Origin of the sequence: Sphingomonas echinoides ATCC 14820 (assembly GCF_000241465.1) — a bacterium.
Taxonomy (GTDB): Bacteria; Pseudomonadota; Alphaproteobacteria; order Sphingomonadales; family Sphingomonadaceae; genus Sphingomonas; species Sphingomonas echinoides.
In genome coordinates this window covers 137,339-194,043 of the sequence record NZ_JH584235.1, presented here as the reverse complement: position 1 = coordinate 194,043, position 56,705 = coordinate 137,339, and the positions used below count along the sequence as shown (strand labels likewise).

The following is a 56,705-nucleotide window of genomic DNA, read 5'->3' as shown; positions in this document are numbered from 1 at the left end:
TCGATCCACGCCACGACCCCGTCGAGCACGGGATTGCGCCGTTCGGAGATCGCGTGCGGCGTGCCGCTGAACTTGTCGGGGTCCTTGGAGGCGAGCTTGCGGCAAACCGGCTCCTGATCCGCCGACAGAATGTTGACGCAGAAATGCTCGCAGTCGCGAAGCTTGGCCCAGCTGCTCGAATTCTTGTCGGGAAAGAAGGCGATCAACGGCGGGTCGAGCGAGACCGAGGTGAACGACCCGACGACCATCGCGACCGGTTCGCCATCGGACCGCGTCGCCGTGATGACGCACACTCCGGTCGGATACTGGCCGAGCACCTGGCGATAGAAACGCGGATCGATCTCGGGCTGGGTCGCGGCATTGGTCACGATGGTCATCCTGCTGGCAGGGCGAAGCGAACGACGCCCCGCGCTGCGCTTACCGGCCGGTCCAGACCGGCTTGCGACGCTCGCCGCCGGCTACTTCGCCTTCTCGCTTGTCGGCGCTTTCGGCATATTGCTCGATCTCCTCGAAGCGCGTCATCAGCGCGACCTCAAGCGGATAGCCCAGACGCCCGAGCGCGGCCGCCTTGGCCGCCTGGTTGGCAAGCGGCGACGCGGCGGTGATCTTGTCCGCCCATTTCTGGGCGGTCGCCGCGAGATCGGCGAAGGCGACGACCTCGTTGACCAGCCCGTAGCGCTCGGCCGCGTCGGCCTTGATCCGCTCGCCGGTGAGGATCATCGCCATGGCGATATGGTGCGGCAGCTGGCGGACGGCGCGATGCACGACGCCGCATTCCCCGATAATGCCAACCTTGGTTTCGGGGAGGCCGAACTGCGCGGTGTCCGCGGCGACGATGATGTCGGCGCACATGGCGAGCTCGAAACCGCCGCCGACGCAGAATCCCTGGACGGCTGCGATCAGCGGCTTCTTGAGCTGCACCCACGGCCCGCCGATGCCGGTCAGTCCGCCGCCCAGCGCCATGCGCGTCTTGCGCTCCGCGCCGCTCGACACGTCGGCGCCGATGCAGAACCCCTTCTCGCCTTCCGCAGAGAGGATCGCGCACCAGATGTCGGGATCGCCGTTGATCGTCGTCCAGGCATCGAGCAGCAGGTCGTCCATCTCCTGCGTGATGGCGTTGAGGCCCTGCGGGCGGTTGAGGTGAACCCGGGCGACATGCCCGTCCTTCGTGAAGTCGACGTCTGCCATGCTTACTCCTCTGGCGCCGTGAGCGGACTCGTCGGCGCGACCTTGTATTCCTGGATGACTGCCTTGAGCCCCTTTTCCTTCATTCGCGCGCGGATCTCGAGGACCGCCGGCGAGAGATGAAGGAGGGCGTCGATCTCGGCGATGCCCGACAGCGCCTGCCGGAACCCCGCGGCCTCCGCCGCCCGATTGATCGACAGTTTCTTGAGCCGCAAAACCTCGGGCGGCGTGAGCGCGATCCGTTCGGCGAGCGAGCGCACGGCGGGAATCAACGTGTCGGCCGGCACGCAATGGTTGGCCCAGCCCCATTCAACCGCGGTCGGACCGTCGATCGAGTTGCCGGGGACGAAGGCGAATTCCTTGGCCCGCTTGTGGCCGACCAGCGACACCCAGGTCGGGGCGATGAAACCACCGCCGATCGGGATCGTCGGCTCACCGATCCGGACATTGTCGGCGACGATCGTGATGTCGGCGAACACGCACATCTGCGCGGCAGCCGCCATGCAATAGCCGTGGACCGCCGCGATGACCGGCTTCGGGTGGTCCCACATCAGGAGCCAGCGTGCGACATTGGCTTCGAGACGGGCGCGATCGGCCATCGGATCGGCCGGGCCGGCATCGCCACCGCCATAGCCGCCGAGATCGATCCCCGAACAGAAACCGCGACCTTCGCCGCGAATGGCGATGACCGGACCACCTTCGGTGCGCAACGTCTCGAGCGCCTCGGCAAATTCGTCGAGCAGCTTTGGCGACAAGGCGTTCGCCGCTTCCGGACGATCAAGCACGATCCAGCTCAGCGCGGGCTCGTGCTCGATCCGGATGGCCTCGTATTGCGTCACCGTTATTCCGCGCGTCCGATCGGGTTCGACGTCTTGACGTGATAGTTGATGGTGAGCGCGGTGCGCAGCTCGCGGCGCTTGAACTTCCAGCGGTCACCGACCTTCACCATGGTGTCGAAATACTGGCCATGCAGAATGCCGTCGGGCCGCTCCTTGGCGTAGCGATGGATCGCGAGCACGACCGAACGGACGTTCGCTTCGGTCGCACTGACGAAATCGACGACGATGTTGGAATTGTGGTGGCTGGTGCCGGTAAAGAACGTGCCGATGCCCTCGAGCGTCTTCTTATAGTCCTCCATGCCGGTGGCACCGAAATTGGGCGCGTAGCTGACCTCGCAATCCTCCACGAACAGGTCGGCGAGCGTATCTGGCTGGTTCATGTCCAGCGCATAGCTGTAGTCGTACATCGTGCGGGCGATCGCCTGTTGTTCAACAAGCTTTTCAAGTTCGGTCAGCGCCATCTCGTCAATACTCCCCGTTCGGTAAATGGCCGAGGCAGGGTCGGCGTAACGACACGACCCCCTCGACAAACTGCATCGCTAGCAAGTTGACTTGCCAGTGCTGCGCGTCGGACCTCTCCTGGTTGATCCTGCGGCCACCGCCCCGCCGGAGATTTACCCCGTGCGGGACGGCGTCCGGATGTCAGATCAGAACTTGAACGACACTTCGCCTGCGATCGTGCGCGGCTCGCCGGGATACGCGGTATTGTATCCGCCAGCTGCGCCCAGCGCGTAGCCAGACACGTAATAGAGCCGGTCGAAGACATTCTTCATGTAGACGCCGGCGGAGAATTTGCTCCCGCCGATGTCGTTCCAGCTCAGCCGCAGATTGACATTCGAATAGCCTTCAAGCCGCGTACCCGGTGTCACAGACCCTTCGTTGCTCGAGAAGAATGTGTGGGTCTGGCCGTAGACCTCGCCATGCAGCACGACCTTACCGACGCTTTCCGGGAATGGCAGGGTCAGGTCGACCCCGAGCGAGCCCGACCATTTCGGCGTGTCGGGGTAGGAGTCGAACAAGATCGTCGAGCCGGCGACCCCGGTAAGCCGCGCGACATTGACCACACCCTTGGTGTATTTGGCGTCGGTATAGGCGCCCGTCGCCGTGATATCGAGCCACGGCAGCAGGCTGATCGACGTATCGACTTCGACGCCCTTGGTGACGGCTTCGGGCACGTTCAGCGTGAACCCTGCCGGGTTACCCCCGACCACGGCGTACACGGCGTGCTGCGCCTTTTTCACGATCTCGTCATAGGCTGCGATGTTGAAGCGGAAGGGCACCGAGCCAATGCGACCGCTGAACTTGTAGCCGACCTCGAAATCGTGGGCGAACTCATTGCCGAAGAAATTGGCGTCGTTGAGCGGCAACACGGTACCGTTGAAGTTGCCCGACCGGAAGCTGCCCCGCTGCGCGAAATAGATCATGTTCTCGGGGTCGATTTGATACTGCAGGTTGAACGTCCAGGACGGCGCCGAAAGATCACGGTGCTGGAGCTTGCCCACCGGCTGTACCCCGGTGACCGAGAAGATGCTGCCGGGCGCCTGGGTCAGGCTCACGCTTTCCCAGGTATAGCGACCACCGAGGGTCACCTTGAGCTTGTCGGTAAGTTTGTAGTCGATCTGAGCGTAGACCGCCTTGGAGATGTCCTTCGCATTGTAGGTGTAGTCGATATCGGCCGGTAGGCCGAAGGCCGGGGCGGCCCCTGCCGTGGGGTTGATTTCCGCGCCGACATGCACCGGGATGATGTCGAAATGCTTGAAGGACGTGTAAAATCCGCCAAGCGTGTAGCTCAGTTTGTCATCGAACAGCTTGCCCTGGAGCTGAAGCTCCTCGGAATAGGTCTTGGCCTTGAAGGTCTGTCCCCCGGGGCCACCATTGCCCGAAACGCCCGTCGCGTTGTTGGGATCATTATAGAGCCACAAGGCGCCGAACGGGCCACCTGCGAGGTTGCCGGGAAGCCGCGTGTAACTGTCCATGAAACTGAAGATATTCTTGATCGTCAGACCGTCCGACACGTCGAATTCGGTGGTGTTGGCGATGAAGGTGCTATGCGCGCGGTGGGGCAGGTCGAACTGCAGATAGATATCGTACGGATTGGCCCGCGAGAATGCCGCATATCCGGCGACGCCACCCGGAAAGCGGCCCGGCCCGTACGCGGGTCCCGGCGTCAGGTTGCTGTCGCCGAGGTTGTTCCCCGACCGGTTGAAGAGCACACCCGAATAGACGTTATAGACCGTGTCCAGCGTCGACGTCAGCGGAGTCCCGTTGGTGTTGCGTACCGACGTGACGCCGTTGTTGATGAACTGCTGACCCGCTGCATTGGGCGTGGTGTAGTATGTCCAGAGGTTGCCCGACCCTTCGGTGCCGCGGAAGTCGCTGTATTGAACCAGCAGCGTGTTACGAAACTTTTCGGTCGGCTTGAGCAGGATGGTGATGCGCCCGGCCTTGCTGTCCTTGTCGCCCAGCGTGTTGCCGGTGTACCGATTGCGGATGTAGCCGTCCTGCTTGGTCAGGTCGCCAGCGATGCGAACCAGCAGCACATCCTTGACGAGCGGCAGATCGACGGCGCCCTGCACCTGAATGTTGTTACGCTGGCCGCCGCGGACGAGAATATTCCCTGAGAAGTCGTTGCCTGGCGTTGGCGACGTATAAAGCACGGCGCCGCCCGTCGCGTTGCGACCAAACAGCGTGCCCTGCGGGCCTTTCAGGACCTGGACCGACCCCAGATCGAAGAACACGGTCGATGTGTTGTAGGGCGAATACGGCGCTTCGTTGAAGTAGGTCAGCACCGCAGCGCTCGTGCCCGAGAACGGATCGAGCGTCTGCCCACGCATGCTGAAGCTGAGCTGGTTCGACGTTTGACCATTCTTGACCAGCAGGCCGGGTACGAGTTGCCCGACGTCCTGCTCGCTCACGATCACCTTCGTGGTCAGCTGCTCGCCGCTGAACGCCTGCACCGACAGCGGAACGCGCGACAGTTTTTCCTCGCGCCGCTGGGCGGTAACGACGATGTCGTTGGAGAAACCGCTCTGATCGTCCGCCGCCGGAGCGGCGCCGGTGGCGCCGGTCGCGGGAACCGTCGGATCCTGCGTCGAGGGTGGCGGCGTTGTCGATCCCGGAGCGGTCTGGGCCGCGGCGGGCAGTGCCGACAGCGAGACTAGCGCCACGCCGCCAAGCAGTAAAATCCGGCGCGAGTTGATGCGATTCCTGGTCATTCGTTCAACCTCCCTCTCCCGGCCATTGGCCTTGATGATCCGGCCCTGTCGGCCGGTTGCCAGCGTCGCGTTTTTGGATCACGATCACTCTGTCAACACTAAGGTTGACGAAAGAATCGGAAGTCGTCAACGCCAAAGTTGACGGCGCGTTTTTACGGAGGCGATTTTGTCGGAGAGCGATACAGAAATGCCACGGTCGGCCGCCGTTTCTCTCGACGACATGCGCGATATTGCCCGTGACATGGTCGGCGGCGCCCCGGGCGCGGCGTCGCTCGCCGCGCTCGACATCGCGCTCATTCGGTTCGGTCTGGCGGTCAGCATGACGAGCCTCGATCGCGACGCCATCGCCGAGGCGATCGCGCAGGCACTGGGCGACGGGGCGACGATCGACCAGTTGCAGGAAGTGCTGTCGCTGGTCTCGGGGCTCGGCGTCCACTCGCTGATGGCAGCGTCCGTCCCGCTGGCGCAGGCGCGCGGCGACGCTGAGCGCTCGCTCACGCCATCCGAGGCCGAGCTATGGCAACGCTATGTTGGCGATGATCCATTCTGGTCCGGGTTCGAACAGGAAGTACCGGGCTTTCTCGGCGCGATGCTGCGGCTGTCGTCCGATCAGTTCGTCGCCTTCTTCGATTATTGCGCCGTTCCGTGGAAGAGCGGGCATGTCCGGGCGCGCCAGAAGGAGTTGATCGCGATGGCGTGCGATGCGACGCCGGCGCACCGCTTCCTCCCCGGATTCCGGCTTCATTTGCGTAACGCGCTCTCGCTCGGTGTCAGCCCGAACCAGATTTTCGAGATGCTCGATCTGGCCGCGAGCGCGCCCGAGCATGTCGGTACGCGCTAGGCGTTGACGCCTCGCCAGGCGAGCGTGCCGCCATCGATCACATACGCTGCGCCGGTGGTGAACGAACTGTCGTCAGAGGCGAGGAAGCATGCGAGCTTGGCCACCTCCTCGGGGCGGCCGAGCCGCGGGATAAGATGCGCGCCCGTCAGCACCGACATGATCGCCGCCTTGTCCGGCGCGGCCTCGTAATATTTCTGCACCATCGGCGTGTCGATCGCGCCCGGGCAGTAGCAGTTGCAGCGGATGCCGTACTTCGCGAGGTCGACCGCTGCTGCCTTGGTCAGCATCAGGACGCCGCCCTTGGTCGCGCAATAGGCGCCGGCCTGCGGATAGGAGACGAACGAGCCTGTCGATGCGACATTGACGATGGCCGGCCCGCGCTTCGATTCCTTGAGATGCGGCGTCGCATATTTGATCGCCAGCCAGATCGCCCTGAGGTTGATCTCGTACACCGCGTCCCAGATGTCGTCGGGCAGTTCCTCGATCGACGTCTGATTGGTGAGATCGGTCTCGTGCACCGCGGCATTGTTGTGCAGGACATCGATGCCGCCGAAACGGCCGGCCGCGAACGCAATCAGCGCACCGATCTCGTCGGGCTTGCGCAGATTACACACGAACGGTGCGCCCTCGCCCCCCTCGGCCGCGATGCCCGCCAACGTCTCCTCGATGGCTGCTTCATTGATATCGGTGACGACGACGCGACCGCCCTGCCGTGCCATCTCGGCAGCACAGGCCCGACCCATTCCGCTGCCGGCGCCCGTGACGATGCACACCTTGCCGTCGAGCCTGTTACCCATACGCGCCTCCGAACTCTTCGCAGTCAGGGATGATCAAGCTGCGGCATGCTCGGGGTCGATGACCGCCTTGATGACCTCGCCCTTGTGCACTGCGTCGAGCGCGCGGCCGGCATCCTCGATCGAGAAGCGATGCGTGACCAAGGACGCCAGCGGAACCTCGTCCTGCAGCCGGGCCGCGAGGTGCATCGCTTCGTAATAATGCTTGGGCCGCGGGAAAGTCGCGCCGGCGATGGTGAGGTTCTTGGTCGTCATGTCGCGCGGCGAAATCGGCTGGGTGCCGATAGCGCCCCATAGGCCCAGGATGACGTAGCGACCGTGCGGCCCGGTCAGATCGACTCCTTCCGGGAACGCCGGCAGCACCCCGGCCGCCTCGACGACCAGCGAGGGTCCGCCCGGACCCGTAATATCGTAAATCTTGCGCTTACGCTCCTCGGGCGAGTCCTTGAGCGAGATAGTCGCGGTTGCCCCGAGCGAGCGAGCAACCTCGAGCCGTTGGTCGACGCCGTCGATGACGATCACGTCCCGCGCGCCGGCTTGCGCAGCGACGAGGATGGCGGACAGTCCGACCGGCCCTGCCCCCTGCACGACGACTGCCTCGCCCATCTTGACTGGACCGCAGCGGTCGAACCCTCGCAGCACGGTCGGCAGCGCGCAGCCGAGCGCCGCAACCGCGAGCGGGTCGGCGCCATCGGGCAGCTTGAAGAAAGCAAGGCCGTTCGGCAGCCAGGCATAGTCTGCATAGCTGCCCCAATTTGGCTTCTCCGCATGCTCGAAAAACCGCGAATTGTCACACGGCGTCTCGTTGAGCACGTTGCAGGTGTAGCAGCGATGGCAGGCTGCAATTGGCGACCAGTAGACGAGATCGCCGGGCTTGACCGGGACGCCGGCATAATCGGTCTCGATCCCGCCGAGCTTCTCGACCCGGCCGATCCCCTCATGGCCGAGGATGATCGGAAACGGCATGATCCCGGCCTCGCCGGTCGTGATATGAACGTCGCTGCCGCAGACCCCGCCGACGACGATCCTGACCAGCGCGCCGCCGGGCTCGGGATCGACCACCGGCACGTCCCAGGTCTCGAGCTTGTTCGGTTCAACGAGCACCGTCGCGCGGCCGGTCGCCATATCAGTCTCTCCTCAGGGCGCCGCCCGGCATCTCGGCCGGTGCGGCGATGATCGTGGTCAGGCGGTCTCGAGATCCGGCATGCGGACCTTCGGGCACACTTCGGTCGCGAGCCGGCGGAGCGATTCCTCCCACGGCTTGGGATCGTCGAGGCTGTCATGCTGGTTGGCGACGATCTGCCCCCACCCGCCAACCTGGTCAGCCAGTTTCTCGAGCTTTTCGATGACGGTCTCGGGCGAGCCGCACAGCACGACATGCTCCGCCAGGAAGTCCTCGTCGATATTCTCCGGCGTGATGTCGACACCGGAGTCGGCGATAATCCCGTCGAACAGGCGGAACTTGACGTAGATCTCCTTGAGATAGTGCTTCCACGTCCGCATCATGCCGCTCTTGAGGAACAGCCGCTTCGCTTCCGCATCGGTGTCGGCGATGAAGATGTCGCGGCACACCCGGTAGCGCTTGCGCTCGGGCTTGAACCCAGCCGCTTCCATCGAGCTCGCCCACGTGTCCCAGTGCGCGCGCATCTGCGGCGTGCCGCCGAAGAACGAGATCGGGCTGTAGTTGCGCGATCCGGCAAACTCCATCGACTTGGAATTCATCGACAGCGCGGTCACGGCGACTTCGAGATTCTCACGACCCCCGTACGGATTGTTGTTCGACAGCTCCACCCAATATTCGGGCATCGTGTCAGGGCCCGGGAAGCCGGCCTGATACCACTCGCCCTTCTCCTGGAAGGGCTTGCGCTCCCAGACGCGCTCCATGAGGCGCAGGACCTCGAGCTGGCGCGGCGGCAGCGGGCCGATATTGTCGTAGCCGTGCAGGATGGCATCGGTGTGGTGCCCGCCCGGCGCGACGCCGAGAAAGTAGCGGCCTTCCATCACCTGGCTCAGCCAGCCGATGCGGATCGCGAGTGTCGCGGGATCGTGATACGGCAGCAGGTGCGCCATCGGCGCGAAGCGCAGCTTCTTGGTGGTCTGGGCGCACGCGGCGATCACCGCCTCGGGCAGCGGAATGTTTTCCCAGCCGAGGGTGTAATGTTCGCCGATCATGTAATCGGCGTAGCCGGATTCGTCGCAGATGCGCGCGATATCGACCGCCCAGTCGAACACCTGGCGCGGCGTGCGCTCGGGTGGATTGTAAGGGGTCATGAATACCCCGCACTGCATAGCCATGGCCTCTCTCCTAATTCGATGTTTTTGCGCGTTTTAGATGATCAAACGAATGTGCCGGCGGCGTCCTTGGTCGCGAACCGCGGCGCCACCTTGCTGATGAACTTGTCCAGCTCTTCCTGATTGGCCTCGGGCTCGAGGTGACCCTGACCGAACATCAGGAACAGTTCGTCGAACCCGAGACGATCGTGCGCCTCGCCGATGCGGTCGGCGATCTCGTCGGCGCTGCCGATCAGGACGTTGGGTGGACGCTGGCCCATCGGGATGAACCATTCGTCCCAGAACCACATGTGCTCCTTCATCAGGTAATCGGCGCGGTCCTTGTCGTTGGTCAGCATCAGGAAGCCGCCCCAGGCCGATGCTTCCGAATTGGTGACCTGACGACCGTTCTTGGCGGCGGTGGCGATGTAGCGCTCGTTCAGCTTCTCGCAGAAGTCGAGGTTGTCCGAGAGCACGATCAGCTTGCCGCCCTCTTCCGCCCAGAAGTCGATCGTACGGCCCGACGCGGCGAAGCCCCCGTAAATCGGCGGGTGCGGGCGCTGATAGGGAAGCGGCGCGATCCCGATCTGCTGGACCCGCCCGTTTTCGTCCTGCCCCTTGCCGTATTTGGCGTAGGCAGGGTGGCCGCCGGAGCCGCCCTCGGGCGGGAATTGCCAATTCTCGCCTTTGTGGCTGAACACGTCGTTGGCCCACGCCTTTTTGACGACGCGCACGCCCTCCTCGAACAACGAACGATTGCGCGCGTCCTGCTCGTCGCGCGCCTTGACGTTGTCGGGCGTCGTCGCGCCGACGCCCTCCTTGATCCCGTAAGCATCGACCCAGCGGGCGTGATAGCCACGCGTGAAGCCGCAATAAAGCCGTCCCTGCAGCATATGGTCGAGCGTCGCGATCTCCTCGGCGACGCGCACCGGATTGTGCGTGGTCATGGTGTAGCCCATGATCCCGGCGTGCATCCGCTTGCAGTGCTGGCCGACGAACAGGCTGAACATCCCCGGATGGTTGTTCGCTTCGAAGCCCTCGATCTGAAGGTGATGTTCGGGCTGGCAATAGCCGTAGAAGCCAAGCTCGTCGGCGAGTTGGACGTACCCTTTCACTTCCTCGAGGAAGCGCTGATACAGTTCGGGCCGTTGACCGGCCATGCCTGCCTCGATCTCGTGCCGGCGACCTACGACGCCGGTCTGCATCAAGTGAAACTTCATTGCCTCTCCGCCCAGAATTCCGGTTCCGCTTGCGCGCCCCGCCCGTGGCCGACGTCGCGTCGACCACTCAATCCAACAGCGTTCAGGGCGAGTTGTCAACTCTTGTGTTGACGACAGGCGAGTCTTTTTTCATGTTTCCCCGAACACAGGCGATGGCCACGTCAACGGGCACGCGATGGAGAGGATGTAGATGAGCGAGATCATCGCCACTGAGGTTTCGACACTCGGCGATCTGGTCGTGCGTAGTGCGCACGAACACCCCGAGCGCGACGCGCTGGTCCTGCCGGGGCAACGCGCGACCTACGCCCAATTGCAAGCCGGCGCGGTTCGAGTCGCACGGTCGCTCGCCGCGCTCGGCGTTGTCCGCGGCGAGCATGTCGGCATCCTGATTCCCAACTGTGTCGAATATGCCGAGACCTTGATTGGGATCGCGCTGCTGGGGTGCGTCGCGGTCCCGATGAACGCCCGGCATAAATCCGCCGAACTCGGGTTCATCATTCGTAACGCCGACCTGGTCGCAATCGTCACGAGCGACCATCCCGACGATCCGGTATCCTTTCCCGACGTGTTGGCGGATGCGATCGGTGTGAATCGTCCCGCACGTCTCATGCATGTCGCGCTGGCGCGTGGCGCGGCGCGCGAGGGATTGATCGGTGCGCCGCAGTTTGCCGCGCTCGCCGACGCCGTGCCGCCCGAGGCCATCGAGCGCGAACGCCGTGCGGTCCGGGTCCGCGACCCGGCGCTGATCATCTATACCTCGGGCACCACCGCCAATCCCAAGGGATGCGTCCTGAGCCACGAGGCCGTGACTCGTGGTCCGGTCGAACGGGCGCGGTATCGCCTCAAGGTCGACGGCAAGGACGTGACATGGGGTGCGGGCCCGCTGTTCCACATCGGCACGCTGGCCCCGTTCATCGGATCGCTCGGCGTCGCAGGCACCTTTCTGACCGACACCTATTTCGATGCCGGGCGTGCGCTCAACTTGATGTACAAGGAAGGCGTCACCCTCGCCTGGCCTTGGTTCTCCGCCATCATGCAGGGCCTGATCGCCCATGCGGAGTTCGATGCCGCGCGACTGGATCGCCTGCGCTATCTGTTCATCATCGCGCCGCCGACGCTGGTCGACGAGGTGCAGCATCTGCTGCCGCAGACCGAAGTCATCCAGGCATGCGGCATGACGGAAACCGCGGGGATCTTCGCGCTGTGCGATGCCGACGAAACCGCTGAATCGCGTTCGAACACACACGGCCGCCCCTCGCCCGGGATCGACATTCGGATCGTCGACCCCGAAACCGGCGCGGATCTACCCGATGGATCGCTCGGCGAGATTCTGGTGCGCGGCTACAACGTCATGGACCAGTATTGGGCGGCGCCCGAGAAGACCGCCGAAGCGCTTACGCGCGACGGCTATCTGCACACCGGCGACCTCTACACTCGGCTACCGGGTGGCAGCCTCGTCTTCGGCGGTCGCTACAAGGACATGCTCAAGGTCGGCGGGGAGAATGTCGCCGCGATCGAGGTGGAAGCGTTTCTGGCGACCCATCCCGCGGTCAAGACCGCCGAGGTGGTCGGCCGCCCCGACGTTCGCCTTGACGAGGTTCCCGTCGCATTCGTCGAGCTGCATCCGGGCCACGCGGCCGATGCCGAACTGCTGATCGGTCACTGCCGCGGCAGGATCGCGAGCTACAAGGTGCCGCGCGCGGTCCATTTCGTCGCCGCCGACGATTGGCCCATGTCGGCGACCAAGATCGACAAGCGCGCGCTGCGCGAGCGTCTCAAGGAGCTCGAATCGTGACCGATCCGAAAGCCATCGTCGCGGACTTCTTCGCGGCGTTCTCGCGCGGCGACATTGCGGGCGTGCTCGACCGCATGACTGACGACGCGACTTGGTGGGTCGCCGGACGGATCGACGGCATGTCGGGCACGAACACAAAGGACGAACTCGGTACGCTCCTGCATCAGGTCCGTCCGCTCTATCGTGCCGGGGCCCTGGTCATCACGCCCAAGTCGATGATCGCCGAAGGCGACTGCGTGGCGGTCGAGGCCGCATCCCACGCTGAACTGGTCGCCGGCGGCGTCTATGCCAACGAATATCATTTCCTGATCGAACTCGCGGGCGGGCGCGTGCACCGGGTGCGCGAATATTCGGACACGCACCACATGCTCGAGACGTTCTCCGCCTAGTCCGCGATCGGCGCCTCGAGGCAGCGCACGATCTGATCGAGCGTGTCCGCGACGGCGGCGGCGAAGGGTTCGTTCCCCGCTTCCGCCCATTCGCGATCGCCGTGATGGACCAGAATGTGGACGAACATGAAACTCGCGCTGATAAGGCGCCGCTGCGCCGCGGCTTCCGACAGGTGCCCGAGGCGCTCGCGCAGCAAACCGAGCGTCATCGCCAGTCCGGGCGGCGTGGCAGAGGAGAATTCACCGAACCGTCGCGACCGTGCCCGCAGCAGATATTGCGACAGAAACCCGGCATAGCTGTGACGCCCGTCATCGTCGGGCAGTTCGAGCTGCGGCAAATAGATGATCTCGACCAGCGTGCGCAGGTCGTCGAGCCCGCCGCCCGCACGGGCGGCGGCGAGCATGCGGCCGCGGATCGGCTCCATCTGTACCATGCGGTGATCGAAGATCGCCTGGATCAGGCCGTCGCGCGACCCGAAGTGATACTGGACAGCGAAATGGTTGCGCTGCCCCGCTGCCGACGCGATTTCGCGAAGCGACACGCCGCTGAAGCCGCCTTGCGCGAACAGCCGCTCGGCGACGATTAGCATTCGAGTCTTGGCGTCGCCGGCCTCCGCGATCTTGTCCGCTGCGACTGCCTTCTTCGCCAAGTCCTCGTTCCTCGCTTTGGTCTGCCTTCCGGTAGCGCAAGCTGCGCGACGCGGCGATACCTCGTATGCAATCTAAGACAGTTGACTTAGAATAATTTCGGTGTCAGCTTCCTGTCAACATCCGCGCTGACGGATCTGGCAGGAGAGCGATCATGGCAATGCAGACCGGACTGATCTTTCATCCCTATATGCGCCCCGACCGGACGGCGCGTCAGACCTTCGAATGGGGAGTTCAGAGCTCGATCGCGGCCGACAAGGCCGGCTTCGACTCGATGATGATCTCCGAGCACGCATCCCAGATCTGGGAGAATATTCCGGCGCCCGAACTAATCATGGCGGCCGCTGCGCTGCAGACCGAGCGCATCAAGTTCGCGCCGATGGCGCACATCCTGCCGCACCATAACCCGACCAAACTGGCGATGACGGTCGGCTGGCTTTCGCAGATTCTCGAGGGCCGCTACTTCATGGGGATCGGCGCCGGAGCGTATCCGCTCGCCTCCTACATGCACGGCATCAAAGAAGAGGATCAGAATACCGAACATCTCAACGAAATGGTGCGCGAGTCGCTCGACATCATGGAGAAGATCTGGAAGCGCGAGCCGTTCTTCTACGAGGGCAAATATTGGGATGCCGGCTTTCCGAAGGAGGAAGTTGCGCTCACCGAGGAAGACGAACAGCACAAGCTCGCCAACTATTCACCCTGGGGCGGATCGTTCCCCGAATTTGCGGTCACTGGGTTCAGCCCCAATTCGCCGTCGATGAAGCTTGCCGGCGAACGCAATTTCAAGCCCGTCTCGATCTTCTCGGGCAAGGATGCGCTGAAGCGTCACTGGGACATCTACAGCGAAGCCAACATCAAGGCAGGTTTCACCCCCGACCGGTCGCGGCACGCCGTGTCGCAGACGGTGTTCGTCGGCGAAACCGACGCGGAGGCCAAGCGCGAAGTGATGGAGGGGCCGATCGGCTATTGCTTCACCCGCTATCTGATCCCGATCTGGCGCCGGTTCGGCATGATGGACGGCTTTGCCCGCGATTTCGGGATCGACCCGCTGAAGGCCGACCTCGAATTCCTCGTCGACAAGGTGTTCGTGGTGGGATCGCCCGATACAGTGGTCGACAAGATCAACACTCTATTCGACGAGGTCGGCGGCTGGGGCACGCTGCAGATCGAAAGCCATGACTATTACGATGCGCCCGAGCCCTGGTTCCGGTCGCTGGAGCTCGCTGCGTCGGAAGTCGCGCCGCGCATCAGCCTGCCGACGACGACGGCGAAGGCTGCATAGATCGCGTCGCCGCGCGCTGCGTCAGTGGCGCGCGGCCGACCGGTTGGACCGCGCCGGGGCGGCTTCCTCGGCCATGCCATTCGTGAAGATCGACCAGAACGCTTCGGCGACCTGTCGTCCGGTCATCGCCCGGCCCGGAATGAACCAGCGATGGGTCCAGTTGAGCATCCCGAACAACGCATTTTCGACCAGACGCACCGGGACGTCGTTGCGCAAATCGCCCTCGTCCATCGCCCCGCGGATAAACCCGAGCAGCATCTGATCGAACGACCGCGTCTTCTTCATGATCTCCTGCGCCCAGGCGGTTTCTTCCGATCCGACCTGATGCATCTGTTCCTGGATATAGACGAAGGTCGCGGGATAATTTTCCTCGTAGCTGATCATCAGCGACACGAAGATCGAATGAAGTCGTTCGATCGACCGCAACGATGCATCGGCGTGCAATTCTGTCGCCGCGTCGATACAGGCGTCGAGTACGCCTTCGACCGTCTCGTGGAACAGCTCTTCCTTGCTGCCCGTGTAGTAATAGATGGTCGCTCGATCGAGCCCGGCCTCACGGGCAATATCGGCAAGCTTGGTTGCCTGAAATCCCTGTTCCTTGAACAGCTTTGCCGCGATGCGGAGGACCTCGGCCCGTTTCGCCGCATAGTCCACGCTGCCGTCGGACTGCTTGGTCTTCCGCCGCTTGGAGATCTTGCTCGAAACCGTCATCGCCTCACTCTGCCCCGCCCGATGAAAAACGGCAACATGCAAGATCGTCAACACACGTGTTGATCGATCGGCCATTCGCGCGTATTCTCGCGCCATGAGCCTGGGTCACTTCCCTCTCAATCCCGAATACGGGTCCGGATGCTATCGGCGACTTGTCACGATCAGCCGTGACGAGCACTGCGTTCTCGCGACGGTGGACGACACGCATCATGCCATGTGGGTCCTGGTCGAGCATGACGGCTCGCACGTGACCTCGGTGGCAAGCGGGATCGAGCGCGGACCCGCCACGACGTGCCGGGGATCGAGCGCAGGGCTAGAGGCACTTGTCGGCCACCCGCTGGACGAGCGACCGACCGCGCGGCTTCTGCCGACGACGGCAAATTGCACCCATCTCGCCGATCTGGCCGCGTGGGCGCTCGCGGGAGCATCGCACCCCTCGATGGCGCGGGAATTCGAGATCATCGTGCCCGACGAGCTCGACGAGCCGGTCTGGGTGACGATCAGCCGCGACGGCCAGCTGGTACACAAATGGCTGATCAAGGACCACAAGATACTCGCACCCGACATGCTGGAAGGGCGACAGCTGATGCGCGGGTTCACGGCCTGGGCGCGCGACAAATTCGAGGATGATGCGCTCGAGGCGGCGCTGATGCTGCAGCGGGGCGTGTTCGTCGCGCGTGGCCGAACGCGCGTCGTCGACCTGCCACCGGCGATCCCGTTGCGCGCGGCGGCCGGCATGGCAAATGCCTGCTACAGTTACTCGGGCGACCGGCTCGAGACCGCTACCTCAATCGTGGGGTATGTCCGCGATTTCACATCGGGCGTGGTTCGCACGCCGCCGCCGCGCGACATCGTCGCGCGATTTGAAGGAAAAGGTTCATGACGCAGCATGCCGGCATCTCCCCGATAGAGGACATCATCGAGGATGCCCGCAACGGGCAACCTTACGTGCTGGTCGACGCGCCCGATCGCGAAAACGAAGGCGATGTCATCATCCCGGCGCAGTTCGCCACGCCCCGCCAGATCAATTTCATGGCCATGCATGCGCGGGGGCTCATCTGTCTGTCGATCACCGGCGAGCGGGCGGAACAACTCGAGCTCTCGCCGATGGCGAGGCACAATCAAAGCGGTCACGGTACCGCATTCACCGTCTCGATCGAGGCGCGCGAAGGCGTCACGACGGGAATTTCCGCGCACGACCGGGCGCACACGATCGCCGTCGCCATCGATCCGTCGAAGGGGCCGCGGGACATCGTGTCACCCGGCCATGTCTTTCCCCTGACGGCGCGCGATGGCGGCGTGCTGGTCCGCGCAGGCCATACTGAAGCGGCGGTCGATATATCGCGGCTCGCCGGACTCACGCCGGCCGGGGTGATTTGCGAAGTCATGAACGACGACGGGTCGATGGCGCGGCTGCCCGAGCTGCTGGAATTCGCGCGCGAGCACGGTTTGAAGGTCGGCACGATTGCCGACCTCATCGCCTATCGCCGTCGCTCTGAATCGCTGGTCGAGCGTGTTGCCGAAGCGCCGTTCGACAGCTGGTACGGCGACTTTCGCATCTACGTCTACCGGAACACGGTCGATGGCGGCGAGCATGTCGCGTTGGTCCGTCAGTCACCGCGCAAGAATGTCCCGACGCTGGTTCGCGTCCACCAGCTCGATCTCACCGCCGATATTCTGGGCTGGCGCGCGGCGCATCGTGACTATGTCCCGGCGGCGTTGCGCGAGCTCGCCGAGTTCGACGGTCCCGCCGTTGCCGTTTTCGTCGCCGATCCTAACCCGGCCTCGATTTCGGAGCGCGTGAAGGGCAATCGCAAAGAATATGCGGTGACGCACGGTCTGCGCGATTACGGGATCGGGGCACAGATCCTGCTCGACCTGGGAGTCGGCGAAATGATCCTGCTGACCTCGAGCCAGGGCAAGCTCGCCGCGCTGGAGGGTTTCGGTCTCACGGTCGTGGGCCGTCGGCCGTTGGCCGAACGCGGCGTCAAACTGGTCGCGGAGCGCTAGGCCGCCAACATTTCCTTGAGCGGCGTGGCATGGTCGGCCAGCTGCTCCGGCGCGATCGTCGCGCGCGCGACGACCAGCGCTTTGCCCTGGACATAGTCGCGGGTCGCGTTGAGGCAGTCGAGCGCGACGACCCTGCCCTGTTTGAGATAGACGATCGAGAAGGACCGCGTGGCCGGGTCGCCGCGCACGACCTCGGCATCATGCCCGGCGGAGATGCCAATAGTCTGCAGCCGGATATCGTACTGGTTCGACCAGAACCACGGCACTGCATCGTAGGGTTCGGCGGCGCCGGTAATGACCTTGGCGACGGTGGTCGCCATGTCGGTCGCGTTCTGGACCGATTCGAGTCTTATCGGCAGATCGTCGGCATAGGCGTTGGCATGCAGCGCGCAATCGCCGATCGCGAAGATATCCTGGAGGCTGGTCCGGCATTCGGCGTCGACCGCCACGCCGTTTACCCCTTCGGCCCCGGCGGCCAGCAGTGGCTGCACGGCCGGGACGATGCCGATGCCGACGATCACCAGATCGGCGGCGAGTTCCTCGCCGCCTGCAAGACGCACGCCGGTGACATGCGCTTCGCCGAGCACGCAATCGACAACGACCCCCAGGCGAACGTCGACGCCGTGCGCGCGGTGCTCGGCTTCGATGAATTGCGACAAGGCCGGCCCGGCGACGCGCGCCAGCACGCGATCCTGCGCCTCGAGCACCGTGACCGCCTTCCCCAGTTTCGAGAGTACGGCCGCCGCTTCGAGTCCGATATAGCCGCCACCGATGACCACGACTTTCGTGACCGACGGCAATTCGGCCATGATCCGATCGACATCGGCACGCGACCGCACCGAGTGCAACCCGACGAGATCGGCGCCGTCGCAGGTCATCCGGCGGGCATGCCCGCCGGTCGCCCATACCAGCTGCCCGTAGCCAAGCGGCGTTCCGTCCGCGAGGACGATCGCGCGCGCGCCAGGGTCCACGGCCTCGACCCGCTCGCCGAGCCGCATCGTCACGTTCTTCTCGGTCCAGAAGGCAGGCTGACGGATGAGCAGGCGTTCGAAAGGCTTGTCGCGGGCGAGATATTCCTTGCTCAACGGCGGACGCTCATAGGGCAGTTCGGGCTCTTCCCCGATCATCGCAATCGTGCCGGCGAACCCTCTCTGGCGCAGCGCGGCTGCCGCCTGCGCGCCGCCATGCCCGGCCCCTACGATGATCACGTCAAAGTGCTGTTGCGCGTCGCTCGCGTCCATCGCCCTCCCCTCGTCGTTTCAGTCTTCGGGTGCAATCGTGATGCGCAGTCCGTCGAGCGCAGCTGAGACGGGCAATTGGCACGACAAGCGCGAGCGATCGGTACGGCTCGACGAACTTTCAAGGAGATCGTCCTCGTCGGCGGACATCGGCGGAAGTTGCCCGACCGGATCGCGATCGACGAAAACATGACACGTTGCGCACGAGCAGCACCCGCCGCACAACGCCAGCAATTCGTCGATGCCGGATTCACGGATCGCCTCCATGACGCTGATCCCGTCCTGCGGGCGCAGTTCGTGTTCGACGCCCTCGCGCGTGGTGACCGTGATCGCTGTCATGAAGGGCGACCGCCGACCGGCCAGACGAGCGGGATGTTGTCGACCGCCGCGACGATGCCCGAGTGGAACACCGGTTTGGCGCCGGGCGCGAGGCCGAACTCGGGAATGCGGTTGAACCATTCCTCGAGCGTGCAGATGACCTCCATGCGGGCAAGGTGCATGCCGGCACAGCGGTGCGGTCCGCCGCCGAACGTCGTGTGCGACATGCCGCGTCGTTGGAGGTCGATCTTCCAGGGGTCCGGATTCTCGGCTTCGTCGAGACCGTGCAGCGCCGTCGGCAGCAGGATCATGTCGCCATGCTTCAGATTGACGCCCTTATACTCCTGATCCTTGGCGACCATGCGCGCCTCGGACACGACCGGGAAGCGCCGGAACATCTCCTCGGCGCTGCGCATCAGCTTGATCTTGTCGCCGCGCAATTCGGCGACCAGCTCGGGGTTGCGCGCCAGATGCAGCATCATGAACCCGAGGAAATTGACCACGGTATCGAGCCCGGCGAGCAGCAGCAGCGCAATCAACCCTTGCGCCTTGTCGTGCGAGATTAGCTCACCGTTGATTTCGGCGTTGACCATCACCGTAATGAGGTCGTCGCCCGAACCGCCGCGGCGGGCGCGGATGATCGGATCGACATAGTCGATCAGGCCCTTGTTTCCCGCATCGAGATTGGCCGCCATTTCCTCGGGCGTGTTGCCCTCGGGCCGCGTCATCATCTTGGCGAAGCGGCCGAGCACCTCAGCGTCATCCATCGGCAGGTCGGCCAGCGCCATGAAAACGCGCACCGGGAAGATGTGGGCGTATTCGCTGGAAAATTCGCACTGCCCGGCGGCGGCAAAGCCGTCGATCAGCTCGACCGCCACTTCGCGAACCTTTTCCTCGACCTGACGGATCTGGCCAAGGCTCAACCCCTTGTCGAGCGCCTTGCGGTATGGCGTGTGCTCGGGCGGATCCATCCGCGTCGGGACCATGTCGTAAAGCTCGCCAGCCTCCTTCGGCAGGAAGATGACCTCGCTCGAGAACCGCTCAGGATCGCCATAGATTTCGCGCACGGTCTGGCCGTTGGTGGCGATCCAGTGGCCGCCGGTGAACGGCGTCCAGATCAGTTCGGGCGTCCCGGGCTGCTGCACGCGTTTCCAGGCTTCGTGATAGCCTTCTTCGATACCGTCGAGTTGATACATGTCGATCTCGAACACCCGATCGTCGGGGACGTTCGCCGGCTGCGGCGCACGCGCGCGCGACATCGAGGGAGGTACTTCTTCCGGAACGGTGGCCACGGCGCTCTCCTAAGTCTTGCAGCCTTGAACCTTGGCTGTCATCTATGCGTGTGCGATACACGCACGGCGTGACGCGCGCAACGATTTTCAACACCGACGTTGATGAAAAAGGGCCGAACCGTGAGGATGCGCGAACTCGAGGAGCGAACCGGCGTCAACCGCGAAGTCATCCGGATCATGCTGCGCGAGGGCCTGTTGCCCGAACCCGTCCGCCCCGCGCGCAACAAGGCGGAATATGACGAAGCCCATGTCCGCGGCATCGCCGCGGTGCGCGAACTCCAGCAATCGTCGCGCATGACCCTGCGCGAGATCAAGGCCGCGCTCGATGGCGACGGTCTCGGCAGCACGCGGTCGGGCGCGACCTTCACGCACCTCGACGCCCTGCTCGGGGGCCTGTTCGGCGTCGATGAAAAGCCCGCCGTCGAAATCGCCGCGCTCGAGCAGCGCCTCCCCCAGGCCCGACGCGACGCGCTGGCGTTCGAGAGGCTGGGCATGCTCCGCGTCATCGACTCGCCGGGTGGCGGCGCGCTCACGCTGGGCGACGCTAGGCTGGTCGAGATCTGGGGCGCGATCCGCGAGGCGGGCTTTGTCGAGGAGGCCGGCTTCCCGCCGGACAACATTGCCTTCTATCTCGACGCGGCGCGCACGGTGGCCCGCCGCGAAGCGGAGACGTTCTTCGGCAACCGCCGCATTCCCATCGGCGAGGACGACGCGGCGCGCATGCTCCATATCGCGCTGCCACTGATGCTCGATTTCTTCGGCCAGCTCCGGCTCAAGTCGTTCATGCAGGAACTCGACCGGCGCAAGGCGGGCCTCGCCCAGCAGGCATAGAGACGGCTTACCGGCCCGCCGGTGGCGCCATCGGGACGGGCCGACAAACGTCCCGCAAATCGTCAACACAGTAGTTGACGACTCGTCGTTTTGACGTCAGCATTCTGGCAAAACGGAGCCGGGAGAGGATCGACGATGAGCGCCGCCGAAGAGATTCACACGCCACGACCGGCCCATGTGCCCGCCGACCGGGTGGTCGAACTCGACATGTACAACCCGCAAGGGATCGAGAAGGGCTATCTCGAGGCGTGGACGAGCCTTCAGACTGCCGACCTGCCCAGCATGGTCTGGACGCCGCTCAACGGCGGACACTGGATCGCCACGCGTGGCGAGCTGATCCAGGACATCTATTGCGACCCTGACCATTTCTCGAGCCACGTCATCTTCATCCCCAAGGCGGCCGGCGAGAAATACGCGATGGTGCCGTCGAAAATGGACCCACCAGAGCACCGACCGTACCGCGAGGTGGTCGACAAGGGGCTCAATCTGCGCGCGATCCGCGAGCGCGAACCAGCGGTGCGTGCGCACGCCATCGCCTTGATCGAAGCCTTTGCCGACAAGGGGCATTGCGATTTCGTCGAGGAGTTTTCCGGCGAGTTCCCCATCCGCGTCTTCATGATGATGGCCGATCTGCCGATGGAGGATTCACCCAAGCTGCGGGCGTTCGCCGCCGGGATGACCCGGCCCGAGGGCAACACGCCGACCGAAATGGCCGACGCGCTGGACCGCGCCAATCGCAGCTTCTTCGATTATGTCTCGCCCATCATCGACGCGCGTATGGGCGGCGACGGCACCGATATCCTGACGCTGTCGATCAACAGCCAGGTCAATGGCGCGCCGATGGAGCGCGAGAAGCTGCTCGGGATGGTGTCGCTCCTGTTGCTCGCGGGCCTCGACACGGTGACGAACTTCCTCAACATGACGATGGATTATCTCGGTCGTCATCCGGACAAGGTGCGCGAGCTGACCGAGAACCCGACCGAAATCCGCCGCGGTGTCGAGGAACTGTTTCGCCGATTTCCGCTGGTTGCCGCCGCGAGGATGGTCGCACATGACGTCGAACGCGATGGCGTCGAACTCAAACAGGGCGAGATGGTCCTGCTTCCCACCGCGCTTCATGGCCTCGATCCGCGCGTCAACGCCGACCCGTGGGAGGTCGACTTCCAGCGCAAGCGGCCAGCGCATTCGACGTTCGGCAACGGTCCGCACCGCTGTGCCGGGCTGCACCTCGCGCGGTTGGAGACAACGGTGATGCTCGAGGAATGGCTGAAGCGAATCCCGACCTTTCGCGTCGTCCCGGGTACCGGCCCGACCTATCACTCGGGCGTCGTCGCCAGCGTCGATGGCGTAAGACTGGAATGGTGACCGGCTAGACCGACCGTGCGCGCCCTCGTCTGCCACCAACTCGGTCCCCCCGAGCTTCTCGCCGTCACCAACATGGCGAGCCCCGTGCCGGGATCGGGGAAGCTGCGTCTGCGCGTCTCCGCGGCCGGGATCAACTTTCCCGACACGCTGATCATCCAGGGGCAGTATCAGCTCAAGCCACCCCTCCCCTTTGTGCCGGGATTCGAAGTGGTCGGCACGGTTGAGGAGGTCGGCGCGGGTGTCGACGGTTTCGCGATCGGCGATCGCGTGATGGCGCTGACCGCTTACGGGTTCGGTGGGTTCGCCGAGCAGGCGACGGTTCGCGCGGCCGAGGCAGTGCCGGTACCGGCAGGCCTCGACGATGTCGCCGCCGCCGCGCTCTACAGCGCCTACGGCACGGCGTTCCACGGTCTGGTGCAGCGCGGCATGGTCAGGCCAGGCGAGACGCTGGTCGTGCTCGGCGCGTCGGGGGCCGTCGGTCTCGCGAGCGTCGAGCTCGGCAAGGCACTGGGCGCGCGCGTCATTGCGGTCGGCCGGTCGCGGGATCGGCTCGTACTTGCTGCTAGCAAGGGTGCCGACGAACTTGTCTGCTACACGGACGAAACGTTCAAGCAGGACATCCTGTCGCTGACCGACGGCGCCGGCGCGGATGTGTGTATCGACATGCTCGGCGGCGCGGCGTTCGACACGATGTCGCGCGCGATGAACTGGGGCGGCCGTTTGCTGGTCGTCGGATTCACCAGTGGCGACATCCCGCGGCTCGCGACCAACCTTCCAATGCTCAAGGGCTATTCGCTCGTGGGCACCTATTGGGGAAGGTTCATCGACCGCGACCAGGCGGGCAACCGCGCCAATTTCGACACGCTCGCTGAGCTGATCGCCGCCGGAAAGGTCGCGCCGCACGTCGACCGCGTCGTGCCGCTCGAAGGCGTCCCGGCGGCGCTGCGCGCGCTGTTGAACCGCGAAGTCAGCGGCAAGATCGTCGTCGCGGTCACCCCGCAAATTTCAATGAAGGACCATCAATGAGCCGGGACGCCGAGATCGAGCGATTGCTCGACAAGCAAGCCATTTACGAGGTGCTCTGCGCCTATTGCCGCGGGGTCGACCGTTGCGATGTCGAGCTCGTCCGCTCGGTCTATCACGAGGACAGTTACGACGATCACGGCTATTGGAAGGGCCGCGGGGTCGATTTCGCGGCATTCGTCGTCAACCGGTTGAGCCTCGCCAATTCCGCGACAACGCACTCGATCACCAACATCCTGATCGATATCGACGACCGCGGGATCGCGCGCTCCGAAGCGCAGGTAATGGCGACGCTCGTGCGGCGCGATACCGATCCGGTGATCGCGGACGTGATGGGTGGCCGCTATATCGATCGCCTGTCCAAGCGCGACGGGGTCTGGGGAATCGACGAGCGTACCGTGGTGCTCGACTGGACCAAGGTCGAAACATGGCCGTCGAGCGAGGCCCCCGTTCCGCTCAAGGGTTTCACATGGGGAAAACGCGAAGACCGGCGAGATCCGATCTACTGGATGCTGTCGCGTAACACCCTGCAGGGTTGAAAGAGGAACCACCGTCATGATCCTGGGAATGCATCACACGGCAATCGCCACGCGCGACCTCGCCCGACTGAAGGATTTTTACTGCGACCTGTTCGGGATGACGCCGATCGTCGAGGATGGATGGTCCGACGCGCCCGAACTCGACGTCATCGTTGGGCTCGAGGGATCGGCGGCCTCGTTCGCGCTGCTCAAAGCGGGCAACCAGTGCCTCGAACTGTTCGAATATAGCGCGCCCCAACCCAGAGCCAGCGATCCCAACCGGCCGGTCTGCGACGCGGGCATCACCCATATCTGCTTCGGTGTCACCGACCTCGACGCGGAATATGAGCGGCTATCCGCGGCGGGCATGACCTTCAACGGCGTACCGCAGCGTGCGGGTGACCGGCCGCTGCGCGCCATTTACGGCCGCGATCCCGACGGCAATGTCGTCGAGTTGCTCGAGGTGACGGGCGAACATCCGTTCAACTACCGACCGACGACACCTAGCTGGGTCCCGCATCTCGACGCGAAATAGTGCGCGAGCCGCCGCGATCGAGCCGGCGGGCGTTCAGCGAAGATCCTTCATCCGGCCATCGGCCGGCATGCCGTCGATGACCGCGAGCGCCTCGAGCGCCAGCCCGAGATCGAGTCCTTCCGCCATCAGCCGCTTGTAGCGCTGCGTGAGCACGACGCGCGCGTACCGGCGTGCGAGGCTGGGTTTGGCGGCGAACTCGCGCGCGATCTCCAGCGCGCGCGGCAGGACGCGATCGAGCGCCACGACCTCGCCGACCACTCCGAGGCGCTGCGATTCGACAGCGTCGAGTTCCTGTCCCATCAGCAGGAAATAGCGGCCCCGATTGGGGCCCAGCAGGTTGGTCCAGACGACATGGGCACCATCGCCCGGAACGATGCCGGACATGAAGTGGGGCGCGTCCTGGAAAAGCGTGGTGTCCGAGGCGATGACGATATCCGACATCACCGGAATTTCCGGATGAATTCGCGCCGGACCGTTGATCGCGCTGATGACCGGGACTTCGATATCGAGCAGATTCTTGAGCAGCCGGCGGCCGTCGTAGAACACATAGTCCCAGTCGCCGGCCGTGCTCAGCTTGAAGCTCGCCGCATCGATCGTTTCGCACCAGTTCGCGCCGGTGCCCGTCATCACGACGACCTTGTTCTCGCGGTCGGCACCGATATCGGTGAAACAATAGCCGAGTTCGTCATGCGCGAGCGAACTCCAGACGAACGGGCCGCCGTTCGTACCCAGCGTCATCAGTAGGACGCCGTCCTCGTCGCGCGTCAGCGCGATGTTTTCATAGCGATCCTTGTAGCGATCGAACGTCGGGGCCGGGCCGCTCATCGCTTGCGCGGGCCATCGATGCGAGTGACATTGCCCAGGGCGCCCTCCTCCATCCAAACCGTCTTCTGTTCTTCGAGCGACGATATGGCTCAAGCCCGATATTAGTCAACACTGTAGTTGACGATCGCCAGACAGCAGTTAAGCTGGCGACAGGGAGGATGCGATGGGCAAGCTTGACGGCAAGGTGGCGCTGGTGACGGGCGCGGCGCAGGGAATGGGCGCCGCGCACGCCCGCATGCTCGCGGCCGAAGGCGCGCGCGTCGTGCTGACCGATGTTCAGGAACAGGAGGGCAAGGCGCTGGCCGAGAGCATCGGGCCGAGCGCGCTGTTCGTCGTCCAGGACGTCGCCGATCCGCAGTCCTGGGCCGCGGTGCTCGATCAGGCGCAGGCGGCATTCGGGCCGGTCACGATCCTGGTCAACAACGCCGGCATTCTCGGGCCGATTGCGAACACGCTCAAGATCGACATCAAAGCTTATGAGCGCGTCATCGACATCAATCAGCACGGCGTCATGCACGGCATGCGCGCCGTCATCCCCGGTATGATCGAGGCCGGCGGTGGGGCGATCGTGAACATCTCGTCGATCGCCGGCATGACCGCCTGTTTCGGCTTTCCCAACCTTGCCTATGTCGCCAGCAAGTTTGCCGTGCGCGGCATGACAAAGGCCGTCGCCGCCGAATTCGGAAAGCACAATATCCGCGTCAACTCGATCCATCCGGGGTTCATCCTTACGCCGATGATGGTCGAGGCAACCGACGAGAATGGCGGTGGCGCTGCCGAGATGACGATGCTCAAGCGCATGGGTCAGGCCGAGGAGGTGGCACGGCTGATGCTGTTCCTGGCCAGCGACGATTCAGCCTTCATCACGGGTATGGAACATGTCATCGATGGCGGCATGACCGGTCAATAAGGGGGCCGTCAGGAGGTGGCCGCCGCAACGCGGCGCGCCACCTCCTGATGGAAAGCCGTCAACCGGCTCTCCGCGGTGTTGAACATATATTGTTTGGCACCGAGTGAGTGCGACACCGTCCCCCAGTCGTTGAGGACAGCGGCGTCCTCCGCCGACACCGCGACAAAATGATCCCAGTCGCGCTGGTTCTGCGCTTGCCAGTCATCCTCGCTCACGCCCTCCGGGGCCGGGCCGACCACGCCCCAGGCGGTCATGATCGTCTTGTCCACGCTGACCGGCCAGACGTTCCACGTTTGCAGGTGCGTCGGAAAGCAGCTGAACACGGTGTTCGGGAACGCCGTATAGTGGCAGATGTTCTTGAGCCGGTGATCCGCGTCGCCCATGCGGTCGGTGAACCCCTTGAGCGGCAAGGTCATCCAGCTGTGCGGCGGCGTAATGCGAAGATGAGCATCGCGCCACAGCACGAACTTGCCCAGCGTCACCGAGTGCGTGAAGGGCACGTGCCAGGTCTCGTTGAAGGCATCGACGACCACCTTCCAGTTCGCATTGAGTTCGATCTCGTAACGAAACCGTGTCTCAAAGCGGTCGAGCCCGTAAAAGGACAGTTCCTCGCCGACGGCGCCGAGATACGGTTCGAGTTCGGGAACGTCGTCCGAGAGGCACAGCCAGATGAAGCTACCCCATTCGGTGGCGCGGACGGCCGGCGCCCGCAGGCCTTCGAGCCGCGCCGCATCGAACGATTCCTTGAGCGGCACGGCTTTGACGATGCCGGAGAGGTCATATTGCAGCCCGTGCCACGGACAAGCGAAGCGGCCGCCCTTGCAGCTCCCAGACTCCTTCAGCAGCCGGGCGCCGCGATGCTGGCAGACGTTGTGCCAGGCGGCGATGCTCCCATCGTCGAGACGGGCGATGACGATCGACTGCTGGAGGCGGTCCCAGACGACGTAGTCACGCGGGTTCCTGAGATCGACGGTCGGACAGACCGGGAACCAGCTGTGATGAAAGATCGCCTTCATCTCGCGGTCGAACAGGTTCGGGTCGGTATAGTCGCTCGCGTCGACCACACTGGGTGGCAGCGGATATTGTTTTTCGGCCGGTGTCGGGAAGGCGCGCGCCGCTTCTGCCTCGAGATGCTTCATCTGCTCAGTGAGGCCCTCGGGCACCGGCGTCCGCTCGTTCATCGTTCGGTCCTCACTTAACGTGGCGCCGCGTCGAGCGCGGCGAGATTGTCGTGGAGCCGCTCGCGCGCGATCTGCGCGAGCTTCACTTTCTGGGGTCGCCCGGTGGACGTCATCGGAATGTCGGCGGCCGCGAAGAACAGGACGTGGCGCGGCACCTTGAAGCGCGCGAGGTTGCTGGCGCACAGCGCGACCAGCGCGGCAGGGTCGGGATCGGCACCGGCGACCGGCACGATGCAGAGACACCCGACGTCGCCCATTTTGACATCGGGCACGCCGACCGCCAGCGCCAGCTCGATGTCGGGCAGGGTCTCGACAAGCGCCTCGATCTCGCGCGGCATCACCATTTCACCGCCGCAACGATACGATTCCTTGAGACGTCCGGTCAGCGTGAGATAGCCGTCGGCGGTCACTTTCCCAAGATCGCCGGTGTGGAGCCAGCCATCGCCGGTGAAGGCGTCGGCAGTCTCCTCGGGCTTGCGATAATAGCCGGCGGTTACGATCGGCCCCTTGGCGACGAGTTCACCGATCTCGCCATGCGGCACCTCTTCGCCGGTCTCCGGATCGAGCACTCGATAGGCGGCGACCAGCCCGCCGAACGCGGGGTCGCCCGCGACATGGGCGAGCTTGTAGCGGCCATTCGACACGTGCAGCCAGTGATCGTCGCCCTCGGGCAGCGAGCATACGCTCGAGGCCGTCGTTTCGCTCATCCCGTAAGCGGTGATGAGCTCGCGCGGCTTGAACACGGCCCTGATATCCTCCCAGATGCCCGGCGGGTTCACGCCGCCGCTGTTGAACAGCTGGACCAAAGCGGACGAATCGAACCCCCGCTTCGCCGCCACTTCGAGCAGTTTGATCGTCTGGTTGGGCAGCGCGATGATGTCCGTGACCCGGTGAGCCTCGGCTTGCTCGAGAAAAGCGGCAGGTTCGAAGACCAGCTGGGTGACGACGCTGCCGCCGACGAACCAGGCCACCACGAGGCATTCGACATAGCCGTAGACGTGATACATCGGGAGCGCGTGCGCGGTCGAGCGGCCGTCCGACAACGCCCGGTGATAGACCGACGAATAGGCCACGCGCAGGATCATGTCGTGCGTGAGGATGACGCCCTTGGAGCGTCCCGTGGTCCCCGACGTGTAGAGAATGTCGCACGGTGCCGACGCATCGCCACCTGCAGTTCGCCGGTCGAGCTCTGCCAGGTCGCCGCCCCGGCCCAGCGCGACCAGATCGTCGAGCGTGCGCGCCCCGAGCGGTTGGACGCCGCTCGTCGGCAGCACGAAGATCTCGCGCAACCGGTTGAGCGACGCGCCGCCGCTGCGCCACTCGGGCGCGAAGCGATCGAGGTCGGCGAGATAATCGTGCCCGCGAAACTCGTCTATGACGACCAGGGCAACGGCATCCGACTGATCGAGGACGTAGCGCAGCTCCTCGCCGCGCAGGTTGAAGTTGACGGGGATCGTGACCGCGCCGACGCGAGCGATCGCCAGCTTGACCGCGACGAACTCGACATAGTTTGCCATGAGCAAGGCGACATGGTCGCCCGGCTCGATGCCGATCGCGAGCAGGCCAAGGGCAATATTGCGCGACCATGCCTGAAGCTCGGAATACGTGCGCATGCCCTGCTCGTTGCGGAACATCGGTCGGTCCGGATATTGATCTGCGGCGGCATCGAACGCCTGCGCCAGCGTCCAGCCTGGCCATTCCGGAAAGCGGCGCTCCAATTCGCCTCGCCGCGCCGGGATGTCCGGAATTTGCGCCATCGACACCCTCTCCACTAGACAATAACAAACATTTGTTTCTATGCTAGCGTCATTGATCGAAATTGCAAACAGCTTACCGTCCGCAACCTGAAATCGCTAAGGAACTACCATGGATTTCGCGTTCACCGAAGAGCAGCAGATGTGGCACGACATGATGCACAGCTTCATGGAGAAGGAGGTGGGGCGCGACTATACGCGCGAGCACGACCAGAGCCGGGAATTCCCCGAGGAACTGTTTCAGAAGGCCGCGGAACAAGGCTGGCTCGGCTTGCTGATTCCCGAATCGCAGGGCGGCATGGAGACCGACCCGATCATGTTCGCGATCTTTTGCGAGGCGATCGGCAAGTTCAGCCTCGATACCGCTGCCTGCCTGATGACCTCGATGTTCACCGCGACCAACATCGCCAAGCACGGCACGCCCGAGCAGCATGAGAAATATCTCAAGCCGTTCCTGCGGGGCGAGATGAAGTTCTCCATCTCGATCAGCGAACCGCAATCGGGGTCCGACGCCGCCGGCGCCCGCTCGACCGCGAAGCTCGATGGCGACGAGTGGGTGCTCAACGGTAACAAGGTGTGGTGCTCCGGCGCGCATTTGCCGAACACGACGATCGTCGTCCTCGCCCGGACGAGCGACGACCGCTATGGCGGGTTCAGCCTCTTCCTGGTGCCCAACACGACGCCGGGCCTCGAGCTCAAGAAGATGAACACGATCGTGCGCAAGAGTCTCGGGACGACCGAATTCTTCATGGACGATATGCGCATCCCGAAGGAAAATCTGCTCGGCGAGGTCGGCAAGGGCTGGAAATATATCGGCGAGCACCTCGACCTCGAGCGTCTCAGCATCGCGGCCAGCCAAGTCGGCAACGCCCGCACCGCGCTCGACGATACGATCCGCTATACCAAGGACCGTTCGGCCTTCGGCAAGACGCTGTCGTCGTTCCAGGTGCTAAAGCATCGCATGGCAGACGACGAGATCAACCTCACCGCGGCACGCCTCATGGTCTATGCCGCTGCGTCCAAGCTCGCCAAAGGCGAGAAAGCGTCGAAAGACGTCTCGATGGCGAAGGTGTTCTGCGTGAACACGCTGTTCCAGACCGCGTTCAACGGCATGCAAGCGCTCGGCGGATATTCGCAGCTTCCCGAATACGACATGGAGCGCTACTTCCGCGAGGCGAAGCACGGCATGGTCGGCGGCGGGACGAACGAGATCCAGCGCGGTATCATCGCCAAGGAAATGGGACTCTGAATGCCACGAGCAATGCGATGAGTCGGGCGCCTCAAGCCAAGGCCAAGGCGGTAGCGGGCGAACCGCTGCATCCTCGGTCATCGATTCTGAACGCGACGATCAAATTGTTCGGACAGCAAGGCTATACCGGCACGTCGATGCGCGACATCGCGAAGGAAGTCGGCGTGCTGGCTGGCAGCCTCTATGCCCATATCGACAGCAAGGAAACTTTGCTGGTCGAGATCGTCGATGCCGGTATTAACGGTTTCCTCTCGGCAGTCGAACCGATCGTGAACCTCCCGCTGGCGGCCGAGGAGCGGCTGCGCCGGGCGATCCGCGCGCACGTCGAAGTGGTGGCGCAAAATCCCGAACGGTCGCTCGTCGTGTTCCACCAGTGGCGCTTTCTCAGCGACGAAAACCTCGCCACCGCGATCGAGCACCGCCGCCGTTACGAGCGCGCGTTCGTCCAGATCTTCGAGGCCGGCGTGGCCGAAGGCGTGTTCGAGAAGACGTTGAACAAGCGGATCGCCGTCCTCACGATTCTCGGCGCGCTCAACTGGACGCCGGAATGGTATTCGGCGGACGGCCCGGCCACCGCCTCGCAGGTCGGCGACATGATGGCCGACTCGCTGCTGTCGGGACTTTACGTCCGGCGCTGACGCCGGCGGTGCGCTACGAAAGCTTGACGAGCGGACGCGCTTGCGGCACGAAAAAACGAACAGTTGTTTGGGAGCTTTTGTGAGCAGTCGGATTTTCCACGACCCGCAGGAAAAATTCTTCGACGATTTCGAACTCGGCGATGTCGTGATCACGCGCGGCCGGACGATCGACAATAGTGCGATCGGCAATTTCGCCGAGCTGACGGGCGACTATTATCCGCTCCACATCGACGAAGAGGCCGCCAAGAAGACGCGGTTCGGCACGCGCATCGCGCATGGCCCTTTCACCTTCACCGTGGCGGTGGGCCTGGTCGGGCTGAGCGGTTTCTACGGCGACGCGATCACCGCGCTGCTCGAGATCCGTTCGCTGCGCGCGACCAAGCCGGTGATCGCCGGCGACACGCTCAGCGTCCACGCCGAAGTGATCGAGCTGACCGCCGGCGACAACCCGAAATACGGCACGATCGGTGTCAATTATTCTGTGCGCAACCAACGCGATGAGGAAGTGATGGTGTTCCAGCAATTCATGCTTGCCAAGCGCCGCCCGAAGGAGACCGCCAATGGCTGAACAATGGCCGAGCTATGTCGATGCCGGACAGCCCAACGATCCGGTTTTCGTCGGCGTGGGCGAGATCCCTTCGGGCCGATATCCGGACCGCAACTTCATCGGCGATCTGACCAAGGTCGCCATCCTGGCGCTCAAGGACGCCGGGATGGCGCCCAAGGATGTCGACACCATCCTCCTCATCCCCAACCTCCACGGGTTCGCGGACCAGGCCGACCTCGTCTTCTCGCGGATGGTCGAGGAGCTCGGGCTCAATCGCCATGCCAAGGCGAGCCTCATGATCCATTCGGGGGGGTCGACGAGCGACAACGCCGTGCGATCCGCCGCTGGCCTGATCACTGCCGGACACGCGAAGACGGTCCTCGTCCTGCATTGCGAGCGCTGGGGGTCGGCGAACCTGGCCGAGATGGTCACCGCTTTGTCGAAGAACGGCATCCCGCAGGAGTGGGAGCAAGTGACGGGGCTGCAATTCAACGCCGTCGGCGGGCTGATCACGCAGCGCTACATGCACGATACCGGTTCGACCGCTGAGGAAATGGCGTCGGTGTGCGTCACGCTGCGCAAGTGGGCGCGCCTCAACCCCAATGCCATGTTCAAGGACAAGGACCTGACGGTCGAGCAAATCCTCGCGTCCAAGATGATTTCCGATCCGCTCCACGCACTCGAATGCCCGCCGCTCGCCGACGGCGCCGTGGCGTTCGTGATGACGAGCGCCGAGAACGCCAGGAAACGCGGCCTCACCGAGAGCGTTCGCATCGCCGGCTCGGGCGGTTGCGTCAGCCATTACAGCATCGGCCAGGAAACCAACCTGTCGGTGCTGGGCTGGCCGCTCGCCGCCGAACGCGCCTACGCCCAGTCGGGCTGGGGGCCCGAGGACGCCGACCTGGCGCAAGTCTATGACAGCTATGCCGCGGTGACCACGATCGCGATGGAGGGTCTCGGACTTTGTCCCAAGGGCGAAGGCGCGCGCTGGTTCGCCGCGGGCAATGGCGATCCCGGCGGCAAGCTGCCGGTCAACACCAATGGCGGCCTGCTGTCCGCCGGTCACACCGGTGTCGGTGGCGGCACTGCCCTGCTGGTCGAAGGGGTGCGGCAGCTCCTGCACCGCGCCGAGCAACCCAGGCAGGTCGAGGGCTGCCGTCGCGCGATCATCGGCGGCACCGGCGGCACCTACATGGACGCACAGGTCCTGCTTCTCGAGCGGGTGGAGGGCTGAACGATGGCGAATTCTCCGATCATCCAGGGCTTTCGCGACGGCCTCGCCGCTGGCGACCTTCTCCTGCAGAAGTGCAACAGCTGCCAACAGCTCAACATGTATCCGCGCTACGCCTGTCCGCATTGCCAGTCCGACGATCTCGGATGGCAGAAGGCGGCAGGAACGGGGACGCTGATGAGCGTCACGGTGCTGCGCGCCGGGGGCCCGGAGGGCTTCGAGCAGGAGATCCCCTACGCGCTGGGTATCGTCAAACTCGACGAAGGCGTGCAGCTGCTGGGGCGGATGGCACCCGATGAAGATGGCGAATGGGCAAGCTATGCTTGCGACCAGCGCGTGACGTTCCAGCCCGCGCGGGACAAGACCTACGCCAATTTCGGGCACGCCGAGTGAACAGCTTCGCGTTCCTCGACAAGGCGGCACGCCAGCGCGGCGACGCGCCGGCGCTGATCCACGGTGACGAGGTCGTCGGGTATCGCGATTTTCATGCCCGGGCCCTGGCGATTGCCGGCAACCTCCATCGCCTGGGATGCAAGCCGGGCGATCGCGTGGCGTTCTGCCTCGCCAATTCGCCCCGGATCCTCGAGGTCATATACGGCTGCTTCGCCGGCGGTCTTGTCGTCGTGCCGATCAACGCCCGGCTCCACCCGCGCGAAATGGCCTATATCGTCGCCAATTCGGGCGCGAAGGTGCTGGTGCACGGTGCCGAGTACCAAGCAGGCATCGCCGACGCGATCGATGCGTTCGAGGGACTGGCGCACCGCTTCTGTCTCGAGCCGGCCGATGGCGCGTCGCCATATGACGATCTGACCGACGCCCGCTACGCACTGAGTAGCGCCGTCGACGTCGAGGCTACCGATCCGTGCTGGCTCTTCTACACGTCGGGTACCACCGGGCGCCCGAAGGGTGCGATCTGGAACCACCGGATGGTGCGCTGCGTGGTGATGAACTACCTCGCCGACCTCCATAACATCCAGCCCGGCGAGGTCGTACTGCACGCCGCGCCGATGTCGCACGGGAGCGGCATCGTGGCGCTTCCGGCAATCGCGCGCGGCGCGACGCAGGTAATTCTCGAACCCGCCAGCTTCGAGCCCAAGTCGCTGTTCGCGACGATCGAGCGGCATCGGGTCGGTCATGTCGCCTTTCTCGCACCGACCCAGATCATCAAGATGCTCGATGAGTTCGAGCCCGGCGCCTATGACCTGAGCTCGCTCAACGCGATCACCTATGGCGGCGCACCGATCCATGTCGTGCATTTGCGCCGCGCGATCGCGGCGTTCGGTCCGGTGTTCGTGCAACTGTTCGGTCAGGGCGAGGCACCGATCACGATCACCGGCATGACCGCGCGGCGGCATCAGGAACTGCTCGACGCCGACGACCCGCGGATCGGGTCGGCCGGGCAGATCCGCACCGACGTCGAGGCGCATTGCGTCGATGAGGATGACAACCCCCTGCCCCCTGGCGAAGCCGGCGAAGTCGTCGTGCGCGGCGACGTCGTGATGCCGGGATACTGGAACAATCCGGAGGCATCGGCCGAAGCGCTACGCGGGGGATGGCTGCATACCGGCGATATCGGGATGTTCGACGACGCTGGCTACCTCTTCCTGCTCGACCGCGCCAAGGACATGATCATCTCCGGCGGCAACAACGTCTATCCCCGCGAGGTCGAGGAAATCATCGTCCGGCATCCCGCTGTCGCGAACGTGTGCGTGGTCGGTATTCCCGATCCCTATTGGGGCGAAGCCGTGCATGCCGTGGTCGTGACCGAGCCGGGCGCGCAGGTCAGCGCCAAGGACATCATCGCCCACTGCGCCGACCATCTGGCCGGATACAAGAAGCCCAAGGCGGTCGATTTCGTCAAGGCGCTGCCGGTCAGCGGTTACGGCAAGATCCTGCGCCGCGAAGTGCGCGAGAAATATTGGCAGGGACACGACAGCAGGATCGGCGGCGGCGCCCCGGTGGAGGCGCAGGCATGAATCGCGTGATGGTAGCGGGCGTCGGCATGACGCACTTCGGCAAACATCTCGGCATGGGCGTACGCAACCTCGCAATCGAGGCCGTCGACGCCGCGATCGACGATGCCAAGGCCGACGCCGCCGATATCGAGCGAGTCTATTTCGGCAACGCGGTGGCAGGGATCGTCACGCAGCAGGAGATGATCCGCGGCCAGGTCGCGTTGCGCCGCCACGCCCTCAATGGAGCCGCACTGATCAACGTCGAGAATGCGTGCGCGTCGGGAGGATCGGCGCTCAGCATCGGCTATGAGGCGATCGCAAGCGGTGCCGCCAAGGCGGTGATGGTGATCGGTGCCGAGCAGCTCAACCATGCCGACAAGTCGCGCCCGTTCAACGCGCTGCGCGGATCCACCGACATCGAGGACATCGGCGAGGCCGAGCCGGGCCAGATGAGCGCCAATTCGCTGCTGATGGATTTCTACGCCGAAGTAGCCCAGCGCTATCTCGACACCTACGGTGCCGACCCGGCGGACTTTGCGCGGGTCGCCGTCAAGAACCGCAAGAACGCGGCGCACAATCCGAACGCGCATCTCCGCGCGCCGCAATCGCTCGACGACGTGCTCAACGCGCGGATGATCGTCGCGCCGCTGACCCTGCCGATGTGCTCGCCGACGACGGACGGGGCGGCTGCGCTCCTTATCTGCTCGGAAGATTATGCCAAGGCGCGGGGCGCCGACGCGGTCGAGCTCGTGACGACGCGGATCGCGTCTGGCGCCCGCGGCAATCCGGTACGCGACGCGGTCGCCATCGCCTATGAAGCTGCCGGCATCGGTCCCGAGGATTTCGACCTGATGGAACTGCACGATGCGGCGGCGCCGGCCGAGCTCATGCAATATGCCGAAGTCGGACTGTGCGCCGAAGGCGAAGGGCATGTGCTGATCCGCGAAGGCGCCACCGACATCGGCGGCCGCACGCCGGTCAACACCAGCGGCGGCTTGCTCAGCCGCGGCCATCCGCTGGGCGCGACGGGCTGCGCCCAGATCGTCGAGCTCGTGGTGCAGCTGCGCGGCCAGGCGAACGGGCGGCAGGTCGCGGGCGCGCGCCAAGCGCTCGCGGTCAACGGCGGCGGCTGGCTCGACGGCAGCTATGCGCTTGCGGTCGCCTCGATTCTTCGCAAGGTCTGATCATGGACTACGACACGATCCTGCTCGACCGCCCCGCCGACGGTGTGGCGATGATCACGCTCAATCGACCGGAGCGCGGCAACGGCGTGGTTCCAGAGATGGCCGCGGACTTGATCCATGCGCTCAACACGCTCGAAATCGACACCAGCGTGCGCGTGCTCGTGCTGACCGGCGCCGGCAAGCAATTCTGCGCCGGCGCAGACCTCGTCGAGTTCGCCACTTATCTGGCCGATACCCAGGCCCAGACGCAGGAACCCTATAACGCGCGCGTCCTGTGGCCCGTCACGCAGCGCCTCGTCTCAAGCCGCCTGCCGGTGATCGCCGCAGTCAATGGCGGCGCGACCGCCGGCGGGCTCGACCTGGCTCTCGCTTGCGACATCCGACTAGGCTCGGACCGCGCGAAGGTCGGCGAGACCTATATCAAGCTCGGCCTCAACCCCGGCAATGGCGGCACCTATTTCCTGCCGCGGCTGGTGGGCTCGGGCCTGGCCGCCGAAATGGCCCTGACCGGCGACCTTTACGATGCGGCGCAAGCGCTCGCGATGGGACTGTTCAACCGCGTCGTCCCGGCCGACGAACTCGTCGCTGAAGCCGTGGCACTGGCGGCGCGGATCGCCGAGCGTCCGCGCCTCGCGATCGAAGCGACCAAGCAGCAACTGCGCGAGAGCTGGCACATGACCCTGGTCGGATCGATGAACGCAAGCTTCTGGGGAGTCGCCACGCTGAGCTATTCCGACGACTTGCGTGAAGGCGTTGGCGCGGCGCTCGAGAAACGCGCGCCCGTCTACAACAAGAAACCGTCGTGACGCGCCGGGTCATCGTCGATGCGGTGTTCCATCCGTGGAACCTGTCGCCGGAAAACCAGAACCCGGCCGCACGGGCGCAGCTCGACGCGGTTCATGCCTCGCACAAGCTGTCGCTCGACGACGCCAATCGCCGCTACGAGCTGACCGACGGCGAGATCTTCAGCGACATCAGTTTCGACGCGCTCGCCGCAGCCGAGTTTGTCGAAAGCCCGGTCGACCTAGCCGTCATCCATTCGCTGCCCTGTCTCGGCTTCACGACCGGCAACGTCACCGATCCCGACCGTGCCGCGGCCCTGCGCGACCGGCACCCCGATCGCTTTCGCCTCTACGCCACGGTCGGCACGCCGATCGGCAAGGGCGCGATCGACGAGTTGCGACGTCAGGTCGATACCTTCGGGGTCGACGGGCTGAAGCTGTACCCGGCGCTCTATTACGACAATCAGGCGACCGGCTGGCGGCTCGACGGCGAAGACTTCGCCACCCCCCTGCTCGAAGCCGCGCGCGAGATGGGGATTACGCGCGTCGCCATTCACAAGGCATTGTGGCTCGAGCCCGCGCCGCGCTCGGCATTCGATATCGACGACATGGATTCGCCGCTCGCGCGCTTTTCCGACATGACCTTCGAGATGGTGCATGGCGGCACCGCGTTCCTCGACCAGACCATCGAATTAATGCGCCGCCATCCCAATCTGTATCTGACGCTCGAGACGACCTTCTCCTACATCCTCGTCAAGCCGCGGGTGTTCGACAAGGTGATGGGCAGATTGATCCAGGCGGTGGGTTCGGACCGGCTGCTGTTCGCCAGCGGCAATAACCTCGCCCACCCCGCGCCGCTCCTCGCGGCGTTCGACGGCTATCAGTTCGCCGACGCGCATCTCGACGAATTCGGCATCGAGCCGCTCACAGACCGCGACCGCGCCAATATCCTCGGCGACAATGCGCTTCGCCTTCATGGACTCGATCCAGCCGCCGTCATCGCGGCCACCGCAGACGACGCCTTCGCACGCGAGCGCGCTGCCGGAATTCCGGAACCATGGTCGGCGCTACGCACAACGAACGTGCCTGCATGAGTGTCGTCGATCGCATCCGTGAACGGGTCGCCGCGATACCCGAGCCGTGCGCGTTTGCGATGGGTCGTCCCACGACGCTCGGCGCGATGGGCCTCATCGAGGCGATCGAGGTCGAGGACGGCCGCGCGACCGTCACACTGTGCCTGACCGACACCGCTTGCGTGCATTTCTCCTCGATGCAGGGCTATATCGCCGACGTGCTGAACGACCTGCCCGGTATCACCAGCGTCGTCGTCAACCAGACGCTCACCGAATTGTGGACGCCAGACCGCATGGGCGACGCATGATCGCGGCAGCGACGTATCGCGGGCTACGGGTGCTCGACCTGAGCACGAATATCGCGGGACCTTATGCCGCGTTGATCCTTGCCGATCTCGGCGCCGACGTCATCAAGATCGAACGCGCGCCACATGGCGACGACACCCGCGCGCTGCCGCCACGATGGAACGACGACGCCACCGTCTTCCTTGCGATGAACCGCAACAAGCGCAGCGTCTTGCTCGACCTCAAGTCGGATGCCGGACGTGCTGCCGTGCTCACGCTCGCCGCCACCGCCGACGTCGTGATCGAGAGCTTCCCGCCGGGCGTCGCCGGGAAGCTCGGTCTCGATCACCAAGCATTCGCGGCCGCCAATCCCGCGATCATCAGTTGCACCGTCTCGGCTTTCGGCGACGGGCCTCTCGGCGCGACGATGCCGGGCTACGATGCACTCGTCCAGGCGGTGTCGGGCCTCATGAGCCTGACGGGTCATCCCAGGTCCGAGCCCGTCCGCACCGGGCCGTCGATCCTCGACGTCACGACCGGCATGTGGAGTGCGATCGCCATCCAAGCGGCGCTGGCGCGACGCGCGGCTGGCGCTGGCGGCACACGCGTCACGTCCTCGTTGATGGAATCCGCTTTCGCGCTCGTCGCGCATCAGATTCAAGGGTTGCTCGCGACCGGCGAGCAGCCGCCCAAGCTCGGATCGGGTGCGCCGAGTGCCGCGCCCTATCGCGTTTATCGGGCAAGCGACGGCTTCGTGATGATCGCCACCGCGAGCGAACCGCAGTTCCCGCGCTTGTGCGCAGCGCTTGAGCGGCCTGCGCTGGCGGCCGACGACCGATTCGCGACGATGACGGCGCGCATCGCCAATCGCGAGGCGCTTGACGAAGCGATCGGCAGTGCCGTTGCCGAAAAGGACGTTGCAACGTGGCTGACGCTCCTGGGGGCGAACGGTATATCGTCTGGCCGTGTCAATGATCTCGCCGAAGCGCTCGACCTGCCAGTCGCGCGGGAATTGCGCCTGTTCGTCGAGCCGGTCGCGGTCGGCAACCCGACGGGCCTTCCGATGCAGCGCATTCCCGCGGACCCGGACGGCGCCGGTCCTCGGCGCCCGCCGCCCCGGCTCGGCGAACATAGCCGCGAGGTGCTAGCCGAAGCCGGGCTGAGCGAAACCGAGATCGACGCACTCACCCGCCGCTAGGCGTTCATGTCGACGATGATCTTGCTGGCGCTGCCGGGCATGCCGGCGAACAGCGCGCTCACTTCAGCATCGTCCGCCAGTCGCGAGAATTCGACGATTGCCGTGTTGGGCGGGGGTGCCGCGATCGCGCCGCGCGCCATCGCGTCGAGCGTGACTTGCCAGTCGCCGCGCGGCCGACCGCCACGCGCCGGCTCGTTACCGAAGAAGTTGCCGAAATGCCGGATAGTGAGCTCCTTGAGCCAGGCGACCGAGGGCTCGATTGCGGCGAACCCCTGACTGCCATAGGCCCGCATCATCACGACCTGACCCTGCGTCCGGGCAATCCGATGGGCCATCGCCACGTAGCGGGCCGCCGCCGGCACATAGTCTTCCATCGCCACCATCACCACGTCGGCACCCGCCGGCATGGCGATGCGCAGATCGCGGACCAGCGTTTCGCTCGCCGGATCGAGCGCGATCGAGGCCCCGAACCGCAGCGCGGCTGCCCGTCGCGCGGGATCCGGGTCGACGGCGACGACGGTTCCGCCCTGTCGCTTCAGCCACTGCGCGACGTAGAGATTGTAGTCCTCCAGCCCGAGCAGCACGACATTGTCGCCGATCGCTACCACCCCCGAGCGCACCGCGCGCGTCGCACAACAGGCCGCCTCGACACAGGCGGCGTGAAGCGGCGCGACGCTGTCGGGCAGCCGATAGAGCGCATAGGACGGCACGGAGACGAATTCTGCCAGGCCGCCATCGGCGCCGTGCACGCCAAGGAAGCCGCCATCCCGGCACTGCATCTCGAGGCCGGCGCGACAGGCAAGGCACTGACCGCAGCGAATGCGCGGATCGACGGAAACGCGCTCGCCAACCTGCCAGTCGCCGAGGTTGGGTGCGCAACCGACCACTTCGGCGCTGAACTCGTGCCCCAGGACCAGGCCGGCGCTTCGCGCCACGTGCCCGTCGAACACATGCTTGTCGGTGAAGCAGATGCCGTTGAACAAGGGCCGCAGCAGCACGTGGCCCGGCGCCAGATCAGGCACCGGGCGATCTTCCATCGCGAACTGGCCCGGGCCGCGGGCGACGACGGCGCGCATCACGACGTTAGCTGCCAGGTCGCGCGAGTGCGCTCAACGATGCGCGGGCGCGATCGCTGAGCGGAGCGGCTTCCCGGCTGTCGACATTGACTTGCACCATCACGCTTTCCGACGTGGCAGCACATCGTGCGTTCTGAAACAGCGCCTGGGCGAAGCGGATCGAACTCGTGCCGATCCGGTCGATGCGGTTGGCGACATGCACCTCGCCGGGCCAGGTAAGCTCCCCGACGAACTCGATGCTCGTGCGGGCGATGACGAAGAAACAGCCAGGGGTCGACAAGTCCCCTTCCCCGAACAAGACGTGCGCGCGGCCCGCCTCGAGAAAGGCACCGAACTGGAGGTTGTTGACGTGTCCTTGCCGATCGGTGTCGCTGAACCGAACGCGCTCGGCGATGACCGACGGGAATTCCTCGATGGCCGGAAGTCCGGCCAGGCGATCACCGTCGGCCATGGTCGGCGATCAGAGCTTGAACCCGACGCGCACCGTGATCTCGCGCCCGCGCGCCACAACGCCGCGCTGTTCGCCGATCGCGCCGGGCACGCCGGCACCGCCAGTGCGGTCGGCCGCATACAGCAGATAGTATTTGTTGGTCAGGTTCTTGCCGAAGACCCCCACGTTCCAGCTGCCGTTGGTGGGACTGAACGTGAGACCGGCGTTGAAGCGCCAGAAATCTGGCTGCAGCGTCGGCGGCGCGAGCGTGTCGGCGGCGTAGTAGCTACCGCTGTAATAGGCGTCACCGGTCAGCTCGAGCTTGTAGTCGCCGAGCGGCAGCGTGCCGACGAACCCCGCATTGCCCGACCATTCCGGGGAGCGCGCCGGCGCGCGGCCGTCATAGACCTGCTGCAACGTGAGCGCCGTCGTGTTCACGAACGAGCAATTGGGCGGCGGAACGGCCGTCGCGCGCACCGTGCCCGTCGGGAAGGCATAGGAGTAGCATTGGCCGGTGAAGTTGCGGAACTTGTTGTTGACGTAAGCCAAGGCGCCGTGAAGCGAGAATTCGCGCGCCGCCGCGAAGTTGAACTCTACCTCGAAACCGCGCTGGCGAACCGCGCCCGCATTGTTGATCGTGTAGGCGATCCGCGCCGGATCGTAGGTGTTCACCTGCAAGTTCGAGAAGGTATAGGCAAACGCCGCCGCGCTCACATTGAGGCGGTTGTCGAGGGCGATCAGTCGTCCGCCCAACTCGAAGCCCTTCGCCTTTTCGGAGTCGAAGTCGACGTCGCCGATCCGCGTCGTGGTCTGTAAGGGGTTGGTGAGACCGAAGCCACCCGACTTGAAGCCGGTGCGATAGGCCACGAACAGGGTGTGCTTGCTGTCGGGCGTCCAGGTCAGCGTCACTTCGGGTGACACGTTGTTGTCGCGGAACGAGCCTTTGAGATAGCCGACCTGATCCGAGCCGGGATAAACCTGGGCCGCGGTTAGAAAGGTACCCACGCCATACACGTTGTTCTTGCGGAAATCCTTTTCCTCGCGGGTGTAGCGCGCGCCGCCCGCCAGCTCGAGCTGCGGTGTGAACTTGAAGATCGCCTGTGCGAACGCCGAATATGTTTTGCCTAACTGATGCGCGAACGTCTCGAACGAGGTGTAGCGATCCGCCGCCGAATTGTAGGCGCCGTCGCTCAGCTTGGTGTCGTAGTGATCGAGGATCGTGGTGCGCTGGTAATAACCGCCGACGACGAAGTTGAAGATGCCTGAGAAATCGCTCGACAGGCGCAATTCCTGGCTGAATTCGGTCGATTTCTGGCCTTCGAACTGCGCGAGCTGTGAGTAGGTGGTCTGATCGAACCCGGCGAAATATTTGTATTGAAGGTTGTTGTAGCCGGTGTTCGAGGCAAGCGTCAGGTCGCCGAACTTCCATTGCATATTGAGCCCGGACACGATGGCCTTGAGCTTGCCGCCCGAAGTCAGTCCCAGACCCTCGTCGCGGATCGTGTTGCGGATCGCAGCAGGAACGTCGCCCGACGTCGTGCGATTGTCGATCACGCACTCCGCGGTCGGGTCGGCGATCCCGCTGACCCGCGGATTCGGTCCCGTGCACGGCCCGATATTCTGCGACGACACACCAGGACCGGCATCGGTCTGGGTCGTGCCGAGCACGCGCAGCGTGGCCTTGAACGCATTACTAGGCTCGAACGCCAGCGTGACACGACCGGTGAAGTCGTCGTCGCCAGGACGCGGATTGCTGGTGCCGGGCAAGGTGCCGACCGACGCGGGCGCACCGGTCGCCGGGCGGTAGAACGGGTTGGCGATCGAGGTCGAGGTGTTGCGCAGCCAGCCATCGAGGTTGCGGTAGCGGACCGCTACGCGGAAGCCCAAGGTCGGCGTCACCGGCCCCGACACGAACGCGTCGACCGTGGCTTCGTCGCCGACGAACTCATAGGAGGCGGTCGCGCCGCCGCGGAATTCCTTGGTGGGCGACGCGCTCACGATCGAGATAACGCCGGCGGTATTGTTCTTGCCGAAGAACAAGGCCTGCGGCCCCTTGAGCACTTCGACGCGCTCGACATCGAAGAAGCCGAGCCGCGCGACCTGGCCGTTGCTGGTCTGGATATTGTCGATGGCGACCGAGACGGCCTGCTCGAACCCCGTCTGATTGGCCGGAGAACTGATCCCGCGGATCGCGATCGAACCGCCGCCATTGGCGCGATAGGCGCCAATGATCACGGTCGGCGTGAGGTTACCGATCGCGGTGAGATCGTTGGACTGGTAGCGGGCGACCGTCTCATTGGTCAGCGCGGTGATGACCACCGGCACGTCCATCAGACGCTCGTCCTTGCGGCGAGCCGTGATCACGATGTCGTTGGCGGTGGTCGGCTGATCGACGTCCTGGGCTTCGGGAGCCGGCGCGGTCGTCGTTTGCGGGGCCGCCGGTCCGCTGTCCTGCGCGAACGCCGGCGCGGCGACTAGGACCGCCAGCGACGCAGATGCCAGCAATGCTGTCCGCAAGTAGACCGTGGTGCCCACAAACCCCTCCATCCCAAAGTTAAAACAACTGTTTGTTTGTTCTTAAACATCCCTTTGCCGTAGATCGGGCGCCCGAGTCAAGAGTGCGCCATCCCGCGCGCGACGATCCGCGATGCGGGGGCGACGTGGGCTGCCGAGATTGGCCGTCGGATCGCGCCGAACTTGTGGGGAACAGCCCCTCAACCCGGCAATGGCTCTCCGGTGTCGGGATCGATCCCGAGGCGCGCACACATTCCTGCGCGCAAGGTGCTCTTGAGCACCTTCCCGGTGACCGTCATCGGAAAGGCGTCGACGAGCGCGAAGTGTTTCGGAACCTTCTGCCGCGAGATCGCCGCCATGCAGTGACGGCGCAGTTCATCCTCGTCGAGCCCCGCCGGCTCGTTCGGAATTATCCACGCGCAGAGCTCCTCGCCGAACTTCGGATCGGGGATGCCGAACACTTGGACATCGCGGATGGCGGGATGCGCGTGCAGGAACTCCTCGATTTCCTTGGGATAGAGATTCTCGCCGCCACGGATCACCATGTCCTTGATGCGCCCAACGATGCGCAGGTCGCCTCGTGGGTCGAGCGTGCCGAGGTCGCCGGTATGTACCCATCCTGCCACGTCCTTGGTGGCTGCGGTCGCGTCCTGGTCGTTCCAATAGCCAAGCATCGTCGAATAGCCGCGCGTGCAAATTTCGCCGATTGCCCCGCGTGGCACGATCCGGCCTTCCTCGTCGATGAGCTTGGCCTCGATGTGCGGCTGGATGTTGCCGACAGTCGAGATCCGCCGCTCGATCGCGAGGTCGACCGCCGTCTGAAAGCTCACCGGACTTTCGGTCATGCCGTAGCAGATGGTGATTTCGTTCATGTGCATGTCGGTCATCACGCGCCGCATGAGATCGATCGGACACAAGGCGCCGGCCATGACGCCAGTACGCAGCGCCGCGAGGTCGAACTCGCGAAAGCGCGGGTGCCCGAGCATCGCGATGAACATTGTCGGCACGCCATAGAGCGCGGTGCACCTCTCCTCGGCAAGCGCCTGCAGCGTTGCGAGCGGATCGAAACCGGGACCGGGCAGCACGATGGCGACGCCGTGCGCCAGACACAGCAGCGATCCGGTTACCATCCCGAAGCAATGGTAGAGCGGGACTGGGAGGCAGAGCCTGTCGCCGGCGCCGAGCCGCATCGCCCGTCCTGTAAAATGTCCGTTGTTGAGAATGCTCGCGTGGCTGAGCACCACGCCCTTCGGCGCCCCGGTCGTGCCGCTGGTGAATTGGATGTTGACCGGCGCATCGAACTGAACCTCGGCCGCCACCCGAGCGAGCACCGTGTGCCCGCACGCGACGCCTCGCTTCTCGATATCCTCGAAGTCGACTGCCCCGGCCAGCCGGCGCCCCTCCCCGAACTGTATGATGAGCTTGAGCGTCGGCCACGTTGCCGCGAAGGCATCGCCCGGCGCACAGCGTTCGATGTCCGGTGCGGCCTCGGCAAGCATCGCGGCATAGTCGCTGTCCTTGAACGGTGGACCGAGGATCAGCGCCGCGCAATCGACCGTGTCGAAAACATGGCGAAGCTCGCTCAGCCGGTAAGCGGGGTTTATCGTCACCAGGACGAGTCCAGCCTTCGCCGTCGCGAACTGCGCGATAATCCACTCGGCGCGGTTCATCGCCCACAGCCCGATGCGGTCGCCGGGCGCGATTCCCATCGACAGCAAGCCCGCGGCGAGATTGTTCGCCCGGCACGCCAGCTCGGACCAGGTTAGCCTCACACCCGTTGCTCGGCAGCTCAGCGCGAGGAAGTCGGGCCAAGTGCGTGCCGCGTCGTCCAGCGCGACGCCGATCGTCTTGCCAAGCAAGGGTTCGGCGCTGGCGCCATGAACATAACTCAGGTGCACGTCATCCCTCCTCGCCCACGGTCTTGAATGCAGCCCGGGCTTGCATCATGCTGGCTATACAAACAAACGTTTGGAGCGAACATGGACGAACTTCTCGCGACGGTGCGGACGCTGCAGGATCGTCAGGCCATCCACGATTGCCTGATGACCTATTCGCGGGCGATCGACCGGCTCGACCGCGATCTTCTCATCTCGGTCTATCATGACGATGCGATCGACGACCATGGTGTGTTCGTCGGATCGCGCGAGGCCTTCGCGGACTGGGCGATTGCGATGCACCGCCGCACGCATCTGTCGCACCAGCATTGCCAGTTCAATTCGACCTGCGATCTCGACGGCGATGTCGCGCATACCGAAACCTATTACATGTTTGTCGGCATGAACCAGCGCGGAGCGCCGCTCGGCATGTCCGGCGGGCGTTATATCGATCGTCTCGAAAAACGCGACGGGCGCTGGGCGATCGTGACGCGCATCTGCATCCGCGACTGGGCACCGCTCGACGCCATTCCGGAGACGCTCGACCAGTCGACGCTGACGGTCGTCGATCTCGACGAGGCAACCCGCACCTTGATGCGGGAGGGCGCGCAGCCCAGCCGCGACCGCGCGGACCCGTCCTACATGCGGCCGTTGCTGGTGTCGGCGGCCAGACACGAGAAGGCCGACCGAAGCGCGTAGTCAGGCGGCGATCGCCACGCGGCAGCCGCGTCGGTCCGCTTCCTCGATCGCGGCAATAACTCGATGGAGGCGAAGCGCTGAGGCGAAGTCGGGCATCGCCACATCCTCGCCCGCGATCTTGGCCGCCAGTGCCTCGTAGAACCGGCGCACGCCATCGACCGCAGGATGATCGACCGGCGCGCACACCACGCTCCAGCCTTTCTCGTCGCCGATCGAGGCGCTCAACGTGAGCGGCGCCATCTCGATCAATCCCGATGGTCCCGAGATCCGAACGCTCCCTTCCGTGCCGTCGACCTGCCAGAACAGACCGTCGCCGCGGGGCAGGCCGCCGCGGTAGTGAAGCGCGAGCGGCAGACCCTCTGCTGTCAGGCAATCGATCATGACCTGATCGGGTGCGGTAAGCGACACATGCTCGCTTGTTTCGCGTACCGTCACCAATGGTCGCCGCGTCGCCAGGCGAGCGCTCAGTTCGACCACGCGCCCGAGGGCGTGCTCGACGGCGGAAAGAGCGTGCCCCACGGCGATCGTGAGCATCGTCGCCCCGTTACGCACGTCGAGAAGGTAGGTGTTGCGCTGCTCGATCAGCTCGCCCCACGTCATGCCATATCCTGTCAACGTCGATGACAGCGGCGTCCCGATCGCCCCCGACCTGACCAGTGCGGCGAATTCCTCGATGGCGGGCGCGAACACGGCCTGTGTTCCGACCGCGACAATCGATCCCGACGCCGATGCCAGTCTGGCGAGTTGCTCGGCCTCGGCGAGCGTGGTCGCCAGCGGCCACTCGCAATAGACGTGCTTTCCGGCGGCAAGTGCGGCCTCGACCAACGCGAAGTGATGCGGCACCTTGACCGTCACCACGACGAGCTCGACGTCGGGCGACGCGATCAAGTCGCTGACCGATGAGAATGCGACGCCGTCGCCGATCGCCGCTACCGCGCGCTGCGCGCTCTCGCTGCTCGAATTGGCAATACCGACCAATCGAAATCGATCCGCCAGCTGCGCGAGCGCGGGAAGGTGCGCGACGGCGCCCCAGCTTCGGCCAGGCTGGACGCCGACAAGGCCGACGCCGATCGGTCTGTCTCCGGAAACGGCGCGGGTCATGCCGGGGCTCACTCGAAGCTGACGAGGCTGGCGAACAGCGCCCTGGCGTCGTCGCCCATCAAATTCTGTGTGACGGTCCAGTAGCCGGCCACGGCAGCGCCGCCCGACTGGGCGTAGGCCTGCGCCATGTTCTGCTTAAGGTTATCGAATAGATCGTGCTCGAGCGCGCTGCCTTCACCAGTCAGGCTCAACAGGCGTTGGCGCCGATCTCGGTCGCCCGGCGCCGAGCTCAGCAAGCCTTTATCGGTCAGGTCCTTCAGCACGCGCCCCAACGACTGCTTGGTCACGCCGAGGATCGCGAGCAACTCGCCGACTGCGAGATTGGGCTTACGCGCAACAAAGTAGAGGACGCGATGATGCGCGCGTCCGAGACCCATCGCCGCAAGGTGCCGGTCGGCATGGGCGAGGTGTCGGGTATGGGCGAAGAACATCAGGTCCATGCCTCCGCGAATGACGTCGTCGCGCAGGAATTGCCCGGCTGGTGGAAGGGTCAAATTCTTCATCGGCGCCTTAGAGCAAACAAACGAGCGTTTGTCAGCTACAGCAGTTTCGCATCTTATCCATTTCCTGGCCGCGGCGCCCGATCCGGCACCGGCTACTGGCCGAGTGACTTTGCTGCCCCGACGGCAGCACAGTTTGCCACGGCTTTGCGTCGGTTCGGGCTGACAATACGCGCCGACTTGCGTCAAATTCGTTGCATCGAATCAGATATTTGGAGCAGACTCGATTTTGGCCGGCCGTGTTGAACAACTGACCCCACGCGAGCGCGAAGTCCTGACGCTGGCAAGCGGCGGACAGAGCTACAAGGAGATCGCCAGACACCTTGGCATTTCGCCTCGGACGGCCGAGACCCACATAGCCCGATCCCTCGCGACCCTCGGCGCACGCAACAAGACCGAGGCTGCGTTACTCCTCGAGCGGGGGTCAGTAGAAACCCGTACGGGACCGCCGGACCTTGCCGCGACCACCGTCGCCATGGAACCGATAGCGGCGGATCGGAGCAAGCACGAGCGGCGGCGTGATCTCGGCGATCGGGAGATTACCAAGCGCCGGGAACACGTCCCGCCGAAGGCTGCGCAGAACGTCATTGGCGTGGCGCTTGGCCCACTGCCATTTGGCATTTTCGTGCCAGGCCCGCGCGGTTCGCTCGAAGGTCTGGCGCGCGGCCTCGAGGCGCGCCTCGATCTTCAGTTTCTTAGCGATCGCTGGATCTCGCCCTTCGGAAAGGATCGCGAACGCCTCGTCCCGCTTGGCGCGCGCGTCGGCGAGCGAGATAGCGGGATAGCTGCCGAACGCCATCGCCTTTTGCTTGCCGTCGTAGCGATAGCTCCATCGCCAATATTTGCTGCCGTTTGGCTTCACGAGCAGGTTGAAGCCGTGCCCATCGCTGAGCTTATAAGAATTGTTGCGGGGTTTGGCATTGCGAACCCGGGCATCGGTGAGCATTCGTCGTCTCCTGAACAGGTACCAACAAATTCGACCGCAGGTACCAACAACGAGTCACCGATTTTCACCGGAGGCGCGCGAATGGGCACGGACGGCCGAGGCCGAGCTGGTCGATTAAGTGTCGGTTTTCAGCAGAGAAAAGTCGATCCCGGTGGACCCTGACGGACCTATATGGATAGATCCGTGGCGGAGAGGGTGGGATTCGAACCCGCGGTGCCGAATAGATCAAGCAAGTGCATACACTCTGAGGGGAGCTATTTGCGATTCCTCTTGACTGAGTACACCCGGCGGGTGCACCTTCGAGATTACCGCAGGTCGGAAACGGCGGAAAACCGTGAGTTTGCATTGCATTCGGCTCCTCCCGTAGGGGTCACCAAAATGCCTTCCCAAGGCATCCCAAAACGTGCCTTAAACCGCTGTTTTTTGCGGTTTTTTCGTGATATAATCATCCCAGTTGGATCGGCCAAATACCACTGCATACCAACAATCTGATGGTATTTTTGATGGCATATGCCGGTCGTCCAGATGGGAGATACCATCATGACGTTGTCGGTCGTGGCAATCAAAGCGGCGAAGAGTCGCGACAAGGCGTACAAGCTTGGCGATAGCGACGGGCTCTACCTGCTCGTGACGCCGTCTGGCGGACGCTATTGGCGGATGAATTATCGCTACCTCGGCAAACAGAAGACGCTGGCGTTCGGCGTGTGGCCGGAAACCGGCCTCGCCGAGGCCCGCGCCGAGCGAGACGCGGCGCGCAAGGTGCTGGCGCGGGGTGATGATCCCGCCGAGCGGATGAAGCTTGACCGGATCGCGGCGACGGTGGCCGCGTCCAACAGCTTCCAGGCTGTCGCCGATGAGTGGCTGCTCAAGATTGAGAAGGAGGGCCGCTCGACGGTCACGATGAAGAAGCTGCGCTGGCTGCTCGGCTTCATCAACGCGTCGATCGGCAAGCGCCCGATCGCCTCCATCTCGGCGCAAGAGTTGCTGGTGATGTTACGGAAGATGGAAGGCAAGGAACGCTATGAGACAGCGAAACGGCTCCGCAGCACCTGCTCGCAGATTTTTCGGTATGCGATCGCAACGGCGCGCGCCGAACGTGATGTGGCGGCTGACCTGCGGGGTGCACTGATCGTACCCCAGCACGTCCATCGGGCCGCGATCACCACCCCCAAGGCAGCAGGCGAGCTTCTCCGCGCGATCGATGCGTTCGAGGGGCACGCGAACACCCTGGTGGCGCTTCGACTGCTGCCGCATGCCTTTGTCCGACCGGGCGAACTGCGCTTTGCCGAATGGGCCGACTTTGACCTCGACAAAGCGATTTGGACGATACCGCCGCACAAGACCAAGATGCGGCGAGCCCACACCGTCCCGCTTTCTCACCAAGCGATCAGGCTCATTGCCTCAATCGAGCATGATGCCGACTATAGTTCGTTTCTGTTTCCCTCGCGCCGGTCGACCGAGCGACCGATGTCAGAGAACACCATCAACGCCGCCCTTCGCCGCTTGGGCTATGCCCAAGACGAAATGACCGGGCATGGTTTTCGGGCGATGGCAGCAACGCTGCTGAATGAAATGGGGCTGTGGCATGCCGATGCGATCGAGCGGCAACTGGCGCATTGCGACAACAATGCGGTGCGTCGCGCCTATACCCGCGGCGAGTATTGGGACGAGCGCGTGCGCATGATGCAGCATTGGTCCGACCATCTCGATTTTCTCCGTGATGGCGCAAAAGTGCTCACAGCAAAGTTCAGGAAGACCGAGGGGTAATAATAGGGGTGGCCTATGACCGCACCTGGGCCTATTCTGTTGAAGAAGTCGTCTGCGTGGCCGTTTTGATTGCGCCTCGCGACGGACGCGATCGGCTTGCCTTTCCGATCAGGCCGGTGCGGGCGCTGCCATCGGGATCATCTTCGCCATTTTCCGGAGGTTCTGGGCCGCTGCGGCGAGGTGGAACTCATCTCTTGCACCATTGGGTCCCCGCAGGCGCAAGCGATCCAGCTTCAGGATGCGCTTGAGGTGCGCGAACAGCATCTCGACCTTCTTCCGCTGACGGCGTGACCGGACATAGGCGTCGGTGGTGGCGATATCGCGCGCCAGGTCGCGCGCGCCTTCGTGGATCGACCGGGTGACCTTGCGGGCGGGCATGTTGGGTGTGCATCGCTGCCGGAAGGTGCAGCTCTGGCAGTCCTGTTGCCGCGCGCGATAGCGGATCGACCCGTCTTTATCGACGCCGCTACGCGGTGTGCTGAAGTTGCGATTGGACCGCCGCAGGCGGTTGCCGCTCGGGCAGATGTAGCTGTCGTCGTCATGGTCATAGACGAAGTCGGCGCGCTCGAAGCTGCCATCGCTTCGGGCGGACTTGTCGAACACCGGGATATGCGGCTCGATGCTCATGTCTTCGACCAGCCAGGCCAGATTGGGGGCCGACCCATAGGCAGCGTCGGCGACGAGGCGCTCGGGCCAGATGCCGAAGCGCTGTTGTGTTCGCTCGATCATCCGGCGCTGGGCGGTCACCTCGGCCTGCCGCACCGAGGTCGTCGCTTCGACATCGACGATCACCGCGTGATCGAGGTCGATCAGATAGTTGGTGCTATAGGCGTAGAAGGCCGCCTCGCGCGTTGCCGCGGTCCAGCGCGACGCCGGGTCGGTGAGGTTGATCCGCTTGGGGGTGACCGGCGTCGCGCCGCCGAACGCCGCATCGTCCAACACGTCCAGATACTCCGCGACAGCGCGTCCGACCGCTTCGGGTGGCAGGCCTTGCTCGCCCGGCACCGACCGCTGGCGATGGACGTCGGCGCGGATCAGGCTGGCATCGACCGCAAAGCCTTCACCGCCGACCAGCCCCTCGGCCATGCAGCGCGCCACGGTCATCTCGAACAGTTGCCGCAGCAGGTCGCTGTCGCGGAATCGGCCATGCCGGTTCTTCGAGAAGGTCGAGTGGTCCGGCACATCGCCGTCCAGGCCCAAGCGACAGAACCAGCGATAAGCGAGGTTCAGATGCACCTCGTCGCACAGCCGCCGCTCGGAGCGGATGCCCATGCAATAGCCGATGATTGAGTAGCCCCTAGTTTTCTAGACGCCTTCCGCCTTCAAAACCCGCTGCCGTTCGAATTCGACGGGCGACAGCATCCCGTTCCTGACCTGCTTGCGCACTGGGTTGTAGAACATCTCGACGTAATCGAACACGTCCTGCCGGGCTTCCTCGCGGGTTTTGTAAGTTCGGCGCCGGATGCGCTCGCGCTTGAGCGAGGAGAAGAAGCTCTCGGCGACGGCATTGTCATGGCAGTTGCCGCGACGGCTCATCGAGTGCTCAAGATTGTGAGCCCGAATGAAGGCAGCCCAGTCCATGCTGGTGAACTGCGAGCCCTGATCCGAGTGGATCAGCAGCCGTTGCTTTGGTTTGCGCCGCCATACCGCCATGTGCAGCGCCTGCAGCACCACATCGGTAGTCTGCCGGCTCTGCATCGACCAACCGACCACGCGGCGGGAAAACAGGTCGATCACGACAGCCAGATAGGCGAAGCCTTCCAGAGTGCGAATGTAGGTGATGTCTGTCACCCAGGCCCGGTCTGGCGCAGCCACGTCGAACTGACGGTCCAGCGTGTTGTCAACCGCCAGGGACGGCTTGCCGCCATAGCTGCCGGGCCTGCGCTTATAGCCGATCTGCGCCTTGATGCCCGCCAGTCTGGTCAACCTGGCAACCCGGTTCGGGCAGCAGGTCTCGCCGTGATCCAGCAGGTCATCGTGCAGCTTGCGATAGCCATAGACCTTGCCACTGTCGTTCCAGGCCCGCCGGATCAGTTCCGTCTGCCGAGCATCTTCCCGAGCCCGCTGGCTCAGCGGGCTCTTATGCCATGCATAATAGCCACTCGGCTGCACAGCGAGGCACCGGCACATTGCCCGCACGCCAAAACGATCGCGATGCTCAGCAATGAACGCGTATCTCACTTTGCATCTCGAGCGAAATACGCGGTGGCTTTTTTTAGGATGTCGCGCTCCTCGGTCACCCGGGCCAGCTCGCGCTTCAGCTGGCGGATCTCCGCATCCTTGCCAGCATCGCCCGACACTTGACCCGCCAGCTGCCGCTTCCAGGCATAGAGCGAATGCGGACTGACGCCGAGCCGCTGTGAAACCTCCGCTACCGGATACCCGCGGTCGGTGATCTGGGCCACCGCGTCACGCTTGAACTCATCGCTGAAATTGGGCTTCCCCATCGTCGCCTCCTGTCCTCAAAATTAGGATCGAAGGCGTCCAGATATCTAGGGGCTACTCAGACAGTCGACCGGTGTCCTGGAACCCTTTGGCTAAAAATGGCACTCGATGCCGGCCCCTTTATGAGGACCAGGACGCGCGGATCTCCATCTTGGCCAACGACTTCGTGTCGAAAGGCCGGATACGTTTTCGCAGACTGCTCAGAACATCAGACACAAACCGCTTGCCGACGGGGCGAGCCATACGTTTCCGCCCGCTGCCGAGACGTGGGCGCGAACTGTAGTGCTGTCGATGCTGTAGTGGCCGCTGTCCGCCATGATCTCGGCCAGCGTGACCGATACAGCCTCCCAGACCCCGGCCTCGCTCCAGCGCCGAAACCGCCGGTAAATCGTGTTCCAGTTACCGTATTTGGGCGGCACGTCGCGCCATGGCGTGCCGCAACGAAGCCGCCAGAGTATCCCGTTGACGATGGAACGGTTGTCTTCGGGCAGACGGCCGCGCCCTCGGTTTTCTGCATCAATCGGCAGCAAGCCGCTCAAAACACGCCATTCCGCTTCGCTCAGATCGCCCCGGCTCAACCTTGCCTCCAAAAGGGAGCCTTGAATCAACCCTCCAAATACGCGTCAACCAATTTGTCCACGCCGCCTAAGCGGCAGGGAAATGCGCGCCTGACAGCGCCGACTAATCGGCCCGACGGGCAAATCATAAAAAAGCGCACGCCATCACTAAGGGGCGAGTTCCCTTCAGAGTGGCGGCGCGATTTCGTGCTTTGTCCCGGCGTCATCTACCCGCCAGCGCCGTCATCAGGGACTTAACGTCAGCCATGATATCGATAAAAACTTCAAAATAACGGTCCCAGTTTCCCGTGAATGTGAGTTCGTCCAATGCTGCGCCCATGCTTTCCGCGCGGCGGTAGAACGATGGTGCTAACCCTACGATCGGTCCGTCCCATCCGGCCAACCTTGCAAGCGCCCCCAGCGTCAGAAGCCGTGCGAGCCGGCCGTTTCCGTCGGCAAAGGGATGCGCCATGATCGTGGAGGCGAAGACATAGGCCGGCATCACGCTGGCGAGTTCCGGCTTCGCCTGTGCCTCCTTCAGCCGGTCAAGCCATTCGCGCGCGCGATCCGGTGGCTCGAAGCCGACGTTCCCGCTCGCCGAGCGGCCGACCCCTTCGCGCGTGCGCACGACCTGCGCCTGCGTAGTCAGCGCGGAGACGATCTTTTGCGCGCGCTCGACGTCGAGATCCATCCCGGCCAGCCTGGGCCAGTAGGAAATGGCCACCGGCTCGATCGCGGGCCGCAGAAACAGCAAGCGGCATTTCTTGTCCCAGTAATCGTTGTCGACCTCGCCTTCGGCGATGGGGTCAGGCCCGACGAGAAGCATCGACAGCTTTAGCTCGACTCCGACGGCGTCGAGGACTTCTCTACCCCCCGGCCGGGCTCGCGGCATGGTTGCGACGATTTCCGTCAACATATCGCCGTGCCGCTGCGAAAGAGGACGAGGCTCCGGGCAGGTCCAGCGGCAACGCCATAAATCGCTTGAAAAATCGGAGCGGTTCGACATGATCTTCAACGTCTAGAGTCGCTGTGGGAGGACTGCAATGCGCGAACTTAGTTTGGGCGAACTCGGTTACGTCGCCGGCGGATTGCAGCAAAGTAGCGGATATGAAGATCCCACGGTCGGAGGCGATGTCGGCACGGGCGATCCCGGCACGCCACCTCCGCCTCCGCCGCCACCTCCCCCTCCCCCCGTCGTCACGCCGTCGAACCGCGAGGTGCTCCAGCAATTTTTCGACGACATGACCTATCATGTCGAATCGTCGGGCCAGTATTCGGGCAGCGACTATGACCATGACATGGGGGCGGACTATGGGCCGCCGCCCGACAACTGGCTCGGCATTCCGACCCACGATCCCGCCGCCAACGCGCCCTACTGGAGCAGTTGGGACGGTGACACGGATCCCGAATTCCTGCAGGCCGTCATGGAGGGCACGCCCAGTCAGGTCATCGATGGCCTCATCTCGATGCCGGGCACGCCGCTCAACAACACCGTCGCCCTCGACATCACCGGCCAGAACGAGGCGGGCGCCTATGTCAACGGCGTCTATTATTCGGGCACGTATCACGCCGCGGGCACGCCGCCGCCCGTCTCGGGGTCGGGAACCGATAGCGATTCGATCGTTATCTACGGTTCGCATGAGGGATACTGGACGTTTGCCGCCGACTATAGCGGGCAGGTCCAGAACTCCTTTATCAATGCCTCCTACACGACCGGGGTGAGCAACTACGGCGCGGGATCCGGCCCGGTCGCCCGATCCTATGTTCCGGGGCCCTACGGTCCCGAACAGGGTGAGCTCAACTTCGGCCTGCAGATCACAGCGGCCCATGGCAACGGCGACGGAACGGTAACGTACGTCTTCGTCGACGGGACGACCTACACCACGCCGGCAGGCGGCAAGATTCCGGTCAGGGACAACAATCCCGGCGATATCGCTTACGGGGATTTCGCCCGAGCGCATGGCGCGATCGGATCAGACGGTCCCTGGGCCATCTTCCCGAGCACGAACAGCGGCTTCAACGCCGAGGCCGCCCTGCTGGACCATGTGAACGGTCAGGGTTACGCGAATACGGGCCTGACGAACACGTCGGCAAACTGGCAGTTCATGCAAACCATGTATCCCAACTCCGCTTTGTCGGTGGACTATCGGAACTACATCCAGATCAACTGGACGCCCGGTCAGGGAACAATTCGCGATTTGATCATCAACAACTCGCCCTATAACGGCAACAACACTACGTCGTATATCAATCAGGTGGCCGGCAGCATCGGCGTTTCGCCTGGCACGATGTACAGCAGCCTTACGCCTGCCCAGCAGGCCACCGTTCTGGTCCAGATTGCCAATATCGAGGGCTATTACGCTAACGGCGGGAAATAGTATTAGTGCTAACGGATCGCCGGACGGCTGACGGCCAATTTCAGGGCCGATCAACCTTCCGGCGAAGGTGCAGGAGTATGCGTTCGGTGACGAAAAATCTCACCTTGGTGATCGTCGGCGCGCTCGCCGCGATCACATGTCGCGGCGATTCCCTTGCCGCCCGGCAAACCGGTGGTGTCGCGGCCACGGCCGCGATGGCGTGCGCAGCGTCTATCCGCGGCAGGCCGCAGGCCGCGGCTGGCATGCAGACGGTGAGGATGCCGCCGGCCTGCTACAGCTTTGACGGGGGCGCGCTCGGTGAACAGGTCACCGGCCTGTTCAGCGGATTGGGGACGCCCGATGCGCTGTCCTATTCGCCCGGCTTTCTTCGGTCGCCCGACGGCAAGGTCTTCCGGGGGACCCTGGAAGTCGCCTACCTATTCCCTCGAACACTCAACCGGGACCTGAGGGCGCGCCCCGTCGACAAGGCGCATTATACAGTGCTTACCCTGCTCACCAGGGACGGCACCGTCCGCGCCGGCGATATCCAGAGCTTCGCGGGGTTGCGGGTCGGCGATCCCTTGTCGAGAGTCTATAGCCTGCTCGGCAAGCCATCCCGTTCGAACCGGCCCGGTGACATGCTCTTCTACGATCCCCTGCCGTTCTACGTCGGTATCGACGAAACGACCAAGAGAATTTCGGGATTCCGGATCTGGCTGGCGCCGGGCGATGAAGAGCAGATCGTGGGCCCGACGGCCTTTGCGTCGCGGAACGGCAACGGCAAACTCGTCGGCGTTTCCCTGCTCTATGCGGGGGTGCATCCGTAACGATACACGCCGTTGTCGCTTGAGCGAGCGGACGGCGAGACCAGCGAATGTGCCGCGTTACGCCTCGTCGTTGACCGCGCCGTTCCCGCCCGGCGCGTCGGCAGGTTGCTGGATTTCGGTCAACCGCCCCTCGGCGATCATCAGGATCCGGCTGGCAGATGCGAGGGTACGAGGCTGGTGCGCGACAAGAATCCTCGTACACTTCACCGACCTAATCATGGCCGAGACGCGTATCTCGCTCTGCGGATCCAGATGCGACGTGGCTTCGTCCAGAAACATCGCACGCGGCTGGCGGTACAGCGCACGCGCCAGCAAGACGCGTTGCTTCTGACCACCCGACAGGACGGAGCCCATGTCTCCGACCGGTGTATGATACCGCATCGGCATCCGCTCGATATCTTCGGCAATACTCGCGGCCCGTGCCGCAATATCCAGCCTTTCATGGTCCGGCTCGGGATCGAACAGACTGATATTGTC

General features: G+C 64.2%; 55 protein-coding genes and 2 pseudogenes (1 of these 57 cut by a window edge). 28 read left to right on the top strand and 29 right to left on the bottom strand.

Annotation, left to right across the window (positions count from 1 at the left end):
* The 5 genes from ON00_RS21355 to ON00_RS00675 form a co-directional block, all read right to left on the bottom strand.
* A protein-coding gene (locus ON00_RS21355; protein WP_169313308.1) for a flavin reductase crosses the window boundary here: on the bottom strand, positions 1 to 368 show its beginning. It extends 805 nt beyond the left edge of the window; only the first 368 of its 1,173 coding nucleotides appear in the window; the start codon lies at positions 366 to 368; its stop codon lies off the left edge, out of view.
* A gap of 49 nt (positions 369 to 417) precedes the next feature.
* On the bottom strand, positions 418 to 1,188 hold the full coding sequence (locus ON00_RS00690) for an enoyl-CoA hydratase-related protein (RefSeq protein ID WP_010402459.1): 771 nt from the start codon (positions 1,186 to 1,188) through the stop codon (positions 418 to 420).
* 2 nt (positions 1,189 to 1,190) lie between these two features.
* Positions 1,191 to 2,024, bottom strand: a complete 834-nt coding sequence (locus ON00_RS00685; RefSeq protein WP_010402456.1) for an enoyl-CoA hydratase-related protein — start codon at positions 2,022 to 2,024, stop codon at positions 1,191 to 1,193.
* A 2-nt stretch (positions 2,025 to 2,026) separates the two neighbouring features.
* Entirely contained in the window at positions 2,027 to 2,485 is a 459-nt protein-coding gene (locus ON00_RS00680; RefSeq protein WP_010402453.1) for a nuclear transport factor 2 family protein, read from the bottom strand.
* Between the two features lie 186 nt (positions 2,486 to 2,671).
* Positions 2,672 to 5,239, bottom strand: a complete 2,568-nt coding sequence (locus ON00_RS00675; RefSeq protein ID WP_010402451.1) for a TonB-dependent receptor — start codon at positions 5,237 to 5,239, stop codon at positions 2,672 to 2,674.
* A gap of 187 nt (positions 5,240 to 5,426) precedes the next feature.
* Between ON00_RS00675 and ON00_RS00670 the strand changes: the two genes are divergently transcribed.
* The gene (locus ON00_RS00670) at positions 5,427 to 6,080 is read left to right on the top strand and encodes a carboxymuconolactone decarboxylase family protein (RefSeq protein WP_010402450.1); all 654 of its coding nucleotides are present in this window, start codon (positions 5,427 to 5,429) and stop codon (positions 6,078 to 6,080) included.
* Here ON00_RS00670 and ON00_RS00665 read toward each other — a convergent pair.
* From ON00_RS00665 to ON00_RS00650, 4 genes are read right to left on the bottom strand one after another with little or no spacing between them, the layout of a single operon-like run.
* Complete coding sequence (locus tag ON00_RS00665; RefSeq protein ID WP_010402448.1) at positions 6,077 to 6,877, bottom strand: SDR family NAD(P)-dependent oxidoreductase; 801 nt, start codon at positions 6,875 to 6,877, stop codon at positions 6,077 to 6,079. The two genes, ON00_RS00670 and ON00_RS00665, sit on opposite strands and share 4 nt — an antisense overlap.
* 33 nt (positions 6,878 to 6,910) lie before the next feature.
* Positions 6,911 to 7,999 carry a zinc-binding dehydrogenase gene (locus tag ON00_RS00660; RefSeq protein WP_010402447.1) on the bottom strand — a complete coding sequence of 363 codons (1,089 nt, stop codon included), beginning with the start codon at positions 7,997 to 7,999 and terminating at the stop codon, positions 6,911 to 6,913.
* A 57-nt stretch (positions 8,000 to 8,056) separates the two neighbouring features.
* On the bottom strand, positions 8,057 to 9,163 hold the full coding sequence (locus ON00_RS00655) for an LLM class flavin-dependent oxidoreductase (protein ID WP_010402446.1): 1,107 nt from the start codon (positions 9,161 to 9,163) through the stop codon (positions 8,057 to 8,059).
* A gap of 47 nt (positions 9,164 to 9,210) precedes the next feature.
* Positions 9,211 to 10,365: an LLM class flavin-dependent oxidoreductase gene (locus ON00_RS00650; RefSeq protein WP_010402444.1), complete on the bottom strand. Its 1,155-nt coding sequence runs from the start codon at positions 10,363 to 10,365 to the stop codon at positions 9,211 to 9,213.
* A 190-nt stretch (positions 10,366 to 10,555) separates the two neighbouring features.
* Here ON00_RS00650 and ON00_RS00645 point away from each other — a divergent pair, with 190 nt between their 5' ends.
* Positions 10,556 to 12,160 (top strand): class I adenylate-forming enzyme family protein, encoded by a 1,605-nt coding sequence (locus tag ON00_RS00645; protein ID WP_010402442.1) that lies wholly within the window; start codon positions 10,556 to 10,558, stop codon positions 12,158 to 12,160.
* Positions 12,157 to 12,549: a nuclear transport factor 2 family protein gene (locus ON00_RS00640; protein ID WP_010402439.1), complete on the top strand. Its 393-nt coding sequence runs from the start codon at positions 12,157 to 12,159 to the stop codon at positions 12,547 to 12,549. The genes ON00_RS00645 and ON00_RS00640 overlap by 4 nt, the downstream gene beginning before the upstream one ends.
* Here ON00_RS00640 and ON00_RS00635 read toward each other — a convergent pair.
* Positions 12,546 to 13,199, bottom strand: a complete 654-nt coding sequence (locus tag ON00_RS00635) for a TetR/AcrR family transcriptional regulator (RefSeq protein WP_010402436.1) — start codon at positions 13,197 to 13,199, stop codon at positions 12,546 to 12,548. The two genes, ON00_RS00640 and ON00_RS00635, sit on opposite strands and share 4 nt — an antisense overlap.
* 152 nt (positions 13,200 to 13,351) lie before the next feature.
* Between ON00_RS00635 and ON00_RS00630 the strand changes: the two genes are divergently transcribed.
* Positions 13,352 to 14,482 (top strand): LLM class flavin-dependent oxidoreductase, encoded by a 1,131-nt coding sequence (locus tag ON00_RS00630; RefSeq protein WP_010402433.1) that lies wholly within the window; start codon positions 13,352 to 13,354, stop codon positions 14,480 to 14,482.
* A 21-nt stretch (positions 14,483 to 14,503) separates the two neighbouring features.
* Here ON00_RS00630 and ON00_RS00625 read toward each other — a convergent pair whose 3' ends face one another.
* Complete coding sequence (locus tag ON00_RS00625) at positions 14,504 to 15,193, bottom strand: TetR/AcrR family transcriptional regulator (protein WP_154651245.1); 690 nt, start codon at positions 15,191 to 15,193, stop codon at positions 14,504 to 14,506.
* A 214-nt stretch (positions 15,194 to 15,407) separates the two neighbouring features.
* Between ON00_RS00625 and ON00_RS00620 the strand changes: the two genes are divergently transcribed.
* Positions 15,408 to 16,076, top strand: coding sequence for a DUF2889 domain-containing protein (locus tag ON00_RS00620; RefSeq protein ID WP_211207093.1), 669 nt, complete (start codon positions 15,408 to 15,410; stop codon positions 16,074 to 16,076).
* Complete coding sequence (ribB, locus tag ON00_RS00615) at positions 16,073 to 17,203, top strand: 3,4-dihydroxy-2-butanone-4-phosphate synthase (protein WP_010402430.1); 1,131 nt, start codon at positions 16,073 to 16,075, stop codon at positions 17,201 to 17,203. The genes ON00_RS00620 and ribB overlap by 4 nt, the downstream gene beginning before the upstream one ends.
* Here ribB and ON00_RS00610 read toward each other — a convergent pair.
* Genes ON00_RS00610 through ON00_RS00600 form a run of 3 tightly spaced genes read right to left on the bottom strand, consistent with a single transcriptional unit; the run spans position 17,200 to position 20,018 of the window.
* Positions 17,200 to 18,444, bottom strand: a complete 1,245-nt coding sequence (locus ON00_RS00610) for an NAD(P)/FAD-dependent oxidoreductase (protein WP_010402429.1) — start codon at positions 18,442 to 18,444, stop codon at positions 17,200 to 17,202. The two genes, ribB and ON00_RS00610, sit on opposite strands and share 4 nt — an antisense overlap.
* 18 nt (positions 18,445 to 18,462) lie before the next feature.
* On the bottom strand, positions 18,463 to 18,780 hold the full coding sequence (locus ON00_RS00605) for a 2Fe-2S iron-sulfur cluster-binding family protein (protein ID WP_010402428.1): 318 nt from the start codon (positions 18,778 to 18,780) through the stop codon (positions 18,463 to 18,465).
* Positions 18,777 to 20,018: a cytochrome P450 gene (locus ON00_RS00600; protein WP_010402427.1), complete on the bottom strand. Its 1,242-nt coding sequence runs from the start codon at positions 20,016 to 20,018 to the stop codon at positions 18,777 to 18,779. Before ON00_RS00600 ends, ON00_RS00605 begins: the two co-directional genes overlap by 4 nt.
* 159 nt (positions 20,019 to 20,177) lie before the next feature.
* Between ON00_RS00600 and ON00_RS00595 the strand changes: the two genes are divergently transcribed.
* From ON00_RS00595 to ON00_RS00575, 5 genes are all read left to right on the top strand, one after another.
* Positions 20,178 to 20,882, top strand: a complete 705-nt coding sequence (locus tag ON00_RS00595) for a MerR family transcriptional regulator (protein ID WP_010402426.1) — start codon at positions 20,178 to 20,180, stop codon at positions 20,880 to 20,882.
* 135 nt (positions 20,883 to 21,017) lie between these two features.
* Positions 21,018 to 22,247 carry a cytochrome P450 gene (locus ON00_RS00590; protein WP_010402425.1) on the top strand — a complete coding sequence of 410 codons (1,230 nt, stop codon included), beginning with the start codon at positions 21,018 to 21,020 and terminating at the stop codon, positions 22,245 to 22,247.
* Between the two features lie 15 nt (positions 22,248 to 22,262).
* Positions 22,263 to 23,273 (top strand): NADPH:quinone oxidoreductase family protein, encoded by a 1,011-nt coding sequence (locus ON00_RS00585; protein ID WP_029622308.1) that lies wholly within the window; start codon positions 22,263 to 22,265, stop codon positions 23,271 to 23,273.
* The gene (locus tag ON00_RS00580; RefSeq protein WP_010402423.1) at positions 23,270 to 23,809 is read left to right on the top strand and encodes a nuclear transport factor 2 family protein; all 540 of its coding nucleotides are present in this window, start codon (positions 23,270 to 23,272) and stop codon (positions 23,807 to 23,809) included. The genes ON00_RS00585 and ON00_RS00580 overlap by 4 nt, the downstream gene beginning before the upstream one ends.
* Positions 23,810 to 23,825: 16 nt before the next feature.
* Positions 23,826 to 24,323: a VOC family protein gene (locus ON00_RS00575; RefSeq protein WP_010402420.1), complete on the top strand. Its 498-nt coding sequence runs from the start codon at positions 23,826 to 23,828 to the stop codon at positions 24,321 to 24,323.
* Positions 24,324 to 24,356: 33 nt separating this feature from the next.
* Here ON00_RS00575 and ON00_RS00570 read toward each other — a convergent pair whose 3' ends face one another.
* A complete protein-coding gene (locus ON00_RS00570) occupies positions 24,357 to 25,241 on the bottom strand; it encodes an enoyl-CoA hydratase/isomerase family protein (protein WP_245535509.1) in 885 nt (294 codons plus the stop codon).
* Between the two features lie 70 nt (positions 25,242 to 25,311).
* On the opposite strand from ON00_RS00570, the gene ON00_RS00565 reads away from it, so the two are divergent.
* Complete coding sequence (locus tag ON00_RS00565) at positions 25,312 to 26,058, top strand: SDR family NAD(P)-dependent oxidoreductase (protein WP_010402414.1); 747 nt, start codon at positions 25,312 to 25,314, stop codon at positions 26,056 to 26,058.
* Between the two features lie 8 nt (positions 26,059 to 26,066).
* On the opposite strand, the gene ON00_RS00560 is transcribed toward ON00_RS00565, so the two are convergent.
* Both ON00_RS00560 and ON00_RS00555 read right to left on the bottom strand, forming a co-directional pair.
* Entirely contained in the window at positions 26,067 to 27,239 is a 1,173-nt protein-coding gene (locus tag ON00_RS00560) for an aromatic ring-hydroxylating oxygenase subunit alpha (RefSeq protein WP_010402413.1), read from the bottom strand.
* Positions 27,240 to 27,253: 14 nt separating this feature from the next.
* Positions 27,254 to 28,996 (bottom strand): class I adenylate-forming enzyme family protein, encoded by a 1,743-nt coding sequence (locus tag ON00_RS00555; protein ID WP_010402412.1) that lies wholly within the window; start codon positions 28,994 to 28,996, stop codon positions 27,254 to 27,256.
* Between the two features lie 109 nt (positions 28,997 to 29,105).
* On the opposite strand from ON00_RS00555, the gene ON00_RS00550 reads away from it, so the two are divergent.
* The 11 genes from ON00_RS00550 to ON00_RS00500 all read left to right on the top strand — a co-directional run bounded on the left by ON00_RS00550 (position 29,106) and on the right by ON00_RS00500 (position 39,135).
* Complete coding sequence (locus ON00_RS00550; RefSeq protein ID WP_010402411.1) at positions 29,106 to 30,242, top strand: acyl-CoA dehydrogenase family protein; 1,137 nt, start codon at positions 29,106 to 29,108, stop codon at positions 30,240 to 30,242.
* Positions 30,243 to 30,259: 17 nt separating this feature from the next.
* Entirely contained in the window at positions 30,260 to 30,880 is a 621-nt protein-coding gene (locus tag ON00_RS00545) for a TetR/AcrR family transcriptional regulator (protein ID WP_010402410.1), read from the top strand.
* 79 nt (positions 30,881 to 30,959) lie between these two features.
* A complete protein-coding gene (locus ON00_RS00540) occupies positions 30,960 to 31,448 on the top strand; it encodes a MaoC/PaaZ C-terminal domain-containing protein (RefSeq protein WP_010402409.1) in 489 nt (162 codons plus the stop codon).
* Entirely contained in the window at positions 31,441 to 32,661 is a 1,221-nt protein-coding gene (locus ON00_RS00535) for a thiolase family protein (protein WP_010402407.1), read from the top strand. The genes ON00_RS00540 and ON00_RS00535 overlap by 8 nt, the downstream gene beginning before the upstream one ends.
* A gap of 3 nt (positions 32,662 to 32,664) precedes the next feature.
* A complete protein-coding gene (locus ON00_RS00530) occupies positions 32,665 to 33,051 on the top strand; it encodes a Zn-ribbon domain-containing OB-fold protein (RefSeq protein WP_010402404.1) in 387 nt (128 codons plus the stop codon).
* On the top strand, positions 33,048 to 34,634 hold the full coding sequence (locus ON00_RS00525; RefSeq protein ID WP_010402401.1) for an acyl-CoA synthetase: 1,587 nt from the start codon (positions 33,048 to 33,050) through the stop codon (positions 34,632 to 34,634). The genes ON00_RS00530 and ON00_RS00525 overlap by 4 nt, the downstream gene beginning before the upstream one ends.
* Positions 34,631 to 35,797: a thiolase family protein gene (locus tag ON00_RS00520; protein ID WP_010402399.1), complete on the top strand. Its 1,167-nt coding sequence runs from the start codon at positions 34,631 to 34,633 to the stop codon at positions 35,795 to 35,797. The genes ON00_RS00525 and ON00_RS00520 overlap by 4 nt, the downstream gene beginning before the upstream one ends.
* A gap of 2 nt (positions 35,798 to 35,799) precedes the next feature.
* Positions 35,800 to 36,603, top strand: coding sequence for an enoyl-CoA hydratase/isomerase family protein (locus ON00_RS00515; RefSeq protein WP_010402396.1), 804 nt, complete (start codon positions 35,800 to 35,802; stop codon positions 36,601 to 36,603).
* On the top strand, positions 36,600 to 37,673 hold the full coding sequence (locus ON00_RS00510) for an amidohydrolase family protein (protein ID WP_010402395.1): 1,074 nt from the start codon (positions 36,600 to 36,602) through the stop codon (positions 37,671 to 37,673). Before ON00_RS00515 ends, ON00_RS00510 begins: the two co-directional genes overlap by 4 nt.
* Positions 37,670 to 37,960 carry an iron-sulfur cluster assembly protein gene (locus ON00_RS00505; RefSeq protein ID WP_010402394.1) on the top strand — a complete coding sequence of 97 codons (291 nt, stop codon included), beginning with the start codon at positions 37,670 to 37,672 and terminating at the stop codon, positions 37,958 to 37,960. Before ON00_RS00510 ends, ON00_RS00505 begins: the two co-directional genes overlap by 4 nt.
* The gene (locus ON00_RS00500; protein WP_010402392.1) at positions 37,957 to 39,135 is read left to right on the top strand and encodes a CaiB/BaiF CoA transferase family protein; all 1,179 of its coding nucleotides are present in this window, start codon (positions 37,957 to 37,959) and stop codon (positions 39,133 to 39,135) included. The genes ON00_RS00505 and ON00_RS00500 overlap by 4 nt, the downstream gene beginning before the upstream one ends.
* Here the strand turns inward: ON00_RS00500 and ON00_RS19735 are convergent.
* The 4 genes from ON00_RS19735 to ON00_RS00480 form a co-directional block, all read right to left on the bottom strand.
* The gene (locus ON00_RS19735; protein ID WP_010402391.1) at positions 39,132 to 40,211 is read right to left on the bottom strand and encodes a zinc-dependent alcohol dehydrogenase; all 1,080 of its coding nucleotides are present in this window, start codon (positions 40,209 to 40,211) and stop codon (positions 39,132 to 39,134) included. The genes ON00_RS00500 and ON00_RS19735 overlap by 4 nt on opposite strands.
* A 7-nt stretch (positions 40,212 to 40,218) precedes the next feature.
* Positions 40,219 to 40,662 carry an acyl-CoA thioesterase gene (locus ON00_RS00490; protein WP_010402390.1) on the bottom strand — a complete coding sequence of 148 codons (444 nt, stop codon included), beginning with the start codon at positions 40,660 to 40,662 and terminating at the stop codon, positions 40,219 to 40,221.
* A gap of 9 nt (positions 40,663 to 40,671) precedes the next feature.
* Positions 40,672 to 43,176, bottom strand: a complete 2,505-nt coding sequence (locus ON00_RS00485; protein ID WP_211207091.1) for a TonB-dependent receptor — start codon at positions 43,174 to 43,176, stop codon at positions 40,672 to 40,674.
* A gap of 179 nt (positions 43,177 to 43,355) precedes the next feature.
* Positions 43,356 to 45,053 carry an AMP-binding protein gene (locus ON00_RS00480; RefSeq protein ID WP_010402387.1) on the bottom strand — a complete coding sequence of 566 codons (1,698 nt, stop codon included), beginning with the start codon at positions 45,051 to 45,053 and terminating at the stop codon, positions 43,356 to 43,358.
* An 81-nt stretch (positions 45,054 to 45,134) separates the two neighbouring features.
* Between ON00_RS00480 and ON00_RS00475 the strand changes: the two genes are divergently transcribed.
* Positions 45,135 to 45,728: a nuclear transport factor 2 family protein gene (locus tag ON00_RS00475; RefSeq protein ID WP_010402386.1), complete on the top strand. Its 594-nt coding sequence runs from the start codon at positions 45,135 to 45,137 to the stop codon at positions 45,726 to 45,728.
* Here the strand turns inward: ON00_RS00475 and ON00_RS00470 are convergent, their stop codons facing one another.
* Positions 45,729 to 46,829, bottom strand: coding sequence for a Gfo/Idh/MocA family protein (locus tag ON00_RS00470; RefSeq protein WP_010402385.1), 1,101 nt, complete (start codon positions 46,827 to 46,829; stop codon positions 45,729 to 45,731).
* Positions 46,830 to 46,837: 8 nt separating this feature from the next.
* On the bottom strand, positions 46,838 to 47,332 hold the full coding sequence (locus ON00_RS00465) for a MarR family winged helix-turn-helix transcriptional regulator (protein WP_010402382.1): 495 nt from the start codon (positions 47,330 to 47,332) through the stop codon (positions 46,838 to 46,840).
* A gap of 226 nt (positions 47,333 to 47,558) precedes the next feature.
* Between ON00_RS00465 and ON00_RS21385 the strand changes: the two are divergent.
* Positions 47,559 to 47,729: pseudogene (locus tag ON00_RS21385) on the top strand (response regulator transcription factor); the annotation flags it as partial.
* 24 nt (positions 47,730 to 47,753) lie between these two features.
* Here ON00_RS21385 and ON00_RS00460 read toward each other — a convergent pair.
* Positions 47,754 to 48,275, bottom strand: coding sequence for a tyrosine-type recombinase/integrase (locus ON00_RS00460; protein ID WP_050810884.1), 522 nt, complete (start codon positions 48,273 to 48,275; stop codon positions 47,754 to 47,756).
* Between the two features lie 540 nt (positions 48,276 to 48,815).
* On the opposite strand from ON00_RS00460, the gene ON00_RS00455 reads away from it, so the two are divergent.
* On the top strand, positions 48,816 to 50,042 hold the full coding sequence (locus ON00_RS00455) for a tyrosine-type recombinase/integrase (protein ID WP_010402378.1): 1,227 nt from the start codon (positions 48,816 to 48,818) through the stop codon (positions 50,040 to 50,042).
* 108 nt (positions 50,043 to 50,150) lie between these two features.
* On the opposite strand, the pseudogene ON00_RS00450 reads toward ON00_RS00455, so the two are convergent.
* The 4 genes and pseudogenes from ON00_RS00450 to ON00_RS00430 all read right to left on the bottom strand — a co-directional run.
* Positions 50,151 to 51,329: pseudogene (locus tag ON00_RS00450) on the bottom strand (transposase); the annotation flags it as partial.
* 18 nt (positions 51,330 to 51,347) lie between these two features.
* Positions 51,348 to 52,489, bottom strand: a protein-coding gene (locus ON00_RS00445; RefSeq protein ID WP_086010560.1) for an IS3 family transposase whose coding sequence is annotated in 2 segments (ribosomal slippage) — positions 51,348 to 52,249 and positions 52,249 to 52,489 — 1,143 coding nt in all. Because the reading frame shifts where the segments join, the coding sequence is not laid out codon by codon here.
* A gap of 198 nt (positions 52,490 to 52,687) precedes the next feature.
* Entirely contained in the window at positions 52,688 to 53,065 is a 378-nt protein-coding gene (locus tag ON00_RS00435; protein WP_040601753.1) for an IS5 family transposase, read from the bottom strand.
* Positions 53,066 to 53,267: 202 nt separating this feature from the next.
* A complete protein-coding gene (locus ON00_RS00430) occupies positions 53,268 to 54,050 on the bottom strand; it encodes a Fic family protein (protein ID WP_083834040.1) in 783 nt (260 codons plus the stop codon).
* Positions 54,051 to 54,087: 37 nt separating this feature from the next.
* On the opposite strand from ON00_RS00430, the gene ON00_RS00425 reads away from it, so the two are divergent.
* A complete protein-coding gene (locus tag ON00_RS00425; protein WP_010402368.1) occupies positions 54,088 to 55,422 on the top strand; it encodes a hypothetical protein in 1,335 nt (444 codons plus the stop codon).
* A gap of 77 nt (positions 55,423 to 55,499) precedes the next feature.
* Positions 55,500 to 56,228, top strand: coding sequence for a hypothetical protein (locus ON00_RS00420; RefSeq protein WP_010402367.1), 729 nt, complete (start codon positions 55,500 to 55,502; stop codon positions 56,226 to 56,228).
* A 57-nt stretch (positions 56,229 to 56,285) separates the two neighbouring features.
* On the opposite strand, the gene ON00_RS00415 is transcribed toward ON00_RS00420, so the two are convergent.
* The coding region (locus tag ON00_RS00415) for an ATP-binding cassette domain-containing protein (RefSeq protein ID WP_010402366.1) at positions 56,286 to 56,705 on the bottom strand (420 nt) is incomplete at its 5' end.

Bases quoted from the DNA above. Each gene is read 5' to 3' on its own strand.
- ON00_RS00455 (WP_010402378.1), top strand. From the start codon at position 48,816: ATGACGTTGTCGGTCGTGGCAATCAAAGCGGCGAAGAGTCGCGACAAG.
- ON00_RS00475 (WP_010402386.1), top strand. From the start codon at position 45,135: ATGGACGAACTTCTCGCGACGGTGCGGACGCTGCAGGATCGTCAGGCC.
- ON00_RS00665 (WP_010402448.1), bottom strand. From the start codon at position 6,877: ATGGGTAACAGGCTCGACGGCAAGGTGTGCATCGTCACGGGCGCCGGC.
- ON00_RS00520 (WP_010402399.1), top strand. From the start codon at position 34,631: ATGAATCGCGTGATGGTAGCGGGCGTCGGCATGACGCACTTCGGCAAA.
- ON00_RS00430 (WP_083834040.1), bottom strand. From the start codon at position 54,050: ATGTCGAACCGCTCCGATTTTTCAAGCGATTTATGGCGTTGCCGCTGG.
- ON00_RS00535 (WP_010402407.1), top strand. From the start codon at position 31,441: ATGGCTGAACAATGGCCGAGCTATGTCGATGCCGGACAGCCCAACGAT.
- ON00_RS00500 (WP_010402392.1), top strand. From the start codon at position 37,957: ATGATCGCGGCAGCGACGTATCGCGGGCTACGGGTGCTCGACCTGAGC.
- ON00_RS00655 (WP_010402446.1), bottom strand. From the start codon at position 9,163: ATGCAGTGCGGGGTATTCATGACCCCTTACAATCCACCCGAGCGCACG.
- ON00_RS00470 (WP_010402385.1), bottom strand. From the start codon at position 46,829: ATGACCCGCGCCGTTTCCGGAGACAGACCGATCGGCGTCGGCCTTGTC.
- ON00_RS00565 (WP_010402414.1), top strand. From the start codon at position 25,312: ATGGGCAAGCTTGACGGCAAGGTGGCGCTGGTGACGGGCGCGGCGCAG.
- ON00_RS00465 (WP_010402382.1), bottom strand. From the start codon at position 47,332: ATGAAGAATTTGACCCTTCCACCAGCCGGGCAATTCCTGCGCGACGAC.
- ON00_RS00460 (WP_050810884.1), bottom strand. From the start codon at position 48,275: ATGCTCACCGATGCCCGGGTTCGCAATGCCAAACCCCGCAACAATTCT.
- ribB (WP_010402430.1), top strand. From the start codon at position 16,073: ATGACGCAGCATGCCGGCATCTCCCCGATAGAGGACATCATCGAGGAT.
- ON00_RS00600 (WP_010402427.1), bottom strand. From the start codon at position 20,018: ATGTCGCGCGCGCGTGCGCCGCAGCCGGCGAACGTCCCCGACGATCGG.
- ON00_RS00590 (WP_010402425.1), top strand. From the start codon at position 21,018: ATGAGCGCCGCCGAAGAGATTCACACGCCACGACCGGCCCATGTGCCC.
- ON00_RS00675 (WP_010402451.1), bottom strand. From the start codon at position 5,239: ATGACCAGGAATCGCATCAACTCGCGCCGGATTTTACTGCTTGGCGGC.
- ON00_RS00625 (WP_154651245.1), bottom strand. From the start codon at position 15,193: ATGACGGTTTCGAGCAAGATCTCCAAGCGGCGGAAGACCAAGCAGTCC.
- ON00_RS00420 (WP_010402367.1), top strand. From the start codon at position 55,500: ATGCGTTCGGTGACGAAAAATCTCACCTTGGTGATCGTCGGCGCGCTC.
- ON00_RS00580 (WP_010402423.1), top strand. From the start codon at position 23,270: ATGAGCCGGGACGCCGAGATCGAGCGATTGCTCGACAAGCAAGCCATT.
- ON00_RS00690 (WP_010402459.1), bottom strand. From the start codon at position 1,188: ATGGCAGACGTCGACTTCACGAAGGACGGGCATGTCGCCCGGGTTCAC.
- ON00_RS19735 (WP_010402391.1), bottom strand. From the start codon at position 40,211: ATGCGCGCCGTCGTCGCCCGCGGCCCGGGCCAGTTCGCGATGGAAGAT.
- ON00_RS00490 (WP_010402390.1), bottom strand. From the start codon at position 40,662: ATGGCCGACGGTGATCGCCTGGCCGGACTTCCGGCCATCGAGGAATTC.
- ON00_RS00645 (WP_010402442.1), top strand. From the start codon at position 10,556: ATGAGCGAGATCATCGCCACTGAGGTTTCGACACTCGGCGATCTGGTC.
- ON00_RS00505 (WP_010402394.1), top strand. From the start codon at position 37,670: ATGAGTGTCGTCGATCGCATCCGTGAACGGGTCGCCGCGATACCCGAG.
- ON00_RS00545 (WP_010402410.1), top strand. From the start codon at position 30,260: ATGAGTCGGGCGCCTCAAGCCAAGGCCAAGGCGGTAGCGGGCGAACCG.
- ON00_RS00610 (WP_010402429.1), bottom strand. From the start codon at position 18,444: ATGGACGCGAGCGACGCGCAACAGCACTTTGACGTGATCATCGTAGGG.
- ON00_RS00670 (WP_010402450.1), top strand. From the start codon at position 5,427: ATGCCACGGTCGGCCGCCGTTTCTCTCGACGACATGCGCGATATTGCC.
- ON00_RS00560 (WP_010402413.1), bottom strand. From the start codon at position 27,239: ATGAACGAGCGGACGCCGGTGCCCGAGGGCCTCACTGAGCAGATGAAG.
- ON00_RS00650 (WP_010402444.1), bottom strand. From the start codon at position 10,365: ATGAAGTTTCACTTGATGCAGACCGGCGTCGTAGGTCGCCGGCACGAG.
- ON00_RS00530 (WP_010402404.1), top strand. From the start codon at position 32,665: ATGGCGAATTCTCCGATCATCCAGGGCTTTCGCGACGGCCTCGCCGCT.
- ON00_RS00620 (WP_211207093.1), top strand. From the start codon at position 15,408: ATGTGGGTCCTGGTCGAGCATGACGGCTCGCACGTGACCTCGGTGGCA.
- ON00_RS00550 (WP_010402411.1), top strand. From the start codon at position 29,106: ATGGATTTCGCGTTCACCGAAGAGCAGCAGATGTGGCACGACATGATG.
- ON00_RS00575 (WP_010402420.1), top strand. From the start codon at position 23,826: ATGATCCTGGGAATGCATCACACGGCAATCGCCACGCGCGACCTCGCC.
- ON00_RS00515 (WP_010402396.1), top strand. From the start codon at position 35,800: ATGGACTACGACACGATCCTGCTCGACCGCCCCGCCGACGGTGTGGCG.
- ON00_RS00595 (WP_010402426.1), top strand. From the start codon at position 20,178: ATGCGCGAACTCGAGGAGCGAACCGGCGTCAACCGCGAAGTCATCCGG.
- ON00_RS00425 (WP_010402368.1), top strand. From the start codon at position 54,088: ATGCGCGAACTTAGTTTGGGCGAACTCGGTTACGTCGCCGGCGGATTG.
- ON00_RS00660 (WP_010402447.1), bottom strand. From the start codon at position 7,999: ATGGCGACCGGCCGCGCGACGGTGCTCGTTGAACCGAACAAGCTCGAG.
- ON00_RS00630 (WP_010402433.1), top strand. From the start codon at position 13,352: ATGGCAATGCAGACCGGACTGATCTTTCATCCCTATATGCGCCCCGAC.
- ON00_RS00605 (WP_010402428.1), bottom strand. From the start codon at position 18,780: ATGACAGCGATCACGGTCACCACGCGCGAGGGCGTCGAACACGAACTG.
- ON00_RS00680 (WP_010402453.1), bottom strand. From the start codon at position 2,485: ATGGCGCTGACCGAACTTGAAAAGCTTGTTGAACAACAGGCGATCGCC.
- ON00_RS00555 (WP_010402412.1), bottom strand. From the start codon at position 28,996: ATGGCGCAAATTCCGGACATCCCGGCGCGGCGAGGCGAATTGGAGCGC.